Genomic DNA, 45,214 nt, shown 5'->3' with positions numbered 1-45,214 from the left:
CAACTTTTTCCTCCAGCGTCATTAATGGCAGAAGCAGGTCTATGCGCTGCTCAACGGTTTTATTTTTATCCAGATACGGCTTTTTTTGTGCATTCATATTTCCAACAGTAAACAGAGCAAAAACTCCAATAGTTAGTAATTTTTTATTTTTCATTTGTGGTTTTAAGTTTTATTATTGAGGTTACTAAATTCAGATATACAATGCGCTTTATTATAGTATTTTTAATTGCTATAATAATCAGATTTCCAAACATCAAATGTTTGGTTTCTAAGAGTGTAAATTTAGTTTTGCAGTAATAATAATAGTAGCACATTTGAAGCATTATCTATGACAGATGATGCATAAAAAACTTTACTATCAATCAAACCACTAGATTTTTGCTAAGTGTTTTGATTTTAATTCTGTTTTAAAAAAAAAAAATGATGTATGATTCTTTGAGATGAATGTCGCTAAAAAGAAGTTTTGGGTAAGTAAAATTATTTAATACAGAAAGTGGTTTATTAAGTTCGTTTACTCTTCATATTTTATTTTTCTCCAAAACTGCATAGCTTTTTGTGTCAAAAACTAAGAGAACTACAGTGGCAATATGCCATGATTTTGTCATAAAGATTTTGGGAGATTGAAAACAAAATAAAAGAATTATAAAAGGAAAATCTGAAAATCCTAAGATTTGCAGTTTTTGTTTTTTTTAGCAAAAAAAAAGTCCTAATCTTTAGATTAGGACTTTTGTGGGGAGAGCAGGATTCGAACTTTAAGCTTGAAACCGCTGTATGTACCACTTTTATGTATGTCTTGAACCTCTATGCACCGATTCTGCACCAAATTCAAATTTTTATTTTTCTAATATTAAATCATTCACTAAAATTAAAATGCTGACAAATTAACAGACAGTAGCATTATTCTTTTTTTGTATTACAAAATATATTAAAAAAGTATACATTTCAGGATGTTCTAACTGAAATTGTAAACGAAGTTAAAAATGAAATCTTAATTATTTTCTAAAATCTCTATTTTAGAAAGTTAAACGACCATTAATTTACTTTAGCTTTTAAACGAAGAATCGTTATCATCTCTAGAATGAAATAACTCTTTTGTTAAACATAAGCATATGTGTATTGCTTGATTTTTTCTTTTAGATTAAAAAAAAATAAAAAACCAGCGATTTATATTATATCATTCTTTGACGATTTAGTACCGTTTGGTAAAAAACTTTCTTATTAGGTTTGACTTTTATATTTTAATAATTTTAAAAGATTAAAAGTGAGTCAACTAAAATGTTATATAGCAATAAGTTTTTTGTTTTTGATTTTATTCTCAGGATGTATGAGAGTGTCAAAAAGCTCAAATTTTGTTATGAATTCTGACTACGCAGTTTTTGATTATTTCCATTATGAAGGAAAAGACCAAATCTATAAAACAATTACCAGAACCAATGATAATTATTTCAACCCAATTTTATCTGGATTTTACCCGGATCCAAGTATTTGCAGAGTTGGCAATAAATTTTATCTCGTAAATTCTTCTTTTTCATACTTTCCGGGACTTCCAATTTTTGAAAGTGAAGATTTAGTCAATTGGAAACAGATAGGTCATGTGATAGATAGAAAAGAACAAGCCAATTTTACTCTGGCAATTTCAAAGGGAATGTACGCTCCGACAATTAGATGTCATGACGGAACTTTTTATGTGGTTTGCACCAATGTTGATGCTGGTGGAAATTTTATTGTCACGGCAAAAAATCCAGCAGGACCTTGGTCAAATCCAATATGGTTTCCGAATATTGACGGAATCGATCCTGACATTTTCTTTGATGATAACGGAAAAGTTTATATAACGCATAATGGTCCTCCGCCAAATAATATTTCTGTTCATGGAGGACACCGCGCGATTTATATGTTTGAGTATGATATTAAAAATTTTAAAATTATTGGCGAACCAAAACTTGTAATAAATGGTGGAACAAACATGGCTGAAAAACCAGTCTGGATTGAAGGTCCGCACATTATTAAAAAAGACGGTTTTTATTATATGATTTGCGCGCAAGGAGGAACAGAATATCGTCATACCGAAGTAGTTTTTAGAAGTAAAAACATTTTCGGACCGTATGAAAGTTATGAAATGAATCCAATTTTGACACAGAAAAATTTAGATCCAAACAGGAAAAATCAGGTTACAACTACAGGTCATGCCGATTTTATACAATTGCCAAATGGAGAGTGGTGGTCGGTCTTTTTAGGATGCAGACCTTATGGCGATGATTTATATAATACAGGAAGAGAAACTTTTATGCTTCCTGTTGAATGGAAAAATGGCTGGCCTGAAATAACTGGCGGAAATGAACCTATTCCGTTTATTCATAAAAGACCAAATTTACCACTCTCAAGAGAATCGGTTTTACCTATGAATGGAAATTTTATTTCAGATGACGAATTTGATTCAGATAAACTTGATTTTAAATGGAATTTCGTTCGAACTCCTTCTGAAAAATGGCACGAGTTGAAAGATGGAAAATTATTTGTTAAAGCCAGAAAAGAATCTATAAAAGAACTTGTCAATTTTTCTTTTATTGGAAGAAGACAGCAGCATCTTCAATTTGATATTTCGACAAAAGTATCTTTTGATTTAAAAGGTAATAAAGCCACAGCTGGTTTAGCGGCTTTTCAAAATGAGAAAAATTATCTGTTGCTTGGTATTCGTTTAAATGCCGAAAATAAACAGGAAATATATTTGGAAAAAGCAACAAATGAAGTAAATGAGGGTAAATCTGAAATTGTAAGAAAACAAGAACTTTTGAGCTCTTCAAAAGCTTTGTTCTTTAGAATTGAAGGTGAGGCTCAGTATTTTACTTTTTATTATAAAACAAATCAAGATGATAATTGGAAAGTTCTGGCAGAAAACGTCGATGCAAGTATTTTGAGTACCAAAAAAGCAGGCGGTTTTGTGGGAACTTATTTAGGAATGTATGCGTCATCAAATCATTTTTAAACAAACTAAAATTAAGAGCCTAGTATAAAAACAGAAGTAGTTATTTTATTACAATAATTTTAAAGCTAATTAATAGATCTTATAATAGCTTTTGAATTACTTCGAATATTTTTTGTGTATTTATATTGTTGATGGATAGAGCTTTAAGTTTTAGTTTGCTTTTAATGTAAATTCGAGTAAGAAATAGCAATACGTTTTATAATTCAGAATCATTACAAATTTCAATTTGTCATATTCTAATTCATGGACTTGTTTTATATTCGGCTCAAAAAAATGGCAAATTAATTTTTAATACTGAAAAAATAAGCCTTTTTTGTAATATTTAAATCAATATTTTTATTAAAATGGATAATGTGTCAAATTCTAAGTTTTTATTGAAATTAACGATGATCGCCACTTTGGGCGGAATGCTTTTTGGCTATCATACTGCTGTCATTTCAGGAACCGTGAGTTCTTTAGAGAAATTTTTTGTACTTCCTTTAGGATTAACAGAGGATGCAGCAAGCTCACAATTAGGATTTGTAGTTTCAAGCGCTTTAATCGGCTGTATTATTGGAGGAATAGTTAGTGGATTTATCAGTAAAAAACTGGGAAGAAAAAAAGGATTGATTTTGGCAGGAATTCTATTTTTACTTTCTTCTATTGGTTCAGCTGCACCGGAAATTTTTATTAGACCAATTGGTAAAGGAGATTATACTTTTATTAATTTCTTTATGACGTACCGAATGATCGGAGGAATTGGAGTTGGTTTAGCTTCAATGCTTTCTCCACTTTATATTGCTGAGATTGCTCCTGCAAAAAACAGAGGTAAATTAGTGTCAATGAATCAGTTTGCTATTATTTTTGGAATGCTGATTGTATATTTTGTCAATTATTTTATTGCAAAACAAGGAGATGAAACATGGCTGGATACATTAGGATGGCGCTACATGTTTGCATCTGAGATTGTATTTGCTATTCTCTTTTTAGGACTTTTGTTTTTTGTTCCAGATACGCCTCGTTCTTTAATGCTTCAGTCGAAAGAAAGTGAAGCTTTTGCGGTTTTAGAAAAAATTAATGGAAAAGAGGAAGCAAATAAAATACTTGTTGAGATTAAAAATACTTTGGCTGATCATTCAGGTAAATTATTTTCTTACGGTTTGGCAGTTATAATTTTCGGAATGTTGTTATCGTTTTTTCAGCAATTTATAGGAATTAATGTGGTTTTGTATTATGCTCCTGAAATCTTCAAAACAATGGGTTCAGGAACAGATAATGCTTTATTGCAGACTATAATTGTGGGAGCAGTAAATTTATTATTTACCGTTTTAGCAATTCAGACAGTTGATAAAGTAGGCAGAAAACCATTAATGATAATTGGTGCTTTAGGAATGGCCGTGGCAATGATTTTACTTGGAGTTTCTTTTCAAAGTAAATCAATGGGAATTTTTGCACTTTTATGTATGTTATTGTATGTTGCCGGTTTTGCAATGAGCTGGGGACCTGTAACCTGGGTATTGTTATCTGAGATTTTTCCAAATAAAATTAGAGGAAAAGCTATGGCTATTGCAGTAGCTGTACAATGGATTTCGAATTATCTGGTTTCGTGGTCATTTCCTATTATGGATAAAAATTCTTATTTAGTACAACAATTTAATCACGGTTTTGCCTATTATATTTACGGTTTAATGGGAATTCTTGCAATGCTTTTTGTATGGAAATTTATTCCGGAAACAAAAGGAAAAACATTGGAGGAAATGGAAAATTTGTGGAAGAAAGATTAGTGCAAAGAAATAAGATTTTAGAACCAAGAATATACTTGCCTAAAAAAACAAAAAAAGGTTGCTGATGTTATTAGCAACCTTTTTTTGTTGATTATTTTAACACTTCAAAATGAAGATATTTTTTCTAAAACAATTTTAATATTTTGATTTTCAAATTAAGCTATCTCCGGAATTTCATAAAATGATTCTTTTTTGTATAAAATCCTGTATTTGGATGGAGTCATTTTTTTAAGTTTCAAAAACTGTTTGTTAAAATTGGCAATAGTTTGAAATCCGCTATCGTAGCAAATGTCTGAAACGGGCAGATTAGTTTCTAAAAGAAGATTGCACACGTGTCCGATTCTTATTTCGTTAAGGAAATTGATATATGACTTTTTGGTACTTTTCTTAAAATAGTTGCAAAATGCTGGCTCCGTCATTCCGGCCAAATCTGCAATGTCTTTTATTTTGATTTCATTTTGGAAATTTTCGATACTGTAATTGAATACTTTTTCAATTCTAATTTTCTCCTTAATGTTTTGAAAAGCAATCTGTTGTTCTGTTAATTTAGTGTAGCAGTTTTTCTTGGTCAATATGGTTAGGCATTGGTATAAAAGTAAAATACGTTTATGAAATGGGCCATCCTGCATTTTAGTAATCAGCTTTCCAAGTTTAGCTGTATGTTTTTCGTTGACTTTTAGTCCTAATTTAGAAGTAGCAATTAACTGTTTGATATGTATGTTTTCAGGAAGATTTAAAAAATCGCTTCCCCAAAAATCTTCTTTAAATTGAATGACAATGGCACTGGTTATCATGCTTTTATCTCTTTTTTGAAAGGTATGCGGAACATTTGAGCCAATAAAATAAACATCTCCGGTTTTAAATTCACTAACATCATTTCCAATAAACCCTAAGCCTTCACCTTGAGTAAAAAATATAATTTCAATCTCAACATGCTGATGCCAGGTTACTTCAAAATTAGGTGTGCAATATGTTCTCGCTACAAACGAATTATTTTGCGATAATGGTAATTTTTGAACATGTGGTTTCATTTATAATATTTTTACGACAATTAATTTATGAAGATTACTTGAAATATTAAAATAGTTTATAAACTAAACAATTATTGCGCAGTATCTTCCCGAAAAACTCTTTTTATTTGCAATGTTAATGAATTTTTAATAATAAGAATTTTAAAATAATGACAAATTTGAATCTGGATATAAAAAATCAACGTGAGTTTTATGATAATAATGGTTATCTAATTGTATCAGATTTATTGTCTGATAATGAGATAGATATTCTAAAAAACGAAACAAAAGAAATTTTCAAAGGGAATCGTGGTTTAATTGACGGTCTTATTGAATCGTCACAAAATGAAGAAGACGAAGACATTCTAAAAAAATATGTGGCTATTCATTTTCCGCATAAAATTTCAGAAGTTATCTATTCTTTTTTAAAACATGATAAAATAGTATCAATACTTCAAAACTTAGTTAGCGAAAATGTAAAGTGTATGCAATCGATGCTTTTTGTAAAAGCTCCAGGGAAAGCTGGACAATCATGGCATCAGGATGAATTTTATATCCCAACCAGAGATAAATCGCTAATTGGTGTTTGGATTGCGATTGATGATGCAAATATTGACAATGGCTGTTTATGGATTATTCCAGGTTCTCATAAACTTGGATACATTTTGCCAAGAGTAAAAAATGAGAATAAAAGCTTTGCCGATGTTGATACCGTAGATGTGTCATCGTACAAGGAGGAAGACATGATTCCGGTTGAGGTAAAAAGAGGTTCTGTAGTGTTTTTTAACGGATATACGTTGCACAGTTCATTGAGAAATCAGACCGCATCAAATTTTAGAACGGCTTTAGTTAATCATTACATGAGTGCAGAATCAATGCTACCGTGGGATCAGGATGGTAAATTACCGCCATCTGATGATTTGCGTGATATTGTAATTGTAGCAGGAATTGATCCTTATTCCTATAAAGAAATTACTGATGTTAATAAACCTTTTTTAAGGCCAGAAGTTTTGGCTATAAAGTCAAAAATAAATGTAAATGAAGATTAATTTTTTTTGCCCTCGCTGGGGAAGTGAAAATTTAAATTGGAATGAGTTTTTTGAAAAGGTTAAAAATGCAGGGTATGATGGTGTGGAGTGGGCGATTGCAAAAGAAGTTTCCAGAAATGAAATTGAAAGGGTTTTAGAGATTTCGAAATTATATGAGTTAAAGATTATTGCTCAGCATTTTGACACCAATGATTCGAATTTTGAGGAACATTTAAAAATATACAATAAGTGGCTGGAAAAAGTTTCAGGTTTACCATTTTATTGCATTAATTCGCAAACAGGAAAAGATTTTTTTTCGAAAGAACAAAATCAGATTTTGATTGCTGAAGCAAAGAAAAGTGAAATAAAGATCGGAATACCAATTTATCATGAAACGCACCGAAACAAGTTTTCTTTTGCAGCTCATATCACAGAAAAGTTCTTAGAAGAAAATCAGGAATTAAAGCTGACATTAGATGCTTCACATTGGGTAAATGTTGCAGAATCTTATTTGGATGATCAGCAAAAGGCTATGAATTTAGCACTTGAGAGAACAGAACATATTCATGCAAGAATTGGTCATACTGAAGCGGCACAAGTTTCAGATCCTTTTGCTCCAGAGTGGAATGATGCTTTAGAGAAACATTTAAACTGGTGGGATGCCATTATAAAAAGAAAAATAATTGAAGGTGAATCTCAAATAAGCATAACACCAGAATTTGGCCCCGCGCCTTATATGTTTGTTCTGCCATATACTAAACAGCCAGTTGTAGATCAATGGAATATTAATGAAAGAATGCTTCATTTTTTAAAAAATAGATATCAGGATTAAAAAAAAACTTTTAGAAGAATTACAATGAATTTTAAAATGAATTACAAAAAAGCTTTAGCAAAATTAATCTGTGTAACAGTTGTTTTACTTGTTTTGATAAGTTGTGGCGAATCAAAAACGCTCACTATTTATTATGCAAAAGACGCATCGCCAAAAGAAATTCTGGCTGCTAAGGAACTTCAGAAATATATTTATGTGAGATCTGGGGAACTTCCGGAAATTGCAGTTTATGAAGGAAAAGAGCAAGTAAAAGGCAAAGCTATTATTTTGTCTCAATTTGAAAAATTTGAAAACAAAAGTAATGTTATAAAAGTTGAAGGAGATTCGTATTTATTGAAATCTGAAGAAAAAGACCAGCTTTTTATCGTTGGAGGCTCATCAGAAGGTATTCTATACGGAGCTTATAAATACATAGAATCGCTTGGTGTTGGTTTTATGATTGATGGCGATATTATTCCTGATGAAAAATTGGATACTGTAAAACTGAATGGTTTCAACGAAACGCATAATCCAGCATTTGCTCTTAGAGGTATTCAGCCTTTTCATGATTTTCCTGAAGGACCGGATTGGTGGAATGAAGAAGATTATAAAGCTGTTATTTCGCAATTACCAAAAATGGGAATGAACTTTATCGGATTTCATACTTATCCTGAAAAACGCCCATTTGGAGGTTGGGAACGCGCAGAACCAATGGTTTGGATTGGCACAAAAGATCAGTTTAATAAAAACGGAACTGTAAAATCTGCTTATCCGGTTTTGCATTCCAACACGGCAGACAGTACTTGGGCTTATTATCCTAAAAATACTTCTGATTATCATTTTGGAGCTTCACAATTATTTGAAACAGATAGGTATGGCGCTTCTTACATGAAAAATGTATCGGGATGGCCTCACACAGAAAAAGAAAATGTAAAGATTTTTGATGAAGTTGGATCAATGCTTGGAAACACTTTTACATTGGCAAAAGATTTAGGGGTAAAAACATGTATCGGAACTGAAACGCCATTAACAATTCCGTTTGATGTACAGCAAAGATTGATTGCTCAGGGCATTGATTTGAATTCTAAAGAAGCAAGAGTAAAGCTGTACGAGGGAATTTTTTCTAGAATTATGGCAACGCATCCGTTAGATTATTATTGGTTTTGGACGCCAGAAACCTGGACTTGGGACGGACAAAATGATGCGGCGGTTGAAAAAACAATTCAGGATATACAAAGTGCCATTCAGGCAAAAAGCAATGTCAAAGCACCTTTCACTTTAGCAACAAGTGGTTGGGTTTTAGGTCCTGCAAGAGACCGAGCGGAATTTGACAATTTATTTCCAAAAGAAATGCCTTTTTCTGTAATTAATAGAGAAGTTGGATTTACGCCTGTTGAGTCTGCTTTTAAAAATGTCAACAACAGACCAAAATGGCAAATCTCATGGGTTGAAGATGATCCTGCAATGGTGACACCACAGTTTTGGGCGGGAAGAATTTTGAAAGATGCCTCAGATGCCTTTCGCTTTGGATGTACAGGAATGATGGGAATTCACTGGAGAACAAAAAATCTTTCGCCAAGTTTTATGGCTTTGGCAAGATCAGGTTGGGAAGCTGATAAATATAAATCTCCAGGAGACAGTATTCGCCACATTAATCCAAGTGAAATATATAAAGAGTGGGCTTCACTGCAATTTGGACCAAAAGCCGCTACTCAATTAGGTAATTTGTTTACTTCTTTAGATGGTGGGGAATTTAAATTAGGAAGCAAAGACAGACATGCTAATTTTCCAAGAACAGCCGACTGGGGCAAAAAAGGTCCTGGAATGATTAAACCAAATTATGAAGCTTGGGAAAAGTATCAGAAAAAATATGATTTTATAAAAACGTATGAAAATGCTAAAAATCTTGTTGTAGGAAAAGGAAATCTGGAACGTTACAATTATTGGTTAAACACTTTTTATTACGCAAAATATCAAGGAAATGTTGGTTGCATTTTAGCTGATATGGAACGTTTAAACGTACAAATTGGAAAAGCAAAATCAAAGGAAGAAAAAATAAAACTGGCTAATGAATTAATTGCAAAAAGAAATGAAGTTGCAAAAGCCTGGGAAAAAATGGGAGATTGCCTGATGCAGACTGTAAGTACAAATGGCGAAATGGGAACTATTGCAAATCTAGAACAGCATAATCTTGGAAGTCTAAATCAGATTCATCAATACGATAAAGTTTTGACAGAATTGTTAGGAGATATTCCAGAAATTAAAATGTCGACAGCATATAAAGGCGAAACCAGAATTGTAATGCCAACAAGGCAAACCATTATAAAACAAGGTGAATCTTTAGTGACTAAAGTCAGGATTTTGTCTTCTCAAAAAATTGCTTCGGTAAAAGTATTTTACAAAGCCTTAAATGAGAAAAATTATACGGAAAAAGCATTGAAGAATGTGAACAGAAATGTGTATCAATTAGAAATAACCCCTAAAGAATATAATCAAAATAGCTTTACTTATTATGTAGAAGTAACAACTGGAACTAAAACGGTTCGTTCCCCTCAAAGTGAACCAGAAGCTGTTACAGTTTGGTAAATCTTTAATAAGAAAACAAGCTAGAATTTAATGTTTCATTTTTAAGATTATCTAAAAAAAATATTAGTCATTTTTTTCTGATTGACTAATATATCGAGTCATCTTTTGCCTTATCGGAACGGTTTTAATACGAGTGAAATATCTCGTACAGGGACTCTTTTTGCCTAAAAAAATGAAAAAAAATAATATCAATTCACTAAAAAAAATAACAAAAAAACAAAAATGAAATCCAAGTAACAAAAAAACAATTTTGAAAGTAAATCTGAAATTCTTGAAGAACCACTAAGAAAAGAAACAGATTTTGAAAAGAAACATGACTAATTAAATAACTAAACCTTATGAAAAACCTTTTAATTACCGGCCTTTTTTGGCTTTTTCTTATACCGGTTGCTTTTGCACAACAGCAAATTACCGGTAAAGTAACTGATGAGCATTCCGGAGACCCGCTTCCTGGGGTAAATATTCGATCGGAAGGCGGAGGACAAACTACAATGACAGATTTTAACGGAGCTTATACCATTTCGGTACCGAAATCAACAAATCTATTATTCTCTTTCATTGGATATAAAACAAAAAAGATAAACTCAGGAACTTTAGCAACATTAAATGTGGCATTATCTTCTGAATCAGAATCGCTTCAGGAAATTGTGGTAACAGGTTATACAAAAGTCAAGAAGACAGATTTAACCAGCGCGCAAGCAACTATTGATGCAAAAGCTATAAAAGAGACTGTAAATACAACTGTAGAACAAGCCATTCAGGGAAGAGCTGCGGGTGTTTACGTAACTCAGAATTCGGGTGAACCAGGAGGAGGTTTGTCTGTTAATATTCGTGGGGTTAACTCTCTAAATGGAACAAATCAGCCTTTGTATGTTATTGATGGAGTGCAGATTACTGTTCAAGAAATTGGAAGTGGATTATTAAGTTCTTCAAGCCCATTAGCGGGTCTTAACCCGGCTGACATTGAAACTATGAATATTCTTCAGGGGCCATCTGCAACTTCATTGTACGGTTCAAGAGGTACAAACGGTGTAATTGTAATTACCACCAAAAGAGGTAAAGCAGGAAAAGTAAGAATTGATTATGATTATACCTATTCACTTCAAACACCACCTCAGAAAATTGATGTCATGAATTTAAGACAATATGCGCAGCTGAGAGGAGAATACCAAAAATTGACAGGCGGGGTAATTCCTCCAGAATTTATGGATCCTTCTATTTTGGGAGAGGGAACAGATTGGCAAAAAGAATTATATCGTTTAGCTCCAATGACTAAACATCAATTACGTTTAAGCGGAGGAAGTGAAAATACAACGTATTATTTATCAGGAGAATACTTTAATCAGCAGGGTATTTCTCAAGGGTCTAATTTTGATCGTTATTCTGTTCGTATGAACTTAGATAACAAAGCAAACGACTGGCTGACAATTGGAGCAAATTTCAATATCAACCAGACAGAAAATGTCGCTGCAGCAACTTCTGAATCGGTTATTTTAAATGCAACAAAATTGAGCCCGAATATTCCAGTAAAAAACTTTGACGGAACTTATGGTGGAGGAAGCACAGATCCGGATTCTCCAGAAAGATATAGTGTTCCGAATCCGATAGCGATGGCTAATTTAAATAAAAATGAAGTTTTAACCAGACAGTTTTTAGGAGGATTAAATTTGAAAATTGACATTATAGACGGATTAGTTTTCAAAACATCCTTTAATACAAATATTGAATACGGAAGCGGAATGTACTTTCTGCCAAAATATAAATTTGGAGTTAACGAAAGAATCAATACACAGCTTACAAATGTTGAAAATAGAAACACATACTGGAAATTTGATCAATTCCTTAATTATGATAAAAAATTTGGAGATCATACTGTAACAGCAATTTTAGGACACGAAGCGCAAAGTGGAGCTTGGAAACAGTTAACAGGTTATAGAGAAAACTTTCCAGTTGATATTCCTGATTTAAATGTTGGAGATCAGTCTACTTCTATTGCATCAGGGGGTAAAAATGATTGGGCTTTAGAATCTTTCCTTGCAAGTGCAGGTTACAATTATAAAAACAGGTATTTTATTAATGCTACGCTAAGAGCCGATGGATCTTCAAACTTTGGTCCAGATAATAAATGGGGATACTTCCCATCTGCTTCTGCAGCGTGGAGAATTTCAGAAGAACCTTTTTTTAATGTAAAACCAATCAGTGATTTAAAGTTAAGATTTGAATCTGGAGTTACAGGAAGTAACGGTCCTGGAGGTGTAATCTACGGAAGATTAGACGGTAGCCCAACACAATGGGGAACAGGTTTCTTGCCAAGTAAATATGCAAACTCTGATTTGAAATGGGAGGAAACTACAACGAATAACATTGGTTTTAATCTTGGATTATTCAACAACAGAATTACAGTTGAAGGAGATTTTTATGTAAAAGAAACAGATAACTTGATTATGGATCTTCCTTTACCGCTTTACTATGGTGTTGACGGAGAAGGAGGAATGGCGCCGCCTACAGTAAACGTAGGAGCTTTACAAAACAAAGGATGGAGTATTGCGGTTAATACAGTAAATATTAAAACAGCAGATTTCTCTTGGACAACTAATGTAAACGTTTCGCACTTTAATACAAAAATTAAAAAATTCTACACTCAGTCGGCTATTTTAGATCGTTACTCCCGTTATTTCCAAGAATGGACTCAGCGCTCTGTTGTCGGACAAACGCCTTGGCAGTTTTACGGTTATGTTGAAGAAGGATTATTTCAATCACTTGATGAAATCAATAACAGTGCTTTGCCGGTTGATAATCAAGGAAACAAACTTCCTGTAAATAAAGATCAGGGAGGTGTTTGGGTTGGAGATGTTAAATACAAAGACATCAGCGGGCCAAACGGTGTTCCAGACGGAATTATCGACGAAAAGGATCAAACTTTTATAGGTAATCCATATCCGAAATTATTTGGAGGTATGACCAATACATTTACTTACAAAGGATTCACTTTAGGAATTTTATTAACGGGTTCTTACGGAAATGATATTTACAATTATACAAAACGTGTCAACTCAAATCCTGTAAACGTAAGTGTGGGAAGTAATTTATTAGTTCACGCCTTAGATTATGCAAGAGTTGCAGAAGATGCAAATGGAAATCCTTATCTAGAAAATCCTAATACGGATGTTGCAAGAGTTTCGAATTCAAGAAACGGAAACTATGACAGACACACTAGTAAATGGGTAGAAGACGGTTCTTATTTAAGAATAAAAAATATCTCATTGAACTATGAATTTGATAAAGAAATCTTAAAAGGCATACCAGGTGTAAGCGGTTTCAGACTTGGTTTAGGGGTTCAAAACATTGCAACTTTTACCAAATATACCGGATATGATCCTGAGGTAGGTTCTTATGTAGGAAGTGGTTCAAATGCTGGTTCTCAGCCTATCGGATTTGATTATGGACGTTATCCATTAACACCAATGTACACATTTAATTTAGGAATTAACTTTTAAAAATAGCGTGATGAAAAATATAACATTCAAAATTTTTACAGTATCCAGTCTGTTTTTATTGCTTTTCACAAGCTGTTCTGAAGAATTTTTAGAAAGACCGCCTCAGGACGTTCCTGTAGATGCGGAGTTTTATAAAACAGACGAACAAGTTTTAGCAGGTTCTGCATTATTATACAATAAAGTATGGTTTTTATATAATGATAAAGCTTCATTTAGTGTTGGAGATTTTAGAGGAGGAACAATGATGTCGGTTTACAATTATCCAGACATGGTGCAGTTCAATACAACTCCGAACTCACAGATGAACTATGATGTTTGGAAATCTTTATTCAATACAATCGGACAGTGTAATACTTATATTATAAACGTAAATAAATATGCTGGGCCTAATGTTAATCCAGAAGTTAAAAAACAAACTATTGCAGAAGCCAGATTTATGAGAGCAACAGCATACAGTTTATTAACAATGAATTATGGTGCGGTGCCAATTATTACAAACAATTTTACATTGGTTGGAGATACGACAACAGTACGCAATACGCCAGAAAGTGTTTGGAAATTTATTACCAAAGATTACCGTGCAGCCGCTCAAGATCTTAAAGAAACTCCTTTACAAACAGGCAGAATTACAAAATGGGCCGCTGAAGGAATGTTGGCAAGAACTTACTTGACAAGAGCTGGTGTTGGAAGAACTGAGGGAAATAGAAATCAGGTTTATCTAGATTCTACAAAATATTATGCAGAACGAGTTATAACTAGCAGTGGTGCTAAATTACAGCCAAACTATGCTGATTTATTCTTGACCAAAAATGAAAACAATGCAGAATCGTTATTTTCACTTCAATGGCTTTATACAGGAACTTACAGCTCAACAACAAATACTGCACCTTCTTCTTTAGCGTTTAGCCCATCAATAGCTAATGGTGACGGATGGGGAGGAGATTTTAGCGCAACTTGGTGGATTTTAAGTAAATATGAAGGAATTAATCCTGTTGCAGGAAGTCCCAATATGATGGAAGGTAAAACACTCGATCAGCGATTGAAAGCAACCTTTATGCTTCCTGGTGCACATTACCCTGAAATCACACAGACATTAGAAAATGGAACAGATCAAGAACTTCGCTTTCCTTATAGTCAAGGTGCAGAGATTAGTTATGCTTCAACAAAAAAATATGTCGTTGGTAAAGCTAAAGATAACGGAGGTTTAGCAGGATTCCATACTTATGAAATCAATACGTATATGCTGCGTTTGGCAGAAATTTATTTGGCTTACGCCGAAGCTGCAGTTGGAAATAATAGTTCGACCACAGATACAAAAGCAATACAATACTTCAATGCAGTACATACAAGAGCTGGTTTAAATGCAATTCAGGGACCATTGACTTTTGATAGAATTTTTGACGAAAGAATGATTGAGTTTTCTGTAGAAGCTATGGCATGGTACGATTTAGTTCGTCTGCATTACTATAATCCTCAAAAAGCATATGATATTATCAGTAATCAGGATAGAGCTGCTTTTGCAATTGTTCCAGATAGAATTCCAAATCCTACATCTTGGACTTTTACCAAAACATCTTGGGTAACGGTTAGAAGTTATGCAGCAAATGACGGAAACTTTTTAATCCCGATTCCCGCTACAGAGATGAGTCAGGCTCCTAATTTGGGTAAAACGCCTGTAGATTATTATGCAGGTAAACAGTAATCTTAAAAAAGACATTATGAAAACTTTATATAAAATAACAACAGCCTTATTAGTTGTTCTGGGAATAACTGTGGTTTCTTGCTCATCTGAAGAAGCTGTCAGCAGAAGTCCTTACATTAGTTATGTGAGAGTCACAGATCCTGCTTCTTCAGATTCATTATTGGTCGAAGCAGGTCAGGGACAGCTTTTAGCGCTTATTGGAGATAATCTTCAAAACACAAAAGAAGTTTGGTTTAATAATCTTAAAGCATTTATATCGCCAGTATATGTAACCAAAACTTCAATACTTACCAATGTTCCGGGAAAAATTCCGACAGAGATAAACAATCAAATTCGATTAGTTGACGGTTCAGGAGGCGTTTACACTTATGATTTTAAAGTAAAAATCGGAAAGCCTTTCATGAAAGCAATGAAAAGTGAATATGTGGCTACTGGTAAAATAGCAACAATTCAGGGAGATTTCTTTTACGAACCAATGACAGTAACTTTTACAGGAGGTGCACAAGCGACAATTTCCAGCATTGAAAATGATCAGATTTTGAATATTGTTGTTCCAGAAGGTGCTCAGCCGGGACCTATTACAATCAAAACAAATTTTGGAGAAACTAAATCTGATTTCTGGTTTAGGGATAACCGAAATATTTTTGTGAGTGGTGAAGCAGGATCTGATTTTATAGTGACATCTCCTGGAGCTGGAGATCCTGAAGCAATCAATGGAAACTATATCAGAGTGAAGAAAAATATTGGAAGCTGGGATTATACCGCATTTTTCAGCGGTGGCCCAGATGTCTTTGGTGCAGAAAGCAGAAATGTACCGGATGACGCCTTAACACATCCTGAAAAATACAATTTCAAATTTGAAATAAATACATTAAAACCATATAACGCAAACGCGCTGAAATTTCAGGTTTTATTAGACAAAGCGTCAGATTTTGATGATTACTATTGGAGTGGTGGCGTTTATTTATGGAGTCCTCCATATGATACAGAAGGAGAATGGGAAACAATTGTTGTGCCTTTAGAAAAAGTACTATTAGGACCTGGTCACGAGCCAAGTGCAGCTGGATATTTTTCTCGTTTAATCGTTCATGGTGACGGAGCGCTTGATGCAGATATTTCTGTAGATAACTTTAGAGTTGTACCAAAAACTTTAAAATAATTCATTTTATATAAAACCTAAACCAAAATGAAAAAAAATATAAATAATAACCCGTTTTACTTCCTGATTATGTTTTTCATAATCATTGGAGTAACTGTTTCGTGTAGCAATGACGATGCAGACAGCAGCAATGATGTTGTTGAGCTTTTAAGTTTTGGTCCTTCGGGACAAAAACATGGCGAGAAAATATCTTTTATAGGTCATAATCTTGATCGTGTTACCTCTATAATGCTTCCAGGTGTTGAGGTTTCTAGCGATGATTTTGTGTCGCAAACTTCAGAAAAAATTGAATTGATTATACCTGAAGAAGCTACTGAAGGAAAAGTAACTTTAGTTTATGATGGAGGAGAAATAACCTCAAAAACAGTTTTAAGTTTTGATGTTCCTTTTATGATCGCGAGCATTACACCTGAAGCAAAACCGGGAGAGAATATTACCATTACGGGAGATTATCTAAATTGGGTAACTTCTGTAGTATTTGCTGACGGAATTGAAGTAAAAGAATTTGTAAGCGCTTCATTAAAACAATTAGTTGTTAAAGTTCCTTTAGATGCTAAAACTGGACAGCTTTTAATTATTGGAGGCGGAACAGAACCTTACACTTTTCAATCTGAAAGTGATATCATCATCGATTTGCCAAAAGTATCTTCTCTTGAACCTGCAAGCGTAAAACATAGTGATTTGTTGACTATTAATGGAGAAGATTTGGATTTAGTAAAAACAATTAAATTTCCAAATAGTACAGAAAGTGCGGCTTTTGAAAGCCAGACAGCAACAAAAATTGTGGTAAAAGTGCCAAATACGGCAACTGACGGAAAAATAGCTTTAACAGCTTATTCGGGAGTTGTGGTAGAAACTCCAATGCCTGTAAAAATTATTCTGCCGATTATTACAAATGCAGCTCCTAAACCAGTAGCTATTGATGCTGACTGGACGCTTACAGGAACCGATTTGGATTTGGTAAAAGAAGTAATTATTCCGGGTGCAGCAAATCCAATAACGGCTTTTTCAACCCATACAGCAACAAAAATTGTTTTGAAAGTGCCTCAAGGTTCATTTAACGGAACAATCAAATTAAAAACAATCAATGATTTCTTAATTGAAACCAATACTGAAATTCAAATTGAAGGTTTAACCGATATTCCATTAACTAGAGTAATTTTTGATGATGATTACAGAAATGGATTCGGAAACTGGAGCTGGGGAGGAAATGTAAATCCGGCTTATACAGCAGAAGTTAGAGAAGGTACAAAAGCGATGAAAAAAGACTGGCAGGATTGGGATGGGCTTCGTTTTGGAGGAGGAAGTATTTCTACAGCTGGAATGACAGAATTTGTATTCTCTGTTTATGGAGGTGAGGGCTTGGAAAACAATCAGCAATTAGGAATTATGATTAATGGTAATTGGGGAATCACAACAGTTCAGGTGAAAATTGGTGCCTGGACAGATGTTGCAATTCCGTTATCAAGTTTGCCAGCATTGAGTTCAGCAACCGAAATTAATGATTTTGCAATCCAAGGAAAATTTGGTTATGTGATTGTTGACAAAGTTGGATTAAGATAATAGTTAAGTAGTAATTTTTACCCGACAAAGAAGAAACTTTCCTGAGCTTTCTTCTTTGTCATTTTTCAATTTTTAAAATAAATGAGAAATTTAAATACTTTATTGAGTGTTGTTTTTTTGATACTGACAGTTTCCTGCAGCACAAATAAAGTAAACAAAACACAACATGAAAAACCATCAAAAGAAGTGGTTTTACAAAATTTAAAAACCTTAACCAAAAAAGGAATTTTGTTCGGGCATCAAGATGATTTGGCTTACGGAATCGGCTGGTCGTATGAACCGGGCAATTCAGATGTAAAAAGAGTTACAGGCGATTATCCGGCAGTTTATGGTTGGGAATTAGGACACTTAGAATTAGGCGATTCTGTGAATATTGACGGAGTTCCTTTTGAAAAAATGAAAGAATATGTGAAAGAAGTTTATAAAAAAGGAGGTTTAAATACTTTTAGCTGGCACGAAGTAAATCCGTACAACGGAAAATCAGCTTGGGATACAACATCTACTATAAAACATCTTTTAAAAGAACCAAAATTGATGTCGGCTTATCATAAAGATTTAGATAAAGTGGCTACTTTCTTTAATAGTTTGAAAGACGAGAACGGAAATGCAATTCCGGTAATTTTTAGACCATTACATGAACAAACCGGAAATTGGTTTTGGTGGGGAAGTCCGCAGACTTCAGCTCAGGATTATATAAAATTCTGGCAATTAACAGTTGATTATTTAAAAAGCAAAGGAGTAGAAAATGTTTTATATGCTTATTCTACAACAGAATTTCCAAACAAAGAATATTATCTGGAAAGATATCCGGGCGATCAATATGTTGACATTTTAGGATTTGACGCTTATCAGACAGATGCTCCAAAAACGGATGAAGATTTTAGAAACAGAATAAAAAAAATGGTTTTGACCTTAAAAGAAATAGGTGCAGAGCATGACAAATTAATAGCCTTTACAGAAGTTGGTTTAGAGCAAATTCCAAACCCAAATTGGTGGACAGAAGTGCTACAACCAATTCTTGAAAATGCTGATATGTCTTATGTTATGCTTTGGAGAAACGGCCGTCCAGATCATTATTTTGTTCCATATCCGGGTCAGGTGAGCGAGAATAATTTTAAAACATTTTATAAAAGTCAAAAAGTGCTTTTTCAGGAAGATTTGACAAAAGAAAAAGTATATCAAAAGAAGTAAATATGAATAAGTTAATAGTCCTTTTTAGTTTTTTCTCCATTTCGATGTTGGCTCAAAATCCTGTAGTTCCAGGGTATTTTGCAGATCCAAGTATTAAAAAATTCGGAGACACTTATTATATGTATTCCACGACTGATGGATATTACAGCGGCAATGACGGGGAACAATTAGTCTGGACAACAAAAAATTTTGCAGATTGGGATGTGCAAACCATTGCAGGAATGCCACACGAAACCGTTTGGGCTCCGGCTGTAATTCAGGGAGATAACGGAAAATATTATTTGTATTGCCAATCTTCTGTAGATTATTCAGGATATGTGTATTCTGGAGATTCTCCAACAGGACCTTTCAAAAAAGAAGCACATTTAGGAGGTTTTGATATCGAACCTTTTCGTGATCCGGTTTCCGGAAAAATCTATGTGATTTCTGCAGGACGCGAATTGTTTTTAATGGATAATGATGTAAAATCGCCAACCTATTTAACCAAAATAGAAAAGAAAATTTATATAAAAGGAAATCTTTTTGATTATACAGAAGGACCTTATTTAGTCTATAAAGATGGATTTTACTATTGCATGTGGGCTGGCGGGCGCTGTTGGGAAACCAGTTATAAAGTGCGTTATGCGGTATCAAAAAATATCGATGGTCCTTATGAAGAAGCTTCAAATAGCCCGATTTTAAAAACAGATTTAAATGCCGGTATTTCTGGTCCGGGCCATCATTCAATTACTGAAATTGATGGACGTTCTTTTATGTTTTACCATAGGCAAGATTTGGTAAAAGGACCAACTTGTGATTACCGTTTTCCAGCGGTTTCTGAAGTTGAGTTTAAAAACGGAAAAATCAACTTGATTTCTTATGTTGATGATTTAGCTCAAGCCTTAAATAAAAAAGGAAAATACACCAATCTGGCTTTAAATAAAAATGCTTTTTCAAGCAGTCAAAACGCAGGTTTCGAAGCAAGTAAAGCGGTTGATGGTAAAAATGATACACGCTGGACAACAGGTGGCGCACCAAGTGATATTACTATAGATTTAGGTAAAGAATTTTCTTTTGACGCTGTTCGTGTCTGTTTCGAATATCCTGATAAATATGTCACTTTCAAAATCGAAACTTCGACAGATTATCAAAATTGGCAACCTTATGCAGATAAAAGTCAAGAAGCTGTTCAGGGATTTAAAGAAATGTTACAGCAAAAACAAGCTAAAGCAAGATATGTAAAAGTTACCGTAAACAATTCGGAAGACAGAAATGCTTCTCTTTGGGAAGTTCAAGTTTTAAAGAACAACTAAATTTTAGAAAATACAGCTTTAGAATAGTATAATTTTTTAAGGGATAAAATGAAAATAATAAAACAAAAAACCTTCATATTAACCGCATTGTTTTTGGCTGGAAGTTTGGCTTTCGCCCAAAAAAAAGCGCCTGTAGATTATGTGAATAATTTTATAGGAACTGGCGAATGGGGAAATCTTTATCCGGGAGCCCAGGCGCCTTTTGGAATGATTTCGATTAGTCCGAATAATGTATTTGAAAACTACGAAACTTCGCGTTCAGGATATCGCTATACGCAAGATGAAATTTACGGTTTTGGAATGACGCATTTCTCTGGAGTAGGCTGTCATGCTATGCAGGATTTGCCTTTTTTACCTGTTGTTGGCGACTTGAATGTTTCGCCAGTTTATAATAAAGGAGCTTATAAAAGTAAATTTTCGCATCAAAATGAAGTAGCAAAACCGGGTTTTTATTCAGTGAAACTGGATACTTATCAAACTGATGTAAAATTTACAACAACACAAAGAGCCTCAATTGGAGAAATAGATTTTCCTGAAAATAAAGAAGCATCCATCGTTTTTGCCCCAACAAATAACGCAAACGGAATTTCTGCCGGTGAACTGAAAATAGATTCTAAAAAAAGTAGAATAAGCGGTTTTATGTCAACTGGAGGTTTCTGCTGGCGCGATCCAAACGACCGACCTTATCGAGTTTATTTTGTAGCCGAATTTGATACTCCTTTTAAAGAAGTTGGAAATTGGAGAGCCGAAAATAAAACAAAAGGAAGCGAGAATATTTCAGGAAGTGCTATTGCATCTTATGTAACTTTTAATCTTCAAGGAAAAACGAAAGTTAAAATAAGAACTGCTATTTCTTTCGTTAGCGTAGAAAATGCCATTCAGAATCTAAATGCAGAAATTCCGAATTGGAGTTTTGAAAATACTTACCAAAAAGTTCGTGGCGACTGGGAAAAGTACTTGAATAAAATTCAGGTAGAAGGAAAAAACGAAGATGAAAAAATAGTTTTTTATACTTCAGTTTCACGCAATTTATTACAGCCAAATGTTTTCGAAGACGTCAACGGAGAATATATTGGTTTTGATGATAAAATTCATACCATCGAAAAAGGCCGTAACAAATATGTAAACTTTTCACTTTGGGATACTTACAGGACGACAGCGCATTTGCAGGCGATGATTGCTCAAAAAGAATCTTCCGACATGATTCAGTCTTTATTATTAGACGCACAGCAAGGAGGTTCTTTTCCAAACTGGAGCATGAACAATCAGGAATATGGTGTTATGAATGGTTATTCGCCTTTCCCGTTTATTGCCAATATGTATGCAATGGGCGCCAAAGATTTTGATTTGATCGCAGTTAAAGATATGATGAAAAAAGTTTCAACCGAATTTCATTCAAGCAGAAAATCACATGGTTGGTATGCGGTCGAAGAATATAAAAAGTTAGGTTATGTTCCGGTAGATCTTCACGGTTATGGCGCTTCAATGACATTAGAATATGGCGTTGACGATTATTCGATTGCTAAAATTTGTAAAGCATCAAATGATCTGGAAGCTGAGAAATATTACCTGAATCGTTCTCAAAATGTTTTCACTTTATTAAATCCCGAAAACAAATTTATTCAGGGAAGAAATTCTGATGGAAAATTCATTACGCCGTTTGGAGAATCGAGCGAGAATGGTTACAACGAAGGAAATGCCATGCAGTATTTCTGGAGCGTTCCGCAAAGCATGAAAAAACTAATCGATAAAGCAGGCGGAAATGCTTTTGTAGAAAATCGTCTGGACAAGTTTGTATCGAAAATCGAAGTAGGCTGGGCACCAGAAAAACCTTTTTACTGGGTTGGAAATGAACCTTGTTTTGGAGCAATGTATGTTTACAATTATCTTCAAAAACCTTGGAAAGCCCAATATAATGTTCGTAGAGTAACCGATGTTTTCAAAAATTCACCTAACGGAATGCCTGGTGATGACGATGTTGGAGCGATGTCGGCATTGTATGTCTTCTCTGCATTGGGTTTTTATCCGTATTTGCCGGGAGAAGCTGGATTTACCGTTACAGGTCCTCTTTTTGAAAAAACTACCATCAGTTTAGATAACGGAAAGAAAATCATCATAGACGGAAAAAATGCAGAATTCGACACTCCTTACATTCAGGAAATGAAAATAAACGGCAAAAATGTTTCGAGTTTATGGTTGGATTGGAATGCATTAAATGAAGGCGGATCAATAGAATTTAAAATGGGTAAAAATCCAAATAAAAAATGGGGAAGTGCTGTAAACGATATGCCTCCAACATTTTATCCGGAAAAGAAATAAAACTTAGAATAATACAAATAGAATATGAAACGTATTTTAATCTTCCTGACACTGTTTATAACAGCATTTTCAAGCGGAGTTTTTGCCAATGTAAAACTTCCAAAATTGGTTGGCGACAATATGGTTTTGCAAAGAGATGTCAAAATTCCGATTTGGGGTTGGGCTGAAAGCGGAGAAAAAGTCATGGTAACTTTTTTAGGCTTAAAATATCAGACAAAAACCGGAAAAGACGGAAAATGGAAATTAGAGCTTAAAGCTGTTTCTTCTGGAGGCCCTTATGAAATGACTATTGAAGGAAAAAATAAAATTAGCTTAAAAAATATTTTAATTGGAGATGTCTGGATTGCTTCGGGACAATCAAATATGGAATGGCCATTAAGTGCAACCGTAAACAATTTCAAAAAAGAAATCGCCGATGCCAATTTTCCAAACATCAGATTATTTATGGTGGAAAAAGCAGTTGCAAGTCATCCAAAAGAAGATGTTGTAAGCAACGGCTGGATGGAATGCAGTCCGGAAACGGTTCCGAATTTTTCTGCGGTGGCGTATTTCTTTGGGAGAGATCTTCAAAAAGAAATTCAGGTTCCGATTGGATTAATCAGTTCGAATTGGGGCGGAACTCCGGCAGAATCCTGGACGGATTTAGAATCGGTTAAAAAGTTTCCAAGATATGCATCTGAAGCAGAAAACCTTTCAAAAAGCAAAGATGATGTTGGCGAATTGCTTTCGAAATACAAACAAGATTTAGCGATTTGGACAAAAACTTCAGGGCAAGACAGAGGTTATCAGGAAAACGGAAAAACTTGGGCAGATACTGATGTTGATGTTTCAACTTGGTCGACAATGAATTTACCCGGAAACTGGGAACAGCCAAATATTCTTCCTAATTATGACGGTGTGGTTTGGTTCCGAAAAGAAATCAATTTATCTGCGGAAGAAATTGCAAAAGGTTTGACACTTCATTTATCAAAAATTGATGACGAAGATATTACGTTTTTCAACGGAATTAAAATTGGAGAAACCAAAGGTCATGAAGCGTTACGAACGTATATCGTTCCGAAAAACCTTTTAAAAGAAGGGAGAAATGTATTGACAATTCGTGTAAACGATACCGGTGGCGGTGGCGGAATTTACGGTAACGCTGAAGATTTATTTATGGAAATTGGTTCTTCTTCAAAATCATTAGCCGGAAATTGGATTTACAAAACTGCTGTTGATACAGAAAATATGCCAAAATATCCATTAAATAGAGAACCGCAATATGTGCCGACAACGCTTTACAATGCCATGATTTTGCCATTAGTTCCTTATGCAATCAAAGGTGCAATTTGGTATCAGGGAGAATCTAATGCAGATCGTGCTTTTGAATACGGAACTTTATTTCCGGACATGATAAAAGGCTGGAGAAGAAAATGGGGATCTGATTTTCCGTTTCTGTTTGTTCAGTTAGCCAATTTCATGCACGACGAAGCACAGCCAGCAAATTACGATTGGGCAGAATTAAGAGAAGCACAAACCAAAGCGTTAGAGCTTCCAAATACAGGAATGGCTTTGGCAATTGATATTGGAAATCCGGACGATATTCACCCAAGAAATAAACAGGATGTTGGAAAAAGATTAGCGTTTTCTGCTTTAAAAGTGGCGTACAATAAAAACGTTGTTTTTAGCGGACCAAAATATCAATCAATGGAAATTAAAGGAAATAAAGTTGTAGTTACATTTTCAAATTTGGGTTCAGGTTTAGAAGTGAAAGACAGTTACGGTTATGTAAAAGGCTTTGCCATTGCAGGAAAAGATGAAAAGTTTGTTTGGGCAAAAGGGCATCAGGAAGGAAATACAATTGTTTTATATAGTGATGATGTAAAAGAACCAATTGCAATTCGTTACGACTGGAGCAATAATCCTGACGGAAATATTTATAACAAAGAAGGATTGCCTTTAGTGCCGTTTCGCACAGACAATTTTAAAGGAATTACAGAAAACCGATAATTATGTTTATCAGAGCAATAATAAGTTTAGTTTGTTTTACAATGTTCGTCAATAACGCTTGGTGTAAGGTTAGTGCACCAAGTTTTGTTGCGGACGACATGGTATTGCAACGCGACGTAAAATTACCAATCTGGGGCTGGGCAAGTCCGGGAGAAAAAGTGACGGTTCGTTTTCAGAAACAAGTAAAAATTGCGCAAACCAATAAAGACGGTTCGTGGCGTATTTATCTCGATCCAGTTTCTGCAGGTGGACCTTACACAATGACTTTGGAAGGAACAAATAAATTGGTTTTTAAAGATATTTTGGTAGGAGATGTTTTTCTGGCAAGCGGACAATCAAACATGGAGTTTACGACTTATTCTGTAAATAACAGTAAAGATGAAATGCTCAAGGCAGACTTTCCTGAAATTCATTATTTCAGGGCAGGATTAAATGTCGCCAATAAGCCAATCGATACACTTTCGGGACAATGGAAAGCCGTAACTCCTGAAACGGTTGGAAACTTATCTGGCGTGGCTTATTTTTTTGCTAAAGAATTGTATCAGAAAAAGAAAATCCCGATTGGGATAATTGTTTGCGCATGGGGCGGATCTGTGGCAGAATCCTGGACGAATGCCGAAGCTTTACAGTCTTTTCCTGAATTCAAAAAACCTTTAGAAGATTTAAAAACAGGTCAGGATTGGCATAAAACTTTTACGGAATATGAAAAGAATTTAAAGGCATTTAAAGAAAGTAAACAAGGTCTTGGAAAAGGTGCTCATCAAAATAATTATGCTGATGGAGATTGGAAAGAAACAGAATTTCCATTTGAATTGAAAACAATGGGATTGGCCGATAATTATGGAAATAATGTCTGGATTAGAAAGAAATTCACCATTGATTCAACTTTTAATGTAGAAAAAAAAGCGTCTTTATTTTTAGGTAAAACCAATGGAGAAATCACGCTTTATGTAAACGGAATCGAAATTCAGAATCGTGAAGAAATGCTAGATGGAAACTGGTTTATAATTCCTCAAAATGTTTTGCAAAAAGGAGAAAATCAGATAGCTATTAAATTTCTGGAAATCTGGAATGGAAACATTGGCGAATTAGGGCAGAATGTTACTTTGAAAAATGAAGATTCGTATTTAAAAATTGATGGAAAATGGAAATTTAATTCAAAAATCGAATATCCAATTCCGGCTTATGTTTCGTGCAATTATACACCAAGTACGATTTTTAATGCGATGATTGCACCTTTGGTTCCTTATGCATTAAAAGGTGTTATTTGGTATCAGGGCGAATCAAATGCAGATAGAGCAAAACAATATCAGACTTTATTTCCTGCATTGATTGAAGGTTGGAGAAAAAAATGGAATTCGGATTTTCCTTTTTTGTTTGTACAGCTTGCCAACTTTCAGCCAGATAAAAAGCAACCAGCAGATTATCAATGGTCAGCTTTGCGCGAAGCACAGCAGATGACTTTAAAAGTGCCTAAAACCGGAATGGCCGTTACAATTGACATTGGCGATGTAAACGATATTCATCCAAAAAACAAACAAGATGTAGGGAAACGATTAGCGTTAGTTGCCGAGAAAGTGATTTACGGAAATAACGAAATCGTGTATTCAGGACCAACTTTTAAAGAATTTAAAACCGTCAATGATTCCATTGTCGTTGAATTTACAAATGTTGGAACGGGCTTAAAAGTAAAAGATCAATACGGTTATGTAAAAGGTTTTGCAATTGCTGGCGAAGACAAAGTTTTTAAATGGGCAAAAGGATATCAGAACGGAAATACTTTGATTTTATACAATGAAACCATAAAAAATCCAACAGCAGTGAGATACAATTGGGGAAACAGCCCTGACGGAAATATTTATAATAAAGAAGAATTGCCTGCTGTGCCTTTTAGAACAGATAATTATCCATTGAATTTTGAATGATATGAAACAAATAAGTATGATTAAATTATTTTTTGAGAAGTCTAAATTTTTAATGCAGTTAAGTATTTTGATGTGCATTGGATTTTCCGCGAAAGCGCAAAATCCATTATTTCCGCATTTGTACACAGCAGATCCTTCTGCACATGTCTGGAAAAACGATCCAAATACGTTATGGATTTACGCCTCGCATGATGTACCGGGAACCAATCATCACGCCACCATGTTTGATTATCATGTTTTCTCGACAACCGATTTGAAAACATGGACAGATCATGGACGAGTACTGTCTGTAGATGATGTTTCATGGGCAATCAGCCACGCTTGGGCAATTGATGCAGTACTCTGGAAAGGAACATATTATTTGGTTTACGGTATGAAAGAAAGAGCTACGGGAATGTTTAGAACGGGTTTAGCAACCAGCGATCGTCCAGAAGGTCCTTTTACAGATATTGGTTTTATAAAAGGAGTTGAATGGGGGCAAGATCCGGCCTTATTTGTAGACGAAGACAATAAACCGTATTTGTTTTGGGGTTCTTCAAATTCTTGTTTTGGGGCGCAACTGACAGACGATTTAAAAGCAATTGTTCCTGAAACCAAAGTAGAATTAACATCACAATTAAATAATGTTTATGAAGGTCCGTGGGTTCATAAATACGAAGGGAAATACTATTTGTCTTATCCGGGACTACAAAAAAAGCAATGGCCTGAGATTATGTATTATGCTGTTGCAGATAAACCTTTAGGGCCATATTCTTATAAAGGAGTTTATATTCCGCAGTTTGAGCAACAATCAGGAACCAATCATGGTTCAATCGTTAAATATAAAGATAAATGGCTTTCATTTTATCACAGTGCATGGCTTTCAGGCGGATTGAGTGAATCGAGATGTACAATGGCCGATTATTTACATTATGAGAAAAATGGCGACATCAAATTGAGTGAACCAACTCGTACAGGTTTGGGCGAATCTGTTTGCAACATTCACATAGAAGCTGAAAATGGAAAAGCATCAGGTGGAAAATTTGACGGAACTGAAGTAGCTTCAAAAGAAAAAGGATTTTCTGGTAGAGGTTATGTTACCGGTTTTGATTTGGAAGAAGATTATGTAAAAGTTTTAGTGCAGGTAGCAAAAGACCAGAAATTCAAACTGAAAATTAGATATTCCTCTACACACGATACCAAAATTACGTTGACTGTAAACGAATTTATGTCCAACGGTTCAACTTCTACATGGCAGGATATTGTGATGCCAAAAACAACTGGTTTTGAATATTTTGATGCTGGAACATTGAGCTTAAGAACGGGCGATAATTTCCTAAAACTAACCAGTCAAAACGGAGATATGAATGTGGATTATTTTCTTTTGGAACCGATAAAAGGTTCTAAGAAATAGAAAGTCAAACATTTAAAAAATAAAGATTTAAAAGAAAAAGTAAAACAAACAAAAACGAAAAAAAATGAAAAACTATCTAAAATCGATACTGCTCTTGTTCATTATTTTTATAATGTACAATTGCTCCTCCAATGGAGATGATGAAAAACCACCTGTTACTGAAAAAGCAACGGCAACGATAACAGCTTCGCAGGTTTCTGTTTTAGAACCAAGCACAGATGGCGAATTTGTAGTGAAATTATCTAAATCAGTTGCTTCAGCCACAGAATTGTCTCTTACTTTCGGCGGAACTGCAAAAAATGGAGAAGATTACAAAACCATTGCAAACACCATTGTAGTGCCTGCAAAAGCAACTTCAGTTAAAATTCCAATTGAAATTTTGACAGACAAAATTGTTGAAGGTGATGAAAGTATAGAAATAACTTTAGCCTCGTCTAAAAATGCCGATGTTATAATAGGTTCTCCTGCAAAAGCTGTATTGACTATTACAGACGCTATTGTTGACATCGAGTTAACTCCTGCAAACGTGAGAACCTATATGGTAAATAAAAATGCGACAGATGAAACTGTGGCTCTTTTCTACAATATGAAAATGTTGGCAAAAACGTCGTTTATGGTTGGTCAGCATGATGCATTATTGAGTTTTTATAAAAATAATGCAGGAGATTCCGATATTAAAAAAACAACAGGTTTTGATCCGGGAATGTCGGGTGGTGATTTTATGTTTATAACCGATGATCCAAATACAGGACAAGAAGATAATTGGTGGTATGCGCAGGAAAAATTAATTAAACAGGCTGCTGTAAATGCTTATGATAAAGGAATGGTTAATATGTTTTGCTGGCATATGAGAGAACCTTTTGAAGGAAAAACTTTCTATACAAGTGAAATGACCGATACACAAAAGAAAAATGCTTTTAAAAGTATTTTGGTTGGAGGTGCAAATCATGAATATTATAAAAACAAACTGAAGAAAATTGCACAGGTAACCAAATCGTTAAAAGGTGCTGATGGAAAATTAATTCCAATTATTTTCAGACCATTTCATGAGTTTGACGGTGATTGGTTCTGGTGGGGGAAATCATTTTGCACGCCTGCAGAATATGTGCAGAACTGGCGTTTTACAGTCGAATATTTACGTGATGAATTAGGTGTAACCAATATGCTTTTTGCTTTTTCTCCAGATGCAAGTTTTACTTCTGAAGCCGATTATTTGGCAAGATATCCGGGCGATGCTTACGTCGATGTTTTGGGTTATGATGATTACGGAAATTTCGATAATAAAGGCGATGCAGGTGCAAATAATGCAAATGCGAAACTTCAGATTATTTCAAAATTAGCGAAACAAAGAGCAAAAATTGCTGGACTTACAGAAACTGGCTATTTTGTAACTCCGGGGAAAAATAACCCAATTTCTGGATTGTATTCGAATTATTTCTACAGTGCCATGACGAAGAATAATGTTGAGCTTTCATTTATGACTTTCTGGGGAAATGGTGGCGATACATATTGCACACCAACGCCAAGTATGTCTGATGCAAGTGATTTTATTCAGTTTGCCAGAAAAGAAAAAGTGGCATTGCTGAACAAATTGCCTAAAATGTATAAAATGCCATAAAGCATAAGTTCAATTTTGATAATGAGAAAATTATTGAACTGCTCGAATAAAATTTAAATGATTATGACTAAAAATCTGCACAGGGAAATAGCGCCACTTTCAAACGAAGACAGCTTTTTGGTCTTTGACAGAGTAAAAGATGATTTTGACTTTCCTGTTCATTATCACCCTGAGTTTGAAATTAATTTTATTGTGAACGGAAAAGGAATAAAAAGAGTGGTAGGAGATAATATTGATGAAATCGAAGATATTGAGTTGGTGCTGATAGGACCAAATTTATATCACGGATGGGAATTGAATAATTGTAAAAATGATAAAATTCATGAAATTACAATTCAGTTTCACAAAGATTTATTTCCTGATTCCTTGCTTTCCAGACGAATTATGAATCCGATAAAGGAAATGTTTAACCGCTCTAATCACGGTATTTTATTTTCTGAAACTACAGCAAGAAAACTCATGCCGCAATTGATAAAACTGTCTAAATTAGATGGCATGGATTATTTTTTGGAGATCACGTCGATCCTTCATGATTTGGCCAATTCAAGAAATCAGCGATTATTATCTACTTATACCGTTGATCACGATAAGTTTGAAGATTATGATAAAATGAAATTGATTTATGATTATGTTCAGAAAAATTTTTCTGAGAAAATTACTTTAGAAGATATTTCTAAAGAAGCCTGTATGTCTAATGCTTCATTCAATCGTTTTGTTAAAAAAAGAACAGGAAAAACATTGGTTAATTATTTAAGAGATATCAGAATTGGATATGCAACAAGATGGCTTTTAGAAAACGAAATGAGTGTGTCCGAAGTAGCTTATAAATCAGGGTTTAATAGTCTTGCTAATTTCAATCGTGCATTTAAGTACATAAAAAAATGTACGCCAAGTGAATATAGGGAAGATTTTTTTGGAATGAAAAGGGTATTGTAATTCAATATTCAAAAAACTAAAAAAGGTATTTTTAATTCAATTTAGAAAGCTGTTCAAATATAATTTTGAGCAGCTTTTTTATTATAATGATAATTTTAAAATGTAATAATTTTAATACTCATTTTTTTATCTTAATTATTTTATAGAAAAACGTATAAATATTAAAATAGTTTATAAACTAAATAATCCTGTAACAGTTTCTTTCTGAAAAACTTACTTTATTTGCAAGGTTAATTTGTTATTAATAAAACATTTACATTATTATAGAAAGAAAAACTACTCTTTAAAATATTAAAAAAATAATTAGGCGTCGATTTTGAAAAACAAATAGATGCAACTTTTTTAATGTTTAAATTGAAATTAAAAATTAAACTTTTAAAGGTTTTCAAAAGATGTAGGTTAAGGCATTTTAGCACATAATTATAGCTGTTCTATTTTTTGTTTCAAGATTTTTTGAAATGATAGAAAAGCTAAAAAAAAAATGTAACCACAAACCTCAAATATATGAAAACGCAACTCTTACGAATACTATGTTTATTTTCAATATTATATTTTAGTTTTATATCAAAAGGACAGGCGCAGAGCACATTTACAAATCCAATTATGCAAGCCGAAAGCCCAGATCCTTTTGTGACCTATAATAATGGTTTTTATTACTTCATGGTCACAACCGGCGATGGAGTTTGGATTCACAAATCAGCTACTTTACAAGGCGTTGGTTCTGCACCGCGAACAAAAGTATGGAGTTCTGGGGGAGAAATAAGACGCGATGTCTGGGCGCCAGAATTGCATTACATCAACGGAAAATGGTATATCTACGCTTGCGGAAATCTTTCTGATGACGGTTTTAATATGAGAATGTTTGTTTTAGAAGGAAATTCTCAAGATCCTTTGGGCTCTTATACCTATAGAGGAATTTTAGCTCCGGAAGCTTCAGGAATCGATGAAAGTCCGTGGCAAGATCCAGCTACCGGAATTCTTTATATGACATGGTCGCAATTTGATCCGCAAGGACAAACCATCTGGATTGCCAGAATGGATAGCCCAACTCAAGTAAGTAATCAAAGAGTTCGTATTTCTGAGCCTGTTTTTAATTGGGAAAGAATAGACGGATTAGTTAATGAAGGCCCAATATTCTTAAAAAAGGGGAATAGTCTACACATCATTTACAGCGCCAGTCAATGTGCTTCTGCAGCTTATGCGTTGGGAAGATTAACCTGTACAGACGGAAATTATCTTAATCCGGGTTCCTGGCAAAAAGTGGGTCCGGTTTTTTCAAGAAACGATGCCAATGAAGTTTATGGAACAGGTCACAATGGTTTTACAAAATCTCCCGATGGAACTGAAGATTGGATTATTTACCACGCAAAACACGGAACATCTTTCACCAATTCAGATAGAAGTACACGTATTCAAAAATTTACATGGAATCCTGATGATACACCAAATTTTGGAATTCCAGTTCGTGAAGGAGTTGCCATTCCGGTTCCGTCTGTAAATGGAGCAGTGCAAACACCTTTTAACGGAGTTATAAATCTTCCGGGAATTGTCGAGGCTGAAAATTTTGATAATGGAGGTGAAGGTATTGCGTATCATGATGCAAATCCGCAGAATATGACTGGAGCTTACAGAAATGAAGGCGTAGATATTGAAGCAAGTACAGAAGGATATTATAATTTGTGCTTTTCAGAAAATGGAGAATGGACTGAATATACAGTAAATGTTACTCAAAGCGGAAATTATGCTATTGATTCAAGAGTTGCTTCGATGGTTGGAGGGAGTTTTCATCTGGAATTTAACGGACAAGATATTACGGGGTCTTTAATTGCTCCCAATACAGGAGGTTGGCAAAATTGGCAATGGGTTCATAAGGAAGTGTATTTAAATAGTGGTACTTATGTAATGCGTTTCGCTATTGATCAGGCAGGTTTCAATACTAATGGATTTATTTTCACATATCTGGGCGGGGGAAACGGAATAGTTTCAGGGCAAACATACAGATTAGTAAACCGTAACAGCAATCAGGTTTTAGAAATTGGTGGCTGTAATACTGCAGATGGAGCGAGAGCACAGCAATGGCCTTGGTTGGCAAGCGACTGTCAAAAATGGAAAGTTGAAGCAACAGACAGCGGTTTTTATAAACTGACTGCTCAACACAGTAACAAAACATTGGATATTGTTGGCTGTTCTACTGATATTGGAGCAGGAATTCAGCAATGGCCTTGGGTTGGCGGAGTTTGCGAACAATGGAGTATTGAACCGACTGATAATGGTTATTATAGAATCATTTCTCGTGCTAGCGGATTAGCACTTGAAGTTCAAGATGCCTTAACTACAAATGGAGCAAATGTAAGACAATGGCCTTGGAATATTGCCTCTTGTCAGCAATGGAAATTGGAAGCTATAGGTAGTACAGCAAAATCAAGTTTAAAAACTCAGGATTCTGCAGCATTATTAGGAGACCAAGATCAAGTTTCAGATTTAATGATATTTCCAAATCCGGCAAATGATCAGGTCGAAATTTTATTTCCTCAAAATGATAATTATCCAGTAAATCTTCAGATAACTGATATGATTGGAAATATTCAGCTTTCTCAAAAAGAGGTAACAGGAGGAAAAACGACGGTTGATACTTCAAAATTAAAGGCTGGAATTTATATTGTTTCAGTTAAAAACGGAACAACTGTTACCAATAAAAAACTAGTCATTAAAAAGTAATTTATTTTAAAAATGAAGTTTATGATTAAAATAAATAACAAAAAAACAGTCTTACTATTGTTACTGATTTTTTTTTCCATATTTGAGATTCAGGCACAGAAACAGGTTGGTATATTTTATTTTTCCAATTTCGGACATTATTTATATCAGCCTGAGAGATTGTCTCCGACTGGAGATTCCTGGATTATGCAACAGCAGAATCCTCCTTACAGCCCTAACGGAATTATTAATTTCTGGGGAAAACCGCTTTTTGCGAGTACACACGGCGATGGAACAATTAAAAATAATTATGTCTTTTATTTTAATGGAGACCCGAATCAGACCAATAATGCTTTATTAGACAATCACGCTGATTTGATTACGCAAGCAGGAATAGATTTTATTGTTTTGGATTTTACCAACGGAGCACTCGATTTTCCTGATGGTCCGTCTTATATTTCTGCGACAAAAGCATTATGCAAAAGATGGCAGGAAAGAATGAACGCAGGACTTCCGGTTCCTAAAATTGTATTTTTTGTTAAAGATGAAGTAGCATTGGATGTTGTAGAAAATACTTTTTTTAATGTCTATCGTCAGGATATGTTTTACACTTATCTGAATAAAAAACTGCTTTTAACAGCAATGCCTTTTATGAATTTGTCTCAGGGCGATCCTGGTCAGCCTGCGGTTCCCACACATGGCAAATATGCTAATTATACCGCAAGGCATTGTTGGGGACTTGATAATTCTGGAAGTTATTGGCAGTTCAAAGTAAATTCTGATGTACCGCCTCCGCCGTTTTATTATAACGGACAACCGGAGCAAATGTCAGTTCCCGTAGCGACACAAGCAACTTACATGACAACAGATGGTGTTAATCCTTCGGCTGGAGCCAAAGGACGATCGAACGGTGATTATTTTGTCAAATACATGGACGCCGCCATAAATGCCAATGTAAAATTTGCTTTTATCCATTCCTGGAACGAGTGGATTACAGGAAACTGGGGACAACAGTCAGCACCGCATTTTGTAGATCAATGGCTTCAGGAATACAGCTCAGATATTGAACCGATGACTGGCGGACATGGCTGGTATTATTACGATTTGATAAAAACTAAAATTGCCCAGTTTAAAGGTTATCAGACCCAAACTCCTTTTGCTGGAGTAATTAATTTGCCGGGAATTGTTGAGGCAGAAAATTTTGATAATGGAGGTGAAGGCGTTGCTTATCATGACACCAATCCGCAGAATATTACCGGCGCTTATAGAAATGAAGGCGTAGATATCGAAGCAAGTACTGAAGGCTATTATAATTTATGCTTTTCAGATACCGGCGAATGGACAGAATATACTGTAAATATCACCCAAAGCGGAAATTATGCAATTGATGCAAGAGTAGCTTCAATGGCAGGAGGAAATTTTCATTTAGAATTTAACGGACAAAATGTTACCGGTTCTTTAGCCGCTCCAAATACTGGAGGCTGGCAAAATTGGCAATGGGTTCATAAAGAAGTGTACTTAAACAGCGGAACTTATGTATTGCGTTTTGCAATAGATCAACCTGGTTTTAATACAAACGGATTTGTTTTTACTTATCTGGGAGGAAATGGAATTGTGTCTGGACAAACGTATAGATTGGTTAACCGAAATAGCAATCAGGTTTTGGAAATTGGCGGATGCAATCAGGATGATGGAGCGCGAGCACAGCAATGGCCTTGGCTGAACAGCGCTTGCCAAAAATGGAAAGTAGAAGCTACAGACAGCGGTTATTATAAACTGACTGCTCAGCACAGCAATAAAACATTGGATATTGTTGGATGTTCAAATGATATTGGAGCAGGAATTCAGCAATGGCCTTGGGTTGGAGGTGTTTGTGAGCAATGGAGTATAGAACCGACTGACAATGGATTTTATAGAATTATTTCCCGTGCCAGTGGTTTAGCTCTTGAAGTTCAGGATGCTTTAACTACAAATGGAGCAAACGTAAGACAATGGCCTTGGAACACTGCCTCCTGTCAGCAGTGGAAATTAGAAGCTGTTGGAATTACATCAAAATCAAGTTTAAAAACTCCCGAAGAAATAGTTGAAAACGAAACGCAGATTTCAGATTTGATGTTATTTCCGAATCCGGCAAAAGATCAGGTTGAAATTTTATTTCCGCAAAATGATACGATTCCGGTAAATATTCAGATAACTGATGTTTTAGGAAAAATACAAGTTTCTAAAAAAGATATTACGGGAGGTAAAGCAACAATTGATACCTCAAAATTAAGCTCAGGAATTTACATTGTTACAGTCAAAAATGAAAAAAATAGCATTAGCAAAAAGCTGATTATTTCTAATGGAAATTAATAATTATAAAATAAAAGACCATGTTTTTGTGAGGTTCATGGTCTTTTGTTCTTTCTAAATCGTAACCACATTTTTTAATTATTTGTAACTAAACTAACTATTTATGAAAACACTTTACCCTTATTTTTTAATCTTTTTTCTGTTGACTGGATTTACTTCCAGAGCTGATATTTTTATAGAAGCAGAAAGCGGAAGTCTCAATGGTACGCAGGCTGTCAATAGCAATGGTGGCTATACGGGAACTGGTTATGTAGGCAGTTTTGATAATCCCGGCGATAATGTAGTCTGGACTTTTAATGTTCCTACGGCTGGATTGTATGAAATCAGATTTCGTTATAATTCTCCTTTTTCAGCAAAGATGTATGATTTGCAGGTAAATGCTGAAAATGCACAGCCTACTTTTCCGCAATCATCTACATGGTCGGTCTCTTCAGCGGGGAAATATTTTCTTCCTGCAGGACAAAATTCCATTAAAGTTTCTATTGGCTGGGGCTATTTTGATATCGACAATTTGACATTAGTTCCTGCGGTAATAAATCCACCAATTACTCCAGCAGCTAATCTGACAGATGCAAATGCTACGCCTGCTACAAAATCTTTGTATAATTATATGAAAAGCATTTATGGAAATAAGATTTTATCCGGACAGCAAGATGACTTACAATATATTATAAATGTAACAGGAAGAGAACCAGCAGTTGCAGGTTTTGATTTAATGGATTATTCTCCTTCAAGAATCGAAAAAAGCGGTTATACACCAACAAGTTCTGAAAGTAATATAGCTTGGGCGAATAAAGGGGCAAACCGCGGAATGATAAGTTTAGTCTGGCACTGGAATCCGCCAACAGATTTAATTGATCAGCCCGGAAAAGAATGGTGGAGAGGTTTTTATAGTGATGCCACAACATTTGATTTACAAGCTGTTTTAGCCGATAAAAACGGTACAAGATATCAGTTATTGCTAAGAGACATTGATGCTATTGCAGTTCAGCTTCAAAAATATGCAAATGCCAATATTCCAGTGCTTTTTAGACCATTGCACGAAGCAAGCGGAGGCTGGTTTTGGTGGGGTGCAAAAGGTCCTGGTCCATTTAAGGAATTATGGCAGATTATGTACAATCGTCTGGTAAATTATCACGGTTTGCATAACTTAATTTGGGTGTATACAGGAACTGCAGATGCGCCTTGGTATCCAGGAAATAATTATGTTGATGTTTTTAGTTTGGATATTTACGGAAATGCAGGATCAAGCATGAGTGTAGAATGGGAAGGAACACAAGCTTTTATGCAAAGCAACAACATCAATAAAATGGTAGCCCTTTCTGAAACAGGAAATTTACCAGATCCTGATAAAGCGAGAGCATACGGAACTTGGTGGTCATGGTACGCAAACTGGCCGGGAACTTATTTAACAGGTCAGCCGAATAGCGTAGTGCAGAAAATGTTTTTGGATAATGATGTTATTACGCTTGACGAATTACCAGATTGGAGAAACTTTGGTGGAGGAGGTGTGCGATCACCATTTGCAGGAGTTATTAATTTGCCAGGTATTGTTGAGGCTGAGAATTTTGATAATGGAGGCGAAGGAGTGGCATATCATGATACTACACCTCAGAATATAACCGGAGCGTATCGTAATGAAGCCGTAGATATTGAAAATAGTGCAGAAGGGTATTATAATTTATGTTTTTCCGATAATGGTGAATGGACAGAATATACAGTGAATGTAACTCAAAGTGGTACTTATGCACTTGATGCAAGAGTTGCGTCTATGGCAGGTGGAACTTTCCATTTAGAGTTTAACGGTCAAAATGTTACTGGTGCATTGACTGCTCCAAATACTGGTGGCTGGCAAAACTGGCAATGGGTTCATAAAGAAGTTTATTTAAACAGCGGAACTTATGTAATGCGTTTTGCTATCGATCAGGCTGGTTTTAATACAAACGGATTCATATTTACTCATTTAGGAGGAGGAAACGGAATTATTTCGGGACAAACTTATAGATTAGTAAATAGAAACAGTAATCAGGTTTTAGAAATTGGAGGCTGTAATCAGGATGATGGTGCTAGAGCGCAACAATGGCCTTGGTTAAATAGCGGATGCCAAAAATGGAAAGTTGAATCAACTGACAGCGGTTATTATAAACTGACTGCTTCGCACAGTAATAAGACGTTGGACATTGTTGGATGTTCAAATGATTATGGTGCAGGGATTCAGCAATGGCCTTGGGTTGGCGGAGTTTGCGAACAATGGAGTATCGAACCTACTGATAATGGTTATTACAGAATTATGAATCGCTCTACCGGATTAGCGCTAGAAGTTCAGGATGCTTTAACTACAAATGGAGCAAATGTCAGACAATGGCCTTGGAATACTGCAACTTGCCAGCAATGGAAACTGGAGGCAGTAAGTGCTACTGCAAAAACTTTAGGTACAGTAAATCCTGAAGATTTGGTTAATGATGAGGAAAATATCAGTGACATAATTTTATTTCCAAATCCTGCTAGTGACAGTGTAGAAATCCTGATTCCTCAATCTTATGGACAAATGGCTGATATAGAAATATTAGATGTTTTAGGAAAAGTTCAGATTAGAAAAAAAGCATCGGATGGAAAAGCAAAAATTGATGTTTCAAGATTGAGTGCAGGAATTTATATTGTAGCGATAACAAACGGTTCGCAAATGAGCAGTAAAAAAATGATTATTAGAAGATAAAATTAAATGCAATTTTTTAGAGTTTAGAAGTTCTTTAGGGAATCTGATCCAAATCAGATTCCCTTTTTTTAAGAATAATTGATGACAAACAAGAATATTAGAATGATAAAAATGAAACTATACATAACTTTAATGTTTGCTGGACTTACATTAATTAGTTGTGATAAAAAAAGAGAAATCTGGACATCAGAACAAGCTAATGAATGGTATGCAAAACAACCTTGGTTAGTAGGTGCAAATTACATTCCGAGTACAGCGATTAATCAATTAGAAATGTGGCAAGCCGAAAGTTTCGATCCTAAAAGAATAGATCAGGAATTGGGTTGGGCCGAAAATATTGGGATGAACACAATGCGTGTTTATTTGCACGATTTACTCCATAAACAAGATGCAAAAGGCTTTTATAAGCGAATGAATATATTTCTGAGAATTGCAGAAAAACATCATATCAAAATATTATTTGTTTTATTTGATTCCTGCTGGAATCCGTTTCCAGTTTTGGGTAAGCAAAAACCTCCAAGACCTTTTGTTCATAACTCGGGTTGGGTTCAAAGTCCCGGACGAGAAGCTTTAGAAGATTCTGCACAATATGCTCGATTAGAGAAATATGTACGAGAAACCATTTCTGAATTCAAAAATGATGAGCGCATTTTGGGCTGGGATCTTTGGAACGAACCCGATAATATGACAGGCCAGGCATTTGGAGCTGTTGAAACCAAAGATAAAGTCAAATTGATTTTCCCGCTTTTAAAGAAAATATTTATTTGGGCAAGAGAAAGCAATCCTTCTCAGCCTTTAACTTCGGGTCTGTGGATTGGAGATTGGAGCGATCCGAAGAAAATGCTTCCAATGCATAAAATGCAAATTGAACAATCAGATGTTATTTCTTTTCATAATTATGATAAACCAAAAGACCTGCTAAAAGTAATTAAACAATTGCAACGTTATGGGAAACCTTTATTATGTACAGAATATATGGCAAGAACTAACGGGAGTACTTTTGAAGGCTTTTTGCCAATTGGCCAAAAATATAAAATTGCCATGTTTAACTGGGGTTTAGTTGACGGAAAAACGCAAACGAAATATGATTGGTACAGTTGGATTAATAAATACGATTCTGAACCAAAAGTTTGGTTTCATGATGTATTTCATACTGATGGAATGTCTTAACAAAGCAGAAACTGATTTGATCAAAAAAATGACATCAGAAGTAAATAATAAACAAAACTAGTTTTTGCCAGGGTAACATGAATCGTCTTTTTATTAGAATAGTTTATAAACTGGTTTAAATACAATTATTACAACAGATTGGTTTATGGTATGTTTGTTTTTATTATAAAAAACATAATTATGAATAAAGTTTTATTTTTTATCACATTTGCTTCTTGTTCAACACTGATTGCGCAAAAAAAGGTTTCAGAAAAAACAAGTATGAATCCGATTTTTAAAGGTTGGTATGCAGATCCTGAAGCCGTCATTTTTGATAAAACTTACTGGGTATACCCAACCTATTCTGCTAAATATGAAGATGAGGTTTTCTTAGATGCTTTTTCTTCTCCGGATTTAGTTAACTGGACAAAACATCCGAGAATCATAGATACAACATCCGTAAAATGGGCTAAAAAAACAATGTGGGCGCCGGCAATCGTTAAAAATAATAACAAATACTTTTTATTTTTTAGCGCCAATGATATTCAAAATAATAATGAAATAGGAGGAATTGGTGTAGCTGTCGCAGATAAACCAGAAGGACCTTTTAAAGATTATTTAGGAAAGCCGTTAATTGATAAATTTATTAATTACGCACAGCCAATCGACCAATTCGTTTTTAAAGATAAAGATGGTCAGTATTACTTAATTTATGGCGGCTGGAGACATTGTAATATTGCTAAATTAAAGCCCGATTTTACAGGTTTTATCCCTTTTGATGACAATAGTGTTTTTAAAGGAATAACACCAGATCAATATGTTGAAGGTCCTGTAATGTTTATCAGAAATGGGAAATACTATTTTATGTGGTCTGAGGGAGATTGGGTTGGACCGGATTATTGCGTTTCTTATGCCATTGGAGATTCTGTAATGGGGCCTTTCAAACGTATTGGCAAAATTTTACAGCAAGATCCAAAGATTGCAACTGGTGCAGGTCACCATTCAATTATTAAAGCACCAGATTCAGATAGATATTATATTGTTTATCATAGAAGACCTCTAACAGAGACAAGTGCATTTTCTAGAGAAACTTGTATAGAAGAAATGTTTTTTGATGAAAATGGTTATATTAAACCAGTTAAGATAACTAATAAAGGTGTAAAAGCAAATCCGCTAAAATAGTTTTGGAAGTATTTTTCGGATAAGATTTTAAATTCAAAATTCAAAAGAAAGAAAATTTAGCCGTCGAAAAAATTCACAAAAGTGAAATCATTTTATAAGAGAATTGACGTAAAATTTTATTGATTAGATAAAGATGAAAAAAATAATGCTACTATTAATCCTGTTGATAATTTCAAGTTGTCAAAATACTCAAAAGTATAAGTTCGACGAAGGAATTTATTGCCTTAAATCTTATTTAGACAAAGATAATTTCGAAAATAGATACATTGATTACTTTCTTGTAAAAGTGACTAAAGATAAAATAATAAGTTATGGAACTGTAAATACTTGGGGGCATATTGCAAATCGTGATTTTGAATCTGAAAAAAAACTAAAAATTAATGATTCTATAATTTTGCAGATAACTCAAATAGGATTTGGAGCAAATAGTTTTTCAGCACAAAAATTTACTAAACTGAAAAATTGTGATAAAATAGTCGACAATAAAGGTATCAATAGAGAAGAATTTGTAAAGTACTTAAATAAAAATCTAATTGCAGGAACGTACAAATTTGAAAATAAAAAGATACGATTTACAGAAGATGGCAAAATTGAAAATTTAGATAGTTTAAAAACATTTTCAGTTAATGCAAGGTTTGGAACTTGTTGGTGGTATGATTATCGAACTATTGAAATCAACAATGAAATATGGAAATTTGAATTTACAAAGCAGAATCTAATTCTTACGAAATATTTGAAACGTGACGTAGTCAAGGAAGAATTAGCAAAATTAAGTACTATAAAAATTGTACTTAACCGATAAAAAAACGGTCAACGGTTACTGTAATAAATAGATAAATAAAAAATGAAAAAAACATTACTTATCTTTTTGATCTTTCAGTTTCAAATTTCATTTGGACAAAATATTAGTGTAGAAATTTCGGATCACTATCGCGAACTTGGCGGAAAAGTATATTCAACCTATCAATATGTAAATTCAAGTTACAGTTATTCAAGACCGACGCTAGTTATTTTAACAAATAAAAACTTGTCATTTGAACTTTCGACCAAATTGTCAATTATATTTAAAGCAAAACAAGAATATACTGATATTTGGATATTAGGAATAGCGGACTTCAATCAAAAAGAAGTTTCAGAAGTTGATAAGAAAATTATAGATACTTTTTTTCAGCAAATAATTAAATACCGCGCGGGTAATAATTTACCATCATATTCGCTGGAAAGCTTGCAGGAGGATAAAATTATTCTTGAGAGAAAAGAAGAAATCTGTCAATATTTAATGTGTAAGAATAAGTTATGAAATTTAGTATGAAAAATTTTTTAAAGACAACGTGTTTGTTAATTATAGTATTAATTACAGATACTATTTTGAGTATTCTTATATCATCTTTATATGGTGCTTTTCGACAATATATATTGAAAGACTTTTACGGAATTAGAAGCTGGGGTGAAGGAGCTTTATTTCTCGGTATTATGAGGTTTATTTATTATTTTATAATTACATTATTACTTTTTTATTGGCTAAACGGTAAATTTAAATCTGGTAAAAAACTATTACAATTAATAATTTTTAATTGCTCAATATATTTCTCCATCTCCCTCGTATATGCATTTATCCTAAAACCGGAAACAAAAGAATTATTTTTAGATCCACTATTTTACATTACCATTTTATCAACCATTATAAGTCCGATGGTTTTAAATTATATTTCTTATTTCAAAAAGCTAATTGATGACATTATGATTGTCAAGGAATAGAAAAAATATATTATACCTATTTATCGAGCTATAAAAACACAGTTGAATATTATAGTTTATGAAGCAAATAAAATTGAGATATTAAAATAAAAAAACTATGAAAAAGATATGCATATTATTATCAGTTATATTTATTTCATGTTCCACCTACAAAAGGGAAAGATTCGATTATAATTTTGGAGAAAATCAATGGCTCAATAGTTATAAAACAGATGTTTTTTTTGCATGTATCAAAAAGGCATATCAAAGCGATTCCCTTTTTAAACTAATAGAGAAGAAAGATTTTTTTAGCTTGCCAGGAGATCTTCAAATTAATGAAATGAAAGAATCTCAAAAATTAGGTGAAGCTATAATTTGTAACATTCCCAAGCCAATTTATCCAGAATGTGACGACTGTAATCAAGAGGAAGAATTAAAGAAAAATTATTTTTGTGCTGCTTGTCTAAATTATTACGCGAGTCGTGATTTAGATTCCATAGCGAAAAAAGCATATAAGAAACATGTCAAGATCGACAAATAAACGGAAAAATAAAATTTACTGACTATTCTTTTAAGTTGCGAAAGAGGTAGCAACTCCAGCCTGAAAGTGCACCGATTCTGCACCTTTAATTTTGTGAGCTTTTATAAATATTGAAAATAGGCCTAAAACGAAAAAAACCTGCAAATCCTTGAATTTGCAGGTCTTCAGACATTTTTTGCGGCTTTTTGAAAAGATTGAAAAGTTTAAATTTTCAGGCTTTTCGGCCTTTTCGTGGGGAGAGCAGGATTCGAACTTTATGTGTTGAGATCCCGACTTTGCTACGGTTTTATAAATGTCTTGAACCTAATGCACCGATTCTGCACCCAAATTCAATTTTGCTATTTCAATATTAAATCATGTACAATAATTAAACGATAACTAATTGATAGTCAGTAGTATTATTCTTTTTTTGTATTACAAATATATTAAAAATATTGAATATTTAGGTTTAAGAGATTAAAGCATTATTCTAGAGTAGTAAAAAAGGTATCAACGCCATTCCCACTATTACCGAAATTATCATCTGATATTGCTTAGTTTGAATGCAATCTTCAAAAAATCACTGTCGTCCTCATCATCTTTCAATTCGAACCAGATTGATTGTATTAATAACAAGCCGTTAATGTGATTTGTAAACAAATTTGTTTATATTTGCAGTATGAAAAGGGAATATGAGAAATATAAGGGAATTCATCCAGGGGCAGTACTGGAACGCGAGCTTGATAAACGAAATCTGGCACAGCGTCCCTTTGCACAATCTCTGTTTGAGCATCCCCAGACTATCAATGCTATTATAAAAGGGAAAAGAGATCTCAATACTGCCTTAGCACTTAAAATAGAAAGTGCCCTTGGACTTGAAGAGGGTTCGCTTTTGGTGCTTCAAACGTATTATGACATAAAAAAAGAGAAGCAAAAAACATTACAGGGCAATCATCCCGAGATAAGCAGGCTTAGAAAGAGTCTTTTTTGGGATACTAATATCAATACGATTAACTGGGAAAGTCAGTCTAAGGCTGTTATCAGAAGGGTTTTTGAGCGTGGAAATATCAGTGAAAAAAAAGAAATCATCCGATTTTACGGGACTGAGAGAATCAAGCCCGTGATCAGAGAAGCCGTTGGAAAAACGTATATTAAAGCCAAAAGATCATGATGTACTGGAAAACAGTAAATCCATTGTTGAGAGGGAGTCTTCTGCAGCTTATGCAGGCGGATGAATTTAAAGTTTTTCGTCTGGTTGGAGGAACAGCGCTGAGTCTTCAAATCGGACATAGATTGTCTGTTGATATTGATCTTTTTACAGATGAAGATTATGGAAGCATAGATTTTGATATACTTGAGAACTATTTGATGGCAAATTTTCCTTATACAGATAAAGGATTTGGGGGTATTGTAGGTATGGGTAAATCTTATCTTATTGGTACAGATAAAGATAATACTGTGAAGCTGGATGTTTACTACAGTAATGAGAAGTTTATTGAGGACGCCATTGTAATGGATGGAGTGCGTATGGCAAGTGTAAAGGAAATTATAGCCATGAAGGTAGATGTTATTTTAAGGGGAGGCCGTAAAAAAGATTTTTGGGACCTGCATGATCTTTTACCTAAGTACGATATAAAAAAAATGCTGAGCCTTCACAAACAGAGAAGTGAGTATACTCATGATGAAGAAAAAATCCTGCAAAACTTTATTGATTTTACTTCTGCTGATGATGATTTTGACCCTGTCTGTCTTAAAGGCAAATATTGGGAATTTATAAAGGAAGACATTCAGGCCGCAGTAAAGAGAAGTTAAAACAAGAACAGAGAAAATATTCTAGTAAATACAATCGTTTGCTAAAAAGAAAAAGCCTTTAGATATTACTCTTTAAAAGCTTTTGACTTTTAAAGTTTCTTTTGAAACTAGCAGAGTCCTCTCATCCAGAACCTGTCTTTTGAGATCAATGGTAGCAGTCTTTCCCAAACTGTCTCAAAAAAAGGTGCACATATAGGTGCCCTCAGGAAAATTGTTGAGACAATACAGTAGCCCCGCCCGAACTAATGTCGAACTTTTTTCAGGAGGATTTGGAACGTTTA

At 34.3% G+C, this 45,214-nt stretch carries 28 protein-coding genes; 27 read left to right on the top strand and 1 reads right to left on the bottom strand.

Annotated elements, in window-relative coordinates:
• The first annotated feature begins 1,354 nt into the window (after positions 1-1,354).
• Both JC605_RS23370 and xylE read left to right on the top strand, forming a co-directional pair.
• Entirely contained in the window at positions 1,355-2,986 is a 1,632-nt protein-coding gene (locus tag JC605_RS23370; RefSeq protein WP_198858491.1) for a glycoside hydrolase family 43 protein, read from the top strand.
• A 344-nt stretch (positions 2,987-3,330) separates the two neighbouring features.
• Entirely contained in the window at positions 3,331-4,749 is a 1,419-nt protein-coding gene (xylE, locus tag JC605_RS23365) for a D-xylose transporter XylE (protein WP_198858490.1), read from the top strand.
• Positions 4,750-4,904: 155 nt separating this feature from the next.
• Here the strand turns inward: xylE and JC605_RS23360 are convergent, their stop codons facing one another.
• A complete protein-coding gene (locus JC605_RS23360; protein WP_198858489.1) occupies positions 4,905-5,780 on the bottom strand; it encodes an AraC family transcriptional regulator in 876 nt (291 codons plus the stop codon).
• A gap of 149 nt (positions 5,781-5,929) precedes the next feature.
• Between JC605_RS23360 and JC605_RS23355 the strand changes: the two genes are divergently transcribed.
• The 25 genes from JC605_RS23355 to JC605_RS23235 all read left to right on the top strand — a co-directional run bounded on the left by JC605_RS23355 (position 5,930) and on the right by JC605_RS23235 (position 44,933).
• Positions 5,930-6,808 carry a phytanoyl-CoA dioxygenase family protein gene (locus JC605_RS23355; protein WP_198858488.1) on the top strand — a complete coding sequence of 293 codons (879 nt, stop codon included), beginning with the start codon at positions 5,930-5,932 and terminating at the stop codon, positions 6,806-6,808.
• Positions 6,798-7,619, top strand: coding sequence for a sugar phosphate isomerase/epimerase (locus tag JC605_RS23350; RefSeq protein WP_198858487.1), 822 nt, complete (start codon positions 6,798-6,800; stop codon positions 7,617-7,619). The genes JC605_RS23355 and JC605_RS23350 overlap by 11 nt, the downstream gene beginning before the upstream one ends.
• A gap of 36 nt (positions 7,620-7,655) precedes the next feature.
• Positions 7,656-10,184 carry an alpha-glucuronidase family glycosyl hydrolase gene (locus tag JC605_RS23345; RefSeq protein ID WP_198858486.1) on the top strand — a complete coding sequence of 843 codons (2,529 nt, stop codon included), beginning with the start codon at positions 7,656-7,658 and terminating at the stop codon, positions 10,182-10,184.
• A 338-nt stretch (positions 10,185-10,522) separates the two neighbouring features.
• Positions 10,523-13,681 carry a TonB-dependent receptor gene (locus JC605_RS23340; protein WP_198858485.1) on the top strand — a complete coding sequence of 1,053 codons (3,159 nt, stop codon included), beginning with the start codon at positions 10,523-10,525 and terminating at the stop codon, positions 13,679-13,681.
• Positions 13,682-13,691: 10 nt separating this feature from the next.
• Positions 13,692-15,383, top strand: a complete 1,692-nt coding sequence (locus tag JC605_RS23335; protein ID WP_198858484.1) for a RagB/SusD family nutrient uptake outer membrane protein — start codon at positions 13,692-13,694, stop codon at positions 15,381-15,383.
• 16 nt (positions 15,384-15,399) lie between these two features.
• Positions 15,400-16,542: a glycan-binding surface protein gene (locus JC605_RS23330; RefSeq protein ID WP_198858483.1), complete on the top strand. Its 1,143-nt coding sequence runs from the start codon at positions 15,400-15,402 to the stop codon at positions 16,540-16,542.
• 27 nt (positions 16,543-16,569) lie between these two features.
• Positions 16,570-18,105 carry a hypothetical protein gene (locus JC605_RS23325; RefSeq protein WP_198858482.1) on the top strand — a complete coding sequence of 512 codons (1,536 nt, stop codon included), beginning with the start codon at positions 16,570-16,572 and terminating at the stop codon, positions 18,103-18,105.
• An 81-nt stretch (positions 18,106-18,186) separates the two neighbouring features.
• Entirely contained in the window at positions 18,187-19,296 is a 1,110-nt protein-coding gene (locus JC605_RS23320) for a glycoside hydrolase family 26 protein (protein ID WP_198858481.1), read from the top strand.
• 2 nt (positions 19,297-19,298) lie between these two features.
• The gene (locus JC605_RS23315; protein ID WP_198858480.1) at positions 19,299-20,588 is read left to right on the top strand and encodes a family 43 glycosylhydrolase; all 1,290 of its coding nucleotides are present in this window, start codon (positions 19,299-19,301) and stop codon (positions 20,586-20,588) included.
• 48 nt (positions 20,589-20,636) lie between these two features.
• On the top strand, positions 20,637-22,907 hold the full coding sequence (locus JC605_RS23310; protein ID WP_198858479.1) for a GH92 family glycosyl hydrolase: 2,271 nt from the start codon (positions 20,637-20,639) through the stop codon (positions 22,905-22,907).
• 24 nt (positions 22,908-22,931) lie between these two features.
• Positions 22,932-24,896, top strand: coding sequence for a sialate O-acetylesterase (locus JC605_RS23305; protein WP_198858478.1), 1,965 nt, complete (start codon positions 22,932-22,934; stop codon positions 24,894-24,896).
• Positions 24,897-24,898: 2 nt separating this feature from the next.
• Positions 24,899-26,821: a sialate O-acetylesterase gene (locus JC605_RS23300; protein ID WP_198858477.1), complete on the top strand. Its 1,923-nt coding sequence runs from the start codon at positions 24,899-24,901 to the stop codon at positions 26,819-26,821.
• A gap of 1 nt (position 26,822) precedes the next feature.
• Positions 26,823-28,214, top strand: a complete 1,392-nt coding sequence (locus JC605_RS23295) for a family 43 glycosylhydrolase (protein ID WP_233074222.1) — start codon at positions 26,823-26,825, stop codon at positions 28,212-28,214.
• A 64-nt stretch (positions 28,215-28,278) separates the two neighbouring features.
• Positions 28,279-29,832: a glycosyl hydrolase gene (locus JC605_RS23290; RefSeq protein WP_198858475.1), complete on the top strand. Its 1,554-nt coding sequence runs from the start codon at positions 28,279-28,281 to the stop codon at positions 29,830-29,832.
• Between the two features lie 63 nt (positions 29,833-29,895).
• On the top strand, positions 29,896-30,768 hold the full coding sequence (locus JC605_RS23285) for an AraC family transcriptional regulator (RefSeq protein ID WP_370569089.1): 873 nt from the start codon (positions 29,896-29,898) through the stop codon (positions 30,766-30,768).
• Positions 30,769-31,272: 504 nt separating this feature from the next.
• Complete coding sequence (locus JC605_RS23280; RefSeq protein WP_198858473.1) at positions 31,273-33,486, top strand: family 43 glycosylhydrolase; 2,214 nt, start codon at positions 31,273-31,275, stop codon at positions 33,484-33,486.
• 21 nt (positions 33,487-33,507) lie between these two features.
• On the top strand, positions 33,508-35,817 hold the full coding sequence (locus JC605_RS23275; protein WP_198858472.1) for an RICIN domain-containing protein: 2,310 nt from the start codon (positions 33,508-33,510) through the stop codon (positions 35,815-35,817).
• 103 nt (positions 35,818-35,920) lie between these two features.
• Entirely contained in the window at positions 35,921-38,533 is a 2,613-nt protein-coding gene (locus JC605_RS23270) for a glycosyl hydrolase (protein WP_198858471.1), read from the top strand.
• Between the two features lie 111 nt (positions 38,534-38,644).
• On the top strand, positions 38,645-39,703 hold the full coding sequence (locus tag JC605_RS23265) for a cellulase family glycosylhydrolase (protein WP_233074221.1): 1,059 nt from the start codon (positions 38,645-38,647) through the stop codon (positions 39,701-39,703).
• A gap of 180 nt (positions 39,704-39,883) precedes the next feature.
• Positions 39,884-40,864: a glycoside hydrolase family 43 protein gene (locus JC605_RS23260; protein ID WP_198858470.1), complete on the top strand. Its 981-nt coding sequence runs from the start codon at positions 39,884-39,886 to the stop codon at positions 40,862-40,864.
• Positions 40,865-41,009: 145 nt separating this feature from the next.
• A complete protein-coding gene (locus JC605_RS23255; RefSeq protein WP_198858469.1) occupies positions 41,010-41,666 on the top strand; it encodes a hypothetical protein in 657 nt (218 codons plus the stop codon).
• Between the two features lie 42 nt (positions 41,667-41,708).
• A complete protein-coding gene (locus JC605_RS23250) occupies positions 41,709-42,164 on the top strand; it encodes a hypothetical protein (RefSeq protein ID WP_198858468.1) in 456 nt (151 codons plus the stop codon).
• A 555-nt stretch (positions 42,165-42,719) separates the two neighbouring features.
• A complete protein-coding gene (locus JC605_RS23245; protein WP_198858467.1) occupies positions 42,720-43,142 on the top strand; it encodes a hypothetical protein in 423 nt (140 codons plus the stop codon).
• Between the two features lie 658 nt (positions 43,143-43,800).
• Positions 43,801-44,292 carry a helix-turn-helix domain-containing protein gene (locus tag JC605_RS23240; protein ID WP_198858466.1) on the top strand — a complete coding sequence of 164 codons (492 nt, stop codon included), beginning with the start codon at positions 43,801-43,803 and terminating at the stop codon, positions 44,290-44,292.
• Entirely contained in the window at positions 44,289-44,933 is a 645-nt protein-coding gene (locus JC605_RS23235) for a nucleotidyl transferase AbiEii/AbiGii toxin family protein (RefSeq protein ID WP_198858465.1), read from the top strand. Before JC605_RS23240 ends, JC605_RS23235 begins: the two co-directional genes overlap by 4 nt.
• The last annotated feature ends 281 nt before the right edge of the window (positions 44,934-45,214 follow it).

Origin of the sequence: Flavobacterium sp. IB48 (genome assembly GCF_016405855.1) — a bacterium.
GTDB classification, from domain to species: Bacteria; Bacteroidota; Bacteroidia; order Flavobacteriales; family Flavobacteriaceae; genus Flavobacterium; species Flavobacterium ginsengisoli.
Note: the sequence above shows the minus strand (reverse complement) of the source record. Positions and strands in the feature narration are given on the sequence as shown.

Excerpts from the sequence above, each read along its gene's own strand:
- JC605_RS23370 (WP_198858491.1), top strand. The coding sequence starts at position 1,355 with ATGAATTCTGACTACGCAGTTTTTGATTATTTCCATTATGAAGGAAAA.
- xylE (WP_198858490.1), top strand. The coding sequence starts at position 3,331 with ATGGATAATGTGTCAAATTCTAAGTTTTTATTGAAATTAACGATGATC.
- JC605_RS23360 (WP_198858489.1), bottom strand. The coding sequence starts at position 5,780 with ATGAAACCACATGTTCAAAAATTACCATTATCGCAAAATAATTCGTTT.
- JC605_RS23355 (WP_198858488.1), top strand. The coding sequence starts at position 5,930 with ATGACAAATTTGAATCTGGATATAAAAAATCAACGTGAGTTTTATGAT.
- JC605_RS23350 (WP_198858487.1), top strand. The coding sequence starts at position 6,798 with ATGAAGATTAATTTTTTTTGCCCTCGCTGGGGAAGTGAAAATTTAAAT.
- JC605_RS23345 (WP_198858486.1), top strand. The coding sequence starts at position 7,656 with ATGAATTACAAAAAAGCTTTAGCAAAATTAATCTGTGTAACAGTTGTT.
- JC605_RS23340 (WP_198858485.1), top strand. The coding sequence starts at position 10,523 with ATGAAAAACCTTTTAATTACCGGCCTTTTTTGGCTTTTTCTTATACCG.
- JC605_RS23335 (WP_198858484.1), top strand. The coding sequence starts at position 13,692 with ATGAAAAATATAACATTCAAAATTTTTACAGTATCCAGTCTGTTTTTA.
- JC605_RS23330 (WP_198858483.1), top strand. The coding sequence starts at position 15,400 with ATGAAAACTTTATATAAAATAACAACAGCCTTATTAGTTGTTCTGGGA.
- JC605_RS23325 (WP_198858482.1), top strand. The coding sequence starts at position 16,570 with ATGAAAAAAAATATAAATAATAACCCGTTTTACTTCCTGATTATGTTT.
- JC605_RS23320 (WP_198858481.1), top strand. The coding sequence starts at position 18,187 with ATGAGAAATTTAAATACTTTATTGAGTGTTGTTTTTTTGATACTGACA.
- JC605_RS23315 (WP_198858480.1), top strand. The coding sequence starts at position 19,299 with ATGAATAAGTTAATAGTCCTTTTTAGTTTTTTCTCCATTTCGATGTTG.
- JC605_RS23310 (WP_198858479.1), top strand. The coding sequence starts at position 20,637 with ATGAAAATAATAAAACAAAAAACCTTCATATTAACCGCATTGTTTTTG.
- JC605_RS23305 (WP_198858478.1), top strand. The coding sequence starts at position 22,932 with ATGAAACGTATTTTAATCTTCCTGACACTGTTTATAACAGCATTTTCA.
- JC605_RS23300 (WP_198858477.1), top strand. The coding sequence starts at position 24,899 with ATGTTTATCAGAGCAATAATAAGTTTAGTTTGTTTTACAATGTTCGTC.
- JC605_RS23295 (WP_233074222.1), top strand. The coding sequence starts at position 26,823 with ATGAAACAAATAAGTATGATTAAATTATTTTTTGAGAAGTCTAAATTT.
- JC605_RS23290 (WP_198858475.1), top strand. The coding sequence starts at position 28,279 with ATGAAAAACTATCTAAAATCGATACTGCTCTTGTTCATTATTTTTATA.
- JC605_RS23285 (WP_370569089.1), top strand. The coding sequence starts at position 29,896 with ATGACTAAAAATCTGCACAGGGAAATAGCGCCACTTTCAAACGAAGAC.
- JC605_RS23280 (WP_198858473.1), top strand. The coding sequence starts at position 31,273 with ATGAAAACGCAACTCTTACGAATACTATGTTTATTTTCAATATTATAT.
- JC605_RS23275 (WP_198858472.1), top strand. The coding sequence starts at position 33,508 with ATGATTAAAATAAATAACAAAAAAACAGTCTTACTATTGTTACTGATT.
- JC605_RS23270 (WP_198858471.1), top strand. The coding sequence starts at position 35,921 with ATGAAAACACTTTACCCTTATTTTTTAATCTTTTTTCTGTTGACTGGA.
- JC605_RS23265 (WP_233074221.1), top strand. The coding sequence starts at position 38,645 with ATGAAACTATACATAACTTTAATGTTTGCTGGACTTACATTAATTAGT.
- JC605_RS23260 (WP_198858470.1), top strand. The coding sequence starts at position 39,884 with ATGAATAAAGTTTTATTTTTTATCACATTTGCTTCTTGTTCAACACTG.
- JC605_RS23255 (WP_198858469.1), top strand. The coding sequence starts at position 41,010 with ATGCTACTATTAATCCTGTTGATAATTTCAAGTTGTCAAAATACTCAA.
- JC605_RS23250 (WP_198858468.1), top strand. The coding sequence starts at position 41,709 with ATGAAAAAAACATTACTTATCTTTTTGATCTTTCAGTTTCAAATTTCA.
- JC605_RS23245 (WP_198858467.1), top strand. The coding sequence starts at position 42,720 with ATGAAAAAGATATGCATATTATTATCAGTTATATTTATTTCATGTTCC.
- JC605_RS23240 (WP_198858466.1), top strand. The coding sequence starts at position 43,801 with ATGAAAAGGGAATATGAGAAATATAAGGGAATTCATCCAGGGGCAGTA.
- JC605_RS23235 (WP_198858465.1), top strand. The coding sequence starts at position 44,289 with ATGATGTACTGGAAAACAGTAAATCCATTGTTGAGAGGGAGTCTTCTG.